Origin of the sequence: Chryseobacterium sp. T20, assembly GCF_047345655.1 — a bacterium.
Taxonomy (GTDB): Bacteria; Bacteroidota; Bacteroidia; order Flavobacteriales; family Weeksellaceae; genus Chryseobacterium.
The window spans coordinates 1-57671 of record NZ_JBLFDU010000016.1 but is presented as its reverse complement, the minus strand read 5'-3'; the positions used below and the strand labels follow the sequence as shown (position 1 = coordinate 57671).

The following is a 57671-nucleotide window of genomic DNA, read 5'->3' as shown; positions in this document are numbered from 1 at the left end:
TTTAGAAAAGGAAAACTTAGGCTTAAAGGCAGTTAGGTTAGATACAGATGGTTTAGTTGTTTATGAAGTAAATGTAAAAGAGGATCCGGATAAAATTCCGTTAGGTGTAGTTGCAAACGATTTATCTTTTTTTGTTGATAATAAACCGACAGGTTTTTTTGACAGAAAAAATAGTCATAAAATTCCAGAGATTTTCCCATCTTTTGTTTTAGCTTTAAATGACCGTTGGAATGATTTCAGTATAGTTTCAGAATACGCTTTGTTTTTTTACCAAGATATTCAAGACTGCACTTTAATTGGTAAATTAAAAATCATTCATTTTGAAGATATTAAAACTCAAAATGTAATACCTACTACCTTTAAACAGCTTGATAATAATTTTTGCTCATTAGGGCAAGAATACAAATTTTATGAAAATATAAAAGAACTTTTTGGCGGAACATTTAAAAATATCCTATGGGCACTTCAAGACACCGCATTCTTTCCATCAATTCAAGAAAATTTTGAAAGAAATAGTAATTTTAAAGAATCATTAATTAGAGATGACAATGCTGAACGTTTAATGCGTGAAGTTAAGTATAAAATCTACGGCTTAACTTCAAGCAAACTTTATAGTTTCAAGTATAAATTCCAACCAAAATTTGCTGAAAATGAATTAGAAGTTGACTTTGATTTTGATACAGGTAGCAAAATTCCAAATAGAATTTATACTATAATTGGTAAGAACGGAACTGGGAAAACTCAGTTAGTAACAAGTTTACCAATAGACATATCAAAAAAAAACGATTCTAATTTCACTCCCAAAACACCTTTGTTTAGTAAAGTAATTGCCGTTTCATATAGCTCGTTTGATAGATTTGAAATACCCCAAAAAACAGCTGAATTTAATTATGTCTACTGCGGCTTAAAAGATGAAAATGGTAGACGTTTGGAGGAAGATAAATTAATTTTAAGGTTTCAGAATTCATACGAAAAAATAAGTAAACAAAAACGAACACAAAGATTCGCAGATACATTGCAAGAATTTATTAACAAAGAATTAATTAATGAATTTCTTCCTTTTAATATTGAAAGCAATTCGTATGAAATTAACTATGTTAAGTTTATGAATATTATAAAGATTTTAAGCTCTGGTCAAAGTGTTTTAATATTTATTATAACTGAAATAATTGCTAATATCAGATACGATTCTTTACTAATTTATGACGAACCTGAAACGCATTTACACCCAAATGCAATTTCATCATTAACAAACACAATATGTGAATTAAGTAGAATTTTCCAATCCTACTGTATAATCGCAACGCATTCACCAATAATTGTTCAAGAAATCTTGTCGAAAAACGTATATGTAATTGAACGGGAAGGCAATTACGCTACTATTAGAAAGCCTAGTAGAGAAACGTTCGGTGAAAACTTATCTACAATTATAGAAGAGATCTTTGGTAATAGAGAAATTCCAAAACAATTTAAAATCATCTTATCAGATTTAATAAAACAAGGAATGTCTTATGAAGATATAATTAAAGAGATAGAATCTGATAATGTTCCTGTTAGCCTTAATACACGTTTATTTCTAAAAAGTATTATTGATGAAAAATCTTAAACCTTATAAAGAATGTTCAAGTGTTTTTTTAGATGATGTTTTAAAAGCAAAAAATATTTCTAAAAAAGATCCGGAATATAAAAAAAGAGTAGAAATCTTAAAACCATCTGTTAAAAAAGAATATTTAACTTTTGAAACAGAACATACCGCAAATAATCTTGCTTCACTTACCACTGCCGGTTATGTAGGTCAAGATAAAATTGATTTATTAAAATTATATAAATATGATAATTCAGTAATACAAAAATTAAACGAAGAAGTAACAACTCTTGAAGGCAATAGATTAATTAATACTTGCCAAAATTGTACTATAAATGAAATAAATTCTTTGGATCATATTGTACCAAAAGATGAGTTTCCAGAATTCGCTGTAAATCCAAGAAATTTATTTCCTTCATGCTCTAAATGTAATGGACATAAAAGTTATGTTTGGAGAGAAAATAAAAGGTCAGTATTCCTGAATCTTTATTTAGACAATCTACCTGAGGAACAGTATTTATTCTGTAGTCCAAAATTTGATGCAGATAAAATAACTTTAAGATTTACAGTAGAAAATAGATTTGGTATTGAACAAAATCTTTTCGGCCTAATTGAAAATCATTATAAAAGACTACATCTACCAAAAAGATTTAGAAAAAATAGCCACGATACAATTTATGAACTCAGTAAAGAAATTAATAAATATAAAGATAAAATTAGCAAAGATGAGTTAATAAAAACTATAAAGGAAGATATAGTTGAAGAGAAAAAATATTATGGTTTCAATTATTGGAAAGCCATTATAAAAGAAACGCTTATAGATGATAAGACCTACTTAACTTTAATGTTTAATTAACGAACTAAAACCATTTTTCGCCCTATAAATAAAATTGAGGTGTACACACGAAATATATAAATTTACACATTTGCAATCGATAGCTTCTAAGTATTTAATTTACAACACTTAAAATATACAAAAGCGTACAAATAATTATTTTATTTTACCTATAAAATGGATAAACTCTCTTATAAATCGATGTTTGCCAAGACGAAATTCGTGTAAAAATGTAGAAAAAAAGATCTTGCAACTTCTTAATCCTGTACCACTTTTGTACACCTTGTTCTACACAAACCTCATTAATAAAGACTTTCTCAGATTCCGCATCGGGAAATAACCCCATCAAATACATAATTACAACTACAATAATATACAATTTTACGCTCTCCGAAGTCTACTGACTTTGCTTAGCGGAACAAATATTTCATAATTTTAACCCATTTATTCTAAAGGAGAATCAAATAAAAGATTTTTCATAACGCCAATTGTAAGCATCACTAAAAAGAAGAGTAAAAAATAGGTGAAGAAATTGACAAATCGCTTTCTATTATCATGATTTTCCAGTGTATTGGTATTATAACTATTTACAAAACTTCTTAGTCCTAAAGTAAAAACAACAATAATTGATGTAAATGAGATATAAAGGATAATAGATTGCTTTAGTTCAAAAAAGAATAGGATTACTAAAATATCTATTAATGCGATGATCCAACTTAATTTGAATATTTTAAAAGATGATATATTCTTTTCCAACATTAAAAATATTGAATTTGAAAATATAATGATAAGAAGTATTATTTGTAAAATTGTATTCATAAGATTAAGTAATTCAAAAATTAATATAAGAATGGATTTGGGAAAGCGAGCTTTATATTCGTAACCAGCCCCAGCCCATCTGCTACCTTTCCTAAAACATCCGATCTTCAAAATCAGGAGACGTTACATAGCAGACTTCAAAAATAGCGAAAAAGGGTAATTTCCTTATAATGGTCTACACGGTAACTTTATCAAAAAATAAGTACCATGGACACAATTATTAAAAAACTATCAATTTTAAGTGTACTGATTTCACTGATGAGTTTCTGTTCCTTCCTGTTGGCGCAGGTTTATCCAATCGGACAGATGTTTTTGACTACTTATCGTCAGTCTTTTACGATGTATAATACAGGAGTGATTGTTCAGGATGGGAATCCGGGAAATGCCGGCCAGGCCGTATATGATCAAACTGGAATTAATTATTTACTCTTGCCCTCTGCCATTCCTTACCAAAAGGCTTTTTTCCTGGATTTTAATAAAAATATTATAGAGTTGGATTACAGATATGGATACCGCGTCGTGGGTTATTCCAATATTCCTGTTCCTCCTCCACCGATTATGTATCTGCCAAAGCCTATCTATGATAATCAAATAGGGATTGAAACAGCTGACGGAATGAGACCATTACCTACCCAGATTATTGATGAACAAAACCCTTTTGGAGATGTCATGATGACAAGCGAGCAAAAAGCAGTAGACTGTTACAAGAATTCTTTGAATTTTGATGGATCATTAAATCAGATGAAATTCGGGGACTGTATGGTAACGAATATGGCTGGTCAGAAAGAGCTTGAAATTTATAAATGTGCCAAAAACTCAGCAACCATGGAGGAACAGAGTCTTTGTATGCTCAGTATTTTAGGGGGTTCAAAAGAAAAGCAAATTACCCAGGATATGTTGAAATGCTATAAAGAATATGGCGGCAATTATGAAATGTACCCCCTTTGTTTCGCTGATAAAGTAAACGATCCTGAACTCAAGCAATTAGTTTCCTGCTTTAAAGATCAGGCTAACAGTGGTGAAATATCTTTTATGGGAACTGCCGTGTGTTATGGAGCGAGTAAACTTAATCTGAATACGGAAGCCCAGATAGCCGTTGAGTGTGCGGTAAGTACCGGAGGACAGCCGTATGCATTTGCAGGATGTGCAGGAGGCCAACTCACCTACCGAGAATTAAATAAATGTTTAACAAACGGTGTTGGTGGTGACAACGGATGCTTCGGAAAGAATAATACCATTGTTAAAGGGTTAAATCAGATTGGAGACGCTTTAAAAGGTCAGTTTGGGCCTAATAACGATATTGTCAAAACATGGAATACTACAGTTCATGATTTACAATATGGCCCCGGGAAAAATCATGAAGCGGTGAAAGTGGTCAGAAACATAAGCAACGAACTGGGGAAAGCAGGAACTAATGTAGCCAAAGAAATAAAAAAAGTAGTTCCAAAAATAAAAATCAAATGGTAAAAGAGAAGTTCCGGAATACGATGATGGATAAAAATAAAACAAGTCAACTTCAGAAGCTGACTTGTTTTTGAAACCAACAAACTCAAATAAAAAAACCTTGTTACACTTCTAAGGTTTTAAACACTATGATTGGGGTGGAGCTACAATCTCATCACCAATTTCATGAAGTACTTTTTGTACAAGCTGAAAATCATGCTCGCCAGAAGGTTCTGTTTCTCCCTCCATAACTTCAAGCCCAACGGATCTGATGAGCGTTGCAAAGCCACTGGGAGAAGCTACAGCCAGAGCCTTCAATTCTTTATCTCCGGAATTATTAAAAATTGAATGAGGAGTATTTCGGGGAATAAAGCAGTGTTCTCCCGCTTTCAGAAGGGTTTCGCTTTCATCGGTAAGAACCATTGCCTCGCCTTCAACAACATAAAAGGTCTCCGAATATTTTGTGTGAACGTGAAAAGGTAAGCGTGAACCTACAGGAAGGATTCCTTCTACAAGATCGAAACGGCCTTCTGTATCTTCAGCACCTTGTAATACGCTTAATTTAGAGCCAAATACCCAAAATTGTTTTTTCATATTATAAAAATTTTATTGACAAAAGTATAGGACAATTGAGCTACCTCTGATTACCTGTTATCAATTAACACTCAATAATTTAGCGTGTTATATCCAAATAAAATGCAATAGCCTTAGCCTATCTCAGCATTTGTCTTTATATTAAAATTGAAGTACTTATTTATACGATTAAGAAATTAAAAAACCTCCAGAACATTCTTCCCTTTTGAATGTCCCTCCATCTGGTATTTGAGGATTTCTGCGGCATCAGCCAATGGCAAAACCTTATCAACAAATACTTTAAGTTTGTTTTTTTCTATCAGCTCTTTCACCTGATTGAGCTGAGCGGTATTAGGCTGGTATAAAAAATTGAATGCCTTAATCTCATATTGTTGTGCCAACTCTTGTGAAGCAGCCTCTGTTATGGACAAATACCGTCCTCCTTTTTTAAGATGCGGAATCAGAAGCGCTGAAGTTTCCATACTGTCAAATATGGCGTCATAATCATTGGATAATTCTGCATATCCCTTATGATAGTCGATTACTTCATCAGCCCCAAGTTCGTGTAAGAATGAAAAGTTTTTCTCTGAACCTATTGCCACTACATGGGCTCCCCGAAGTTTAGCTAATTGTGTAGCAAACACACCTACTCCTCCAGCTGCGGCTTGAATAAGAATTTTCTGACCAGGCTGCAGTTCCAGTATTTCAAAAAGTCCCTGCCATGCCGTTAAACCAGCTAAGGGAACGGATGCTGCTTCTATGAAAGTAAGATTTTCAGGTTTATGGCTGATGAAATTTTCATCTATGACTCCATATTCGGCAAAGGCTCCCTGATTAACCAATTCAAAAGCACCAAACACTTCATCTCCTGTTTTTGAAACCCTTTACTTCCTCACCTACTTTCTCTATTATACCACAGATATCACTTCCCATAATATAAGGGGTCTTCATTTGAAGGAAATCAAATAAATTATATTCCGGTGCCTTCCAGTCGATGGGATTTACCCCAATGGCTTTTATCTTTACCAATACCTGATTGGGTTTTATTTCAGGAATACTGACTTCTTCCAATTGCAGCTCTTTCCAATTGGAATTTTCTTTTACAACGATTGCTTTCATTTTTCATTTTTTTAAAAAGCACAGCTATGCCGTCTTTGCACAGCTATACTTATTACTCATTACTTATCGCTCATTACTTATTATTTCCCGTGTGCATTATCTGATACAGTTTTCCATTCTGACCAACTTTTCAGACGCTCTTCATAGATACCTTTTACTGCCGGATAGGCAATTTTTCCCAATAACAATCTTAAAGGCGGATTGGAAGTGTCAATCAGTTTTAAAATAGCTTCAGTGGTTGCATTAGGTTCTCCAAATGAATCCGGTGTAGCAGATTCAAAAAACTCTTTTTTAAGCGGAGCATATACTTCCATGGGTTCGGTATGATAGGACGAAGCTCCTGACCAGTCTGTGGAAAAGCCGTTGGGTTCAATTAATGAAACATGAATTCCAAACTCTTTTACTTCTGTGGCCAATGTTTCAGATAATCCTTCCACCGCAAATTTAGAAGCGGTGTATAATCCCAGTACAGGAATCGTTATCAGTCCAAGAAAACTGGAAACCTGTATAATATGCCCACTTCTCTGGTTTCTCATAATCGGTAAGACAGCCTGCGTCATCCACAGCAATCCAAAAAAGTTGGTTTCAAACTGATCTTTTGCTTCCTTTTCAGTCGTTTCTTCGATGGTTCCGAACAGTCCATATCCTGCATTATTAATGAGAATATCAATTTTTCCAAAATGTTCCTGAACCTGTTGAACTGCGGCAAAGCAATCTTCTCTTTTGTTCACATCCAATTCAATCGGTAAAACGGAATTACCGTATTTTTCCACCAAATCTTCTATACTTTCGAGATTACGTGCAGTGGCTGCCACTTTATCTCCTCTTTGTAATAAGGCTTCAGCCCAGATTTTTCCAAAACCTCTTGAAGCTCCTGTAATTAAAACTATTTTACTCATCTTGATTTTTGTTATTTATTGTTGATAATATTTTCTTGTAATAAGGGCTGCCGGTAATCCTACCAGAACCATATGCCATGCGATACTTGTCAGCGCCAGACTTAAAATGAAAGGAGAAGGCGCTATATGGGTATTGGGGATGATCAGTAAATTCATTACCAACCAAAACACCAAACCATATAATAAGCCGGATAATACAGGTGATTTACTCAAAAACCTGATTTTTGGGTAGGCATAGAAATATACCACTGCGATGATCAGTGAGGTAACAAGGTGTATGATGATTCCCGTCACTATTTTACGACTGCTTCCGTCAAATGCTTCCTGCCCATATAATGAACTGGCAATGAATTGAAAAAGCTGAACAAAGCTCATCTTGAACCAAATATAAAATACTGCAGTGGCCGCTATTGTATCTAAAAGAGCCACGACTAGAGTCGAAAGTAAGATGGTCTGAAAAGATGATGTTCCCGTATGATCTGTCTGATTTGTCATAATTTTTCTATTGTTAAATTGAATTGTAAATATTTTTGACTTATTTATTTTTTTGAATCTTCAACGGATTTTACAAATGCCACGATGGTGGAAATTTTGCCATTATGAAACAGAAATATATCTTCTCCCACGAAAGTATCTCCTAATTTCCATACAGCTTTAGCAGCATTATTAAGAACGATAATATCTTCTGTTATCATAAATTTTTTCCCGGGCAGCTTTTGATGAATCTCATCAATTGTCTTATCAAATTCAGGAATTCCGAATTTTTCAAAATGGGTATCAATAATATGAAAGTCGGGTGAGTAGGTTTTCTCCATGAGAGCAATCCGGTCTTTCGAACCAGGGGAATTGATGATGTCAAAATGATTTTTAATGAGTGTTGTTATCTCTGTTTTCGTCTCCATTTTTTCAATTTTGTTTTGTGCATAAGAAGTAATAGAGAATCCTACTGAACAGGTGATCATGAGCAGAAGAATGCATTTACTTTTTATGTCTTTTATTATTTCTAAGAATTTCATTGTATTTAAATGTTCTATTATTTAGCATTATTTCCAAAATATGACCTATCGGTCATATTATAGATAAAAAAAATATTTCCTTTTTTCCGTTAATGTTTTATAGGGTTAAAATTATAGTTAATTTCCATTGCCAGTTTAGCGCGCGTTCAGTATTTTGTAACAAAGAAAACCATAATTACTGGCAATTTTGTGTAATTCCAGGATAACTCAACTTAATTTTATCAGCTTACTTCCCGTGGAATTATATTTAGGACAGCTCATTGAGTACTGAGCCCATATCTTGTATCATTGCTCTTTTACTGCTTCATATTCAGGTCAGTTTTTTAATTTACAAATAGTTCTGTTTTCACATTTATAATGTATTGAAAATAAATGACGGGACAAATATATGACCTATCGGTCATATTTAAAAATATTTAATATTAATTATTGTACATATTTGATTTTCTCTGCCGACATGTATACCTTTTCCTCATTACCTTTCTATGTTGGTCCAGTCACAGAGATTGTATCCCCTACTTTATAAAGTTGATATGGCTCTCCGTTTTTCTGAAGATCCATTACACTGACAGTTACAATATACTCTTTTCCTGCAGTATCAATAATGGTAGCGGTATAGCCATCTTTCCCATTTTCAATTTTGGTAATCTTACCGCTTACAGATACTGGTTTTACCATGCTGACATCAGTATTTTTATCTATTGGATTTGATACACATCCAATCATAATAAAAGATTGAACGGCTAAACAGATGATGAATGTTTTTTTCATTGTATTCTAGTTAAGTTGTTTTTATAATAGTTTTTAAGGTATTTAAGAGTAAAAACAGATGCACTTGTGCAAGTGCATCTGTACCATATTCCTTACTGCGACTATTTCTTCAGCATTTGAAAATTATATTTTATAGGATTGAATGGATTGACAGCTGTTCCTTCAACGGTTATTTTACTCGCAAGCAGTTCAAAATTCATATTCTGCGTATTCTGTTTGGTAAACAACCCTTTTTTAGAGGCGGTAAATGTGATAACAACTTTCTTGCTTACCCCGTCAATAGGAACCTGAACAGTTAATTCTTTAGGAAGAAGATTAAGTTCTATTTCCTTTTTATACTGGTATAAAACCGCTGTATAATCCAGGTCATATTTTATTTTTCCGATGGCTGTTAAGGCCTGATTGGCTTTCACGGGATCGGAAATTACAGAGTACACAATCTCTTTCATCGGAAATTCTGAATAGGAAATCAGGTTTTTCTTGGCTGAAAAGGTGACCGCAGTTTCTCCATTCACCGTTCCCTGGGATACGCTTGCTTTTCCGGTGTATTCACCGTTAAGATCATCAAAACTGATGGTTATGGGATCAGGCTTTGGAGCATCATCATCATTACTGCAACTTGCCAGAGCAAAAGGAATAGCCAGTAAGATCACAAGCATGGATATCAACTTTACATGATTGATTTTTTTCATTTTGATTTTGAATTAATTATTTTGATTAAAAAAATATTTTACTGAGTACTCATGTATATAAATACAGAATTTCCATATCCTTGCTTGGGATTAAAAAAAACAAATTCAATCAATTGATTTACTGCCTGTTATTTTTAACACCTGTTTCTATTTATTTCTATTCTTAAAATAAATGTCTCAAAATTGAGACATTTGTCGTAAATTTGAGCCAATTAAAAATAATGAATACCCAACAAAAAATTATAGATAAAGCTATAGCGGTCTTCAATGAGAATTTTTCAGCAACATTTGAAGAGATTGCCGTACACTGTAACCTTAACCGCAGAACATTGCACCGGTATTTTAAAAACCGCAACGAATTACTGGAAGCCTGCAATCAAAATATGATGCATGCCTGGGAAGAAGCTGCCATTAAAGCCTGTAATAGTTCCTCTGATCCTTTGGTACAGCTTGAAAATTTATTATATGCGGGAATTGACAGCGGAACAAAGTATGCTTTTTTAATAAAGCTCAACGAAATTGAACCTACCTACAAAACTGAAACCAGTAAGGAATATTTAAAAGCAAGAACCGATGTATTTGATGCCCTGCAAAAACTGCAGAAAGAACAGTTAATAGATAGCCAGTTGCCACTACCCTGGATAAAAATTCTTTTCACCAATAGTATCACAGCAACCATCACAGCATACAGATCCGGAGATATTGCGCCTAATGAAATAAAGAAACTGGCCTGGAAATCATTCAGCAGAAGCATTGGCCTACAATTAAATAAACAACAATGACACATTCTTTTTTAATGATAGGCCAGTCTAATATGGCCGGGCGTGGCTACGCTAAAGAAGTCCCTCCTATTTTTGATGAACATATTAAAATGCAGAGAAACGGATTATGGCAGATCATGTCTGAACCGATTAATTATGACCGTCCCAGTTCAGGGGTAAGTCTTGCTTCATCATTTGCAGCAGCATGGAGACTGGATAACGAACAGGATGAAATCGGGCTGATTCCATGTGCAGACGGAGGAACCAGCCTTGATGACTGGGCGGTAGGCGGTGCACTCTTTGAAAATGCAGTATCACAAGCCAGACTTGCCCAGCGGACGAGTGAAATTAAAGGAATTTTATGGCATCAGGGAGAAAGTGACTGTTCTCCTGAAAAGGCAGAAAAATACCAAGAAAAGTTCTCTGAAATTATTAATGCTTTACGTCAGAAACTCAATATTCATGAAGTTCCTCTCATCATTGGAGGTTTGGGAGATTTTTTACCCAAAGGAATATTGGGTCAGTATTTTACCCATTATTCCCTCGTCAATCGTGAACTGGAACATTTTGCCCAATCTCATGAAAACTGTTATTTTGTTACGGCAAAAGATCTTGATTCCAATCCTGATGGTATCCATTTCAATGCTCATTCACAAAGAGTACTGGGAATCAGATATTATCAGGCTTATCGTGATCTTAAGGATATTTTCAACCCTATCGCTGATGAAGAAAATACATTGAATACAATCTATAACCGTCCTTATGCCAGGAGAGAAAAAATTAAACTGCTGGAATACGAGTTTGCGATCGGGAATATTGAAAGTAAAGATTATTTAAACAAACTAACTGCATTAAGTCAAGAGTAAAATAATGCTTCAAATTGATTTTTATCCAAAAAAATCATCAGCAAATTAAGAGTAAACGAAATTCCCCGTCATTTTCCACAGGCGCTCTGTGAACACAAGGTAAAGCTTCCTGATCAGGATGATCTACTGCAATGCGCCAAAGGTGGCCAACTCCTAAATTAACAGGTTCTGCATTGGGCTTAGGCTGATAATGGAGATCAAAGAAATACTCTTTCAGGAAGTCTTCAAATTCGTCTTCAGTACCGTCATGCAATTTTTTAAGCTGTTCACGGATTTCAGGAATTAAAATTTTCTGTTCCACCTGATCATTGGCTATGATATCACTTGCCGTCCCGTGATAAGTGCAAAGAAAAGTGTCTGTCCCGACTGGTGAACGGTCGACATGATAAGAGTATACGTCTGTTGAAATAAAACTGAGCTCCTCATCGCGTTCATAACATTTAAGCAAATTAAGAACCGGAGATGCTCCGAAATCTGTTAATACTTGCAGGTCATTTAAAATAATTTCTCTCGCAATACTTCCCTCTTCTGACAATTCCAATGCTAAAAGATCTTCGCCGGAAACTTCTGTAATATCATCTTTCAACTGAAGCTTTGTCACGATTTCATTAAAATCACCCATCAGATTTCTATACCAGCAAATGGCATTCATTGCTCCTTGAAAACGGGTATTCACAAGTTCAGAAAAAGAAGAAACCACACCAACTTGATCATGGTCAGAAAACATATTGCTCATATTTTGGAATCAACAGTTTTGCTGCTTAATTCTGTGCAAAAATACGGAATAGGTTATTCAATTGCATCAGAAGACAACGATAAAAAAACAGCGCCCTCTTTTGGAGAACACTGTTTTATATATAAGGTTATTAATTTTCAGTTTTGTTTTTTTTACTTCTTCAATATCTTTTCTGTTACTGTTGAAGATTTTGTTTTAAGTTTAATGTAATATACTCCTGTCTGAAGCGAAGATAATACGATCTGTTCTTGTGTCATATTCAAATTTCCCTGCTTGACCAGTTGCCCTGTTGCTCCAAAAATTTCATAAGAAACCAAAGGCTCTTTACTTTTGATCGTTAATACATCCTGAACCGGATTAGGGTATAACTGTATTCCTGCCTGAGCAGCCGTTTCTTCTACTGACATCTGACTGCACGCTGATTTAGCAAATTTTGTAAAAAAAGATTGAGATTTTCCTCCCGCTACATTGACGGCCATTGTATTGACGTTATCATTGGCATCCGTAAATAGCTGATCATGAAAAAAACCTCCCACTACATAGTTGCCATCGTTATCTGCAGCAACCGCCGTAAATTCATCTATAACATAATAATTACTGCGAATCTCTCCTGTTCCCAAGACCTCTCCGGTATCTTTGTTAAGTCTCACCAATAAAGGATCTGATCGATCTCCATCAGGACGTACCATTGCATAACTTCCCCAGACATCAGACCAGCTACCTTTGGCAAAGGCTATTTCGTTTCCATTAATCGCAATGGCTCCTTTGGTAAAGCGATAGCCAAACTGAAGACCGGACATTGCTTCCGGAGTTCTTGCCCATTGTACTGTACCTGAAGCATTCATCTTCATAACAAACGGAACGGCTTCCACATAATTTCTCAGAGGAAAAGTATAAGTTCCGAAAGTTGCGGGCACTGTTATTCCGTTAAAATAACGTCCAGAAATATAAATATCAGAAGTTACGGGATCTTTTACAATCGCATGAATTTCATCATCAGTACTTGTCGTACCATTATTAAGTTCTTTTCTCCATACCTCAGCTCCGGTAGTACCATCAAAAGCAAATACATAAGCTGCTTTCGTAAAGGGAACATTATTATAGGAAAGATCAACCAGATTACTGAATCCCGGATCCATCCTTTTACCAGCAATATAATAACGATTCAAACTTTCATCGTATACTACATTCACTTTTCCTTCTCTTCCTACAATATTTATTGCATCTCCTGTAATAGGAAGTAACAAAGGAGTCGCTGGTGTCATATTACCATTATCATAATTAAACTTGACCGCATAATACTGATAGGTTGACGTAAAGGTTGAAGGCACCGTAATTAATCCGTTTAAATGAGTTCCTGCCCTGAATCCCATTACAGCATGAATGTTTTTGGAAGAATCCATATACATCATCTGAACATCGCACATGCGGGAGAAATAATTAACATCTCCCTGTAAAGATTTGCTCCATGCCAGTGTACCGTCTGAAGTATTATATTTTAACAGAAAAGCCGCTTTATGGGCTGGTTCTATTGTTTGATCATAATAAGTATACAGCGGTTGTGTATGAGTATCATCAAAGTGCATAGGAACAGCATTAGGATCTCCTACATATGAATTGTTATAAAGGGTCGCCAACACGTATAATCCTCCGTTATTATCTACTTTAATATGCCATGCATTTTCTCCATCTCCTGAACCACCTATTGGCCTGGACCATCTTATATTTCCTGCACAATCGGCAGAGAACAGAAAAAGATCACTCAGACCGTAATTGGTTACAGAAGCTCCATTCAGGTTTTGATCCTGTTCACGCATCGTGGCAAGATAATAGGTATTATTGTTATTATCCACTACAATATCCCTTATGGATTCATCAAATACATAATGAAACCCCGGATCCGCTGAACCTGTTAATCCTCCTGCCTGTTTTCCCCATTGCCATTGGTAGGCCTGACTAAAAGATAATCCTGGTACTATCAGAAGTAATCCCCAAAGTTTGTTTTTTAATTGTATCATAAAAATTCATTTAATTATCACATCCTATAAAAAAACAGTGCTCTCCGAAGAGAACACTGCTTTATAAGCTACTAATTTTTAATTAGTTTTCCTTGTAATGAGGTGTCTCCCGTTTGTACGATAACAATATAAACACCCTGCAGCCAGCTGGTAACATCCACGTCTACCTCTCCGGAAGCCGTTTTCAGTTCCTTACGGAATTTGATATTGCCCATGGCATCAAAAACCGTAACCTGTTTTGCCAGTAATTTTTCATTGCCCGTATTATACGAGATTTTCACTTTTTCCTTAGCAGGATTTGGTGTCATTTTCAGAGAAGAAACTGAAGTTGCCGTCACACTTCTTCCTGCATTTTTCATACCCATCCAGTTAGGATCTACCGCTTTGGTAGTAAACTTACATGTTTCATTAGAGAATAAAATCTCATCCGTACCTTGGAAGCCTGAGTTTGGATAGAATGCCAATGGATTAGCGTTCATATCATACACTCCGCCTGCCGGAATCGTAATAATAGATGGAAGATAAATTCCAAATCCATTAAGACTTGAAACGGTAAGACTTATTGGCTGGCTTCCGCCATTGTAGATAACACCATACACTTTATAGTGATCTCCAACCCATTTCATGTCTTTGATACTTGCTTCAAGCTTACATTCTGTTTCGAATCCACATTCTTTACCTGGATAGTAATTCATGGTTCCGGAAGTAAACTGACATCCCAGATGATCGATTTGCAACTGATAGGTTCCTGCAACATTGATGTACAGCGGATAGATATAATTATTGTTTCCGCTCTGGATGCTGTTTCCGAACAACAGCCAATCATGATGATCGAAGACTCCTTTTGGTCCTAAAACATAATTCTTTCTAAGACATTCATCATAGCATCCTGTTGGGAATACCCACATCAGGCTTTCAAGGCTTAATGGAACCTGTGTATTACCTACAACTTTACATCCACTTGGTGCCGTGTAAATAACCTGATAAGCACCACCTTCGTTCACTGTAATAGACTGGCCTGTCATTCCGTTGCTCCAGTTATAAACTCCTGCAGACGGTCCTGATGCTGTTAACATCACCTGATAAGGCTGGCAGTTTACCATATTATAAGTTACTGAAATCGGTGCCGGCGGACTATTTACAGTAACAGTAAAGCTTTTGCTGCTTGTACATCCTGAAGTACCCGGAGTTCTTACTTCCAGCGTATAGACATACGTACCTGCAGATAATGGTCCTGTACTTATAGCAATAGGATAAGGAGCAGAAGCCCATGGTACAATCACAGAATTTCCTTTTTTCCATTGATATTCCAATGTGTTATCTGTTACAATACCTGTAAGTACCGTGGAAGATCCTTCGCAGATATTCGCTGTTCCTGATATGTTAACATATGGAGGATTTTTAAGCGTTACCGGTATTGCTTTAGTACTCATAATACTTGTTGTACATCCATCTGATGATACCAGCACTGGCCAGTAGTTACCAGATTGCGTAGGTGTGAATACCGGAGAGTTTGGTGCTCCTGAAACAGGTTGAGAACCATTCATCCAGATATACTGGCTAGGAGATCCAAGCGTACTGGTAAATACGATATTTGGAGCACTTCCCATACAAGCTACCAGTGAAGGAGGTGCTATAGTACCATCCAGAGTAGCCTCTTTCACATTAACACCAATTACAGCAGAAGTATATTCACATCCCATAGGAGTTTTAATTTTCAACTGAATGGTTTTTGTTCCTGCTGTATTATACGTTATTGTAGCATCTGGTCCTGTCGTAACGTAAGAGGTACCATCAAAGATCCAGGTATAAGTATTTCCTGCCACATAGTTTATAGGACTAAACGTAATAGGCGAACGTGCACATAGCCATGCAGGAACCAAGAAAGAGGTATCAGGGATCGGAGCTAATGTAATAGTCTGCGTAGTGGTACATATTGGCTTCCCTGGTGCAGATACCGTCATTGTGAAAGTATAAGTACCCGGCGCAAGATTATATGTAGCCGACTGCCCTGTTTGGGTAGGCTGTCCCGGTGAAGTGAATGTGTAGGTAATAGATGCCGGATTGATTTCAAATATCGTAGAGGTATTGAAAAGTGTTACGCTGTAACCGTTTCCACTACACACTGTACTGATATTGAATTTAGGCTCATAATTCTTTCTCACTTCTACTCCTTTGCTGTACCAGCATGAACCGTATCTCAGACGTACAAAAACAAGATGTGCTCCTGCAAGATTAGTCTGATATACCGGTGAAGCAGTTCCCTGGCCGGAAACCAAAGTAAGCATAGGATCTGACAACCATTGGATTTCGTCCGGAGTTCCATTGTATGTTAAACCAGAAACTGTAATATTGTTACAAGCAGACCATGCCGGAACGAAGTTAATCTGAGGATTTGCTGTACAACTTCCACTGCTCGGGCAAGACTGAGTTACATTAATATTCTGTGAAGAAACCACACAACCGTTAATATCTACAGCCTGTACTCTATACGTTCCAAAAGCACCTGCTCCTGAGATGGTATATGAGTTGGTAGTGGCACCTGGTATAATACCATTATCTTTATACCACTGCCAGGAGATGATATTGGTAAGTCCTGTAGAGCTGTTAGCCGTAATAGTATACGGTGTCATTGTGGTAGGATCACAAACTGCAATATTATATACCGGAGAAACAGTAATAATGGTTTCAGGATATACAATAAAGTTAGCACTTGCAGTAGGTTTATAGTTACACCCGTTAGTACCTGCATAATTTACAGTAACTGTATGGGAAACATTGTTTCCTGAATTATTCTGGATATATCCGTTATTCGGAAAGCTGTAAATTCCAGACGGATTAAAGGCTGTCGTATACGTTCCTCCAGCAAAAGTGAATGTAACACTTGTGGCTGAAGTAATAGTCCCCTGATTTACTGTAAAAGTAAGATTGGATCCTAAACAAATTCCACCAACATTGGTAAAGCTTACTACCGGAAGCGTTATTAAAGATACCGGCATAGTGATAATTTGAGTCACTCCACATTTTACTACTTTCAGAATAAGATTGGTAGTATTTGTTGAAGAAATCTCGTTGAAGTTTACCGTAATATTAGCTGTACCTTGTCCTCCCACTACACTTCCGAAGTTGGAACTGGCAAATGACCATTCCATAAAATCCGGAACAATACCGTTCAGGTTTGCACTGAAAGTTTGAGTGCTACTCGGACAGAAAGGTCCTGAGTTTGGATTAATAACAATCGTGCTAAGGTCTATTTTAGTTACGTTAAACGTTTTCGGAGCTGAAAGACATGCTGCACTGCTGATCGATTTGTTCTGCGCAGATACTGTATAAGATGTAGCACCGGCATTAAATATCACTGTAACAGATTGTCCTGCATTACTTCCCTGAATAGTTCCGTTGGTAACACTCCAAACCGGTACCATTCCAGGATCCACTGAACTGATGGTATACACATAAGGTTTTCCAGGGCATACTTTTGTTTCTCCGGAAATGGTTCCGTTAGGTGCCTGTGGAATTGGTAATACCTTAATAATTCTTCCATTGCTTTCACAACCTCCACCTTGCTTGGTAGCCGTCACCGTATATGTTCCTGCGGTTGCAAAGGTATAGGTAAATATTCCCGTCATTGGCAGCGAAGTATAGGTAGATGCTCCGGTTGTTACTTTCCAGATCACCGGTACATTAGGAGAAGCCGTAAATCCCTGGCTTGTTCCGGCGCAGATTTCATCCACACCTCCACTTACCAATACAGGAGCCTCTACTACGATATCTATAGAAGCCTGTCCTTCACATGTCAGTAAAGTATTGAAATAATTAGCCGTAAGGTGATAAGTTCCTGGCTGATTTGCGGAGAAAACAATTTCGTTTCTCTGTTGAGTATTCGTCAGCAGACCTCCCGCAGGACCTGAAACATTCCAGTTAACTTTGGTTGTTGGCCACTGAGGAATTGAATAGGTATACTGTCTGCCAGTACATATCACTTCCTGTCCTTTAATTTTTGCATTTTTTAAAACAACAGGAATTTTAATTGTCGTCCACTCAGGACATGCACATTCTGACATGTACATTACATATCCAAAGCCGTCAGACGGATCTACCTGATCCCAGACAACTTCAATTTCGTTACCGTTAATGTTGACAATTGATCCTCCGATAACTTTCCATTGTCCTTTGTTACATCCATCCTGTACATTGTATTTTTCAGTACTGCCTTCACATACTACGGAAGCACAGTTGATCTGTACAGGATCAGCTTTTAATACCTTGATCTGTTTTTTAATTCTATCCTGGCAGCCGCACTTGTTGGTTACCGTCAGACTGATCGTATAATTTCCTGGATTAGCATACAAATGAGACGGCTCAAAGGCGGTAGAAGTTGTACCATCGCCAAATTCCCAGAAGTAGTTAATGATATCCGATCCACCGTTCTGTTCAGAAAGATTATCAAAATAGATCGTCGTATTTCTACATACAGTATCAGCCAGGTTTAACATTTCGAATTTAGCAATCGGTCTGTTAATCTTTTCAATACAAATGGTCTGGGTTTCCACAGTTCCGTCATTGTAGGTGATAACCGCCTGTAAAGATCCGTTCCCCGCTGCTCCCCAGCTTACATTCGCTATGGTATTCGCAGGTCCTGAAATGGCTGCAGTACCTCCTGAAACCGTCCATTGGACATTGGAAACATTCGGTCCCTGAATCTCATATTTTACAGTTGATTTCTCACATACCCGGAGACATTGGGATGAATTGATGTAGGAATAAGCGATTCCGTTGTCAGGGATCTGACCTTCTTTTTCGCCACGGAATTCCTGGCATCCGACCTGAGCGGTCCATGTAATTCGAGCTTGAGCTTGTAGTACCCAGGGTACCAGAAGCCAACATAGCAGGAGCCATCTGAAGATGTGCTGCCTACCAAAATAGGTGTTGTTTTTCATAGTTATTAAAAAAGTGTTATTAATTTTTTGTCAAATTAATAAAAATAATAATACAAAAATCATTTAATCGTGAAAAAATAACATTATTTCACAGTTGAATTTCAACAATATAGATAAATTCATACTTATATGTTATTTCACCAACTTATTAGTTATATAAAAAAAATCATCATTTTTTGTATTTCTGGGTCACCAAGCCATTTTTAATCAAATAAAATCCTAAATTTTCAATCAATAAATCCCGAAATCAATAGACAAAATTCAATTTAATTTATTTTTTACTAAATAATATCAATTTATATTAAAATTAATCACATTCAAAACAGATAAAATAACAAGCTTTTTACCCATTTCTTAATTCTTAAAAAACCTATACGTATTTCGACAACTCCATCTTCATCTACAAGCTTTTCCTATCCACACCTATGTCAATATCTTTAAGGATAACCATTAGAATTGCCGACAAGATTAAAATAATTTATCTTTGTTTTTCAAGGCTTATCATAAACATTATATTCAACAACTCTTATATGAGAAACAAAAACTTTTTATTTTCCGCCAAAGGAATCTGTACCGCAGCTTTTCTTTCCTTAAACACAATCGTTTATGCACAGAAGGCAGCAGATATCTCAACCCTTTCAGAAAAAACATTAAATACCATTCTGGAAAAAAACAGAGCTTATTATACTCAGGGAAAAGTAGCAGATTACATTCCTGAACTAGGTAAAATGGACGCTAAAGCAATTGCCTTTTCAGTGGTTGATAAAAATGGAAAAGTATTCAATACCGGTGATGTAAGTAAGAAATTTACCATGCAAAGCATTTCCAAAATCATATCCTTAATGGTAGCTGTAAATGAAAAAGGAGAAACTCATATTTTTGATAAAATGGGATACTTTGGATCAGACAAGCCTTTCAACCACTTTTCAAATCTTGAAACCACAGGAAAGCCACTTAATCCAATGATGAATGCCGGAGCAATCCTTACTACTTCACTGATCTCAGGAGACGGGAAAAAACCATTCCTTAAAATCCTGGATATGGTAAGGTATATTACCAAAAACTCATCCATAGATTACAACAAATCGGTTTACGAATCGGAAAAATCAACAGGACACCGTAACCGTGGAATGTTTTACATCATGAAAAACAGCGGACTGATTTCAGGAAATGAAGACCAGCTGGACAACTATTTCAAACAATGCTCTATTGAACTTACTGCTGAAGATCTCGCAAAAATAGGATACTTTTTTGCCAACCAGTGCGTAAGATTTGACGGAGATGCCACTTATAAAAACGCAGATATGGCAAAATTAGTAGAATCGCAGATGCTGACTGCCGGAATGTATGAATTCAGTGGGGAATATTCCAGAACTGTTGGTTTGCCAAGTAAATCCGGTGTCGGAGGAGGAATTACAGTAAGTGTTCCGGGAAAAATAGGAATCGGGGTATTCAGTCCCGCTTTAGATCAACACGGAAATTCTCTTGCCGGATATCATATGATTTTAGATCTGGCGAAGCAGTACGGATTAAGTATATTTTAATTTTTTCACCATCTCTGTTAATGCGCAGACCATTCATTTACTATACAATTCAATGAAATAAATTCCACTAAATGATCCGGCACAGCATTAAAATGACCTATTAGTCAAAAAAACATCAATAATCTACACCTATAAAAACAGTAAGTATATCAGATACTTACTGTTTTTTTATGAATTTCGGAAAGATATTTAAATTATTCTTAAAAATACCTATCTGTTTATTTATCAAAAAGATAGAAAAAATTCACAAATAATTCAAATTAAATCACAATATATTGATTAATTTTATTTAAATTCGCTTTGCCATTTTATCAGATTGATAAAGGTAATTCTAACATTTCAGAACCTTATTCATTGTATATTATCTTTTTGTAATATACCTAAAAACAAATCTCTTGTTTTTGAAATATTTTATTTTTTATTCCTATATTTGCTTAACATTTTTTTAACTATAACTATTTATAGTTAAAATTTATAAGATTGTACCGGCCATGTTTCTAAGAATAAGGAAACAATAAATATACTTTAATAGCATTTGAACAATTGATATTTTCATATTAAAAAATCATTATCAAATAGCATTTATAATTGAAGATATATTATAGTTTTATTATTTTTATTTCCTCATAACAGCAAATTGTTATTTATACGAATAACATTAGTGTTTTGCTATGAGATATCATTAACTATTTCTATACCGTAAATGCTATGAAAAACTTGACCAAAATCAGGCTGATGTCCTTTGAAAAGCCGGATATAATTACTACAACCCAAAATCTATCCGCAAATGATAGATTATTAAATAATTATCACAAAACAATACATATTGTTAACGATTTAACAAAAACAATTTTTACTATATCGTAGCAAAAAGTAATGGTCTTATCGAAAGACCTTGCATTCTGTTATGAAACTCTTGCTATCATTCAATAATTCAATTAACACGCCATGAAAAAATTAACCATTATTGGACTGACGCCTTTTGAAAAGCCGGACGTTAACCTTATATCCCGATTGCACCAGGCGGGTGCATTCCCCGTACTAAGTTTAGGAAATGAGCTAACGAAAGCCCAGGAAGCGTTACATCAACTTGACGAGATAGACGTACCATCGTATGGTATTTATTTTTCTAACGACAATTTCACCACTCTGCAGATTCCGGAAAAAGTAAGATTTGCGATCCTTCCGTTCGGAATGTCTAAACCATTCAATATACCTGCTATTTATCAGGTAACCAGTCTGGAAGAGGCCAGACAGGCTGAAGAATCAGGAGCACAGGGAATCATTATCAAAGGAAATGAAGCCGGTGGATTAGTAGGCTATGAATCCACGTTTGTATTATTCCAGCGTGTGATCAAAGAAATCCAGAGCATTCCGGTGTGGGTACAGGGAGGAATTGGTCTCCATACCGCCGCAGCAGCAAAAGCTTTGGGAGCAACAGGAATTGTTCTGGACAGCCAGCTTGCTCTGTTCCCGGAAAGTTCGGTTCCTCAGGATCTGAAAGAAGTATGCTCAAAACTGAATGGTACAGAAACTAAGGTGATCGCTAACCATCGTGTATTGGTAAGACCTAACTCACCAGTTTTACCTGAAAATGCAACCGCTGAAAACCTGAAACAATACTTTACAGGTTTCGACCTTAGCACATGCTATATCCCTATGGGACAAGATATTTCATTAGCCACGGATCTGTATGAAGATTTCAAAACACTGAAAAAACTTGTTTTCGGTTTCAAAGAAGCTATGTATGGACATCTGAAACAAGCCAAAGCACTTAAAGTAATTGATAAAAACAATGCTTTAGCCAAGGAATTGGGATTACAATACCCTATCGCCCAAGGTCCAATGACCCGTGTAAGTGATGTACCTTCCTTTGCCAACGCAGTAGCAGATGCAGGAGCATTACCTTTTGTCGCCCTATCTTTATTGAAAGGAGAATCTGCAAAATCGTTGGTAATGGATACCAAAAAACTGGCTGGTGAAAAAACATGGGGAGTTGGAATTTTAGGATTTGCTCCACAGGAATTAAGAGATGAACAGACATCATATATATTAGAAGCTAAGCCTCCTGTAGTTTTGATAGCCGGAGGAAGACCTGCACAGGCTAAAGTATTTGAAAAAGCAGGAATTAAATCATTTTTACACGTTCCTTCCCCTGCCCTTCTGGATATTTTCCTGAAAGAAGGAGCTAAAAACTTCATTTTTGAAGGACGTGAATGCGGAGGCCACGTAGGCCCTCTTTCAAGTACAGTTCTTTGGGAAAAACAAATTGAACGTATTTTAAAAGAAGATCATCCTGAAAACATCAGTGTCTTTTTTGCAGGAGGAATTCATAATGCATTTTCAACCGCATTTGTATCTATCATGGCTGCGCCATTGGCTGCAAGAGGAGTAAAAATTGGAGTATTGATGGGTACAGCGTATCTGTATACCAACGAAGCAGTAGAAACCGGAGCTATTCAGGAGGAATTCCAGTCTCAGGCAATGCAGGCGAAGGATACCGTTTTACTGGAAACAGCTCCCGGACATGAAACCCGTTGTTTAAATACAGCTTTTGCCCACCATTTCAATACAGAAAAAGCAAAACTTTTGGCTGCCGGAATGGATAAAAAACAGGTATGGGAACAACTTGAAAAATTAAATGTAGGCCGTTTACGTATTGCGGCTAAAGGGATAGAACGTCAGGGTGATAAATTGGTCAATATTCCTAAAGATGACCAACTGGACTTAGGAATGTACATGATCGGACAGGTTGCCACGATGCATAACCGCGTGATCTCATTGGCTGCCCTTCATCAGAGTGTGGTAGATAATTACGAACACATTCAGGAAGCAGCATTGCCGGAAGAACCGGTTTCAGTAGAAAAACCGCTGGACATCGCCATCGTAGGAATGGAATGTATTTTCCCTGGTGCTAAAAATCTTGATGAATACTGGAGAAATATCATTTTAGGAAAAGACAGTGTTACCGAAGTACCGGATGAAAGATGGAATAAAGACCTTTATTACAAACCGGATTCCAACGAATCGGATGTATCTCATTCCAAATGGGGAGGATTTATTCCTAAAATCGATTTCGATCCATTGGCATTTGGTATTCCGCCACAATCCCTTGCCGCTATTGAACCTACACAGCTGCTAACCTTATTGGTTGCTAAGCGTGCGATGGAAGATGCTGGATATGGTGAAAAACACATCAACAGAGATAACATTTCTGTCATTATAGGTGCTGAAGGAGGTAATGACCTTGCCAACAGCTATAGTTTCAGAGGATATTATAAGCAGGTTTTCGGAGAACTTCATGAAGAAGTAAAAGAAGCCTTCCCACATACTACAGAAGATTCTTTCCCAGGTATTCTGGCGAATGTAATCGCAGGTAGGATTACGAACAGACTAGACCTTGGTGGAAGAAACTTTACGGTAGATGCAGCATGCGCTTCTTCTTTGGCAGCCATTGATCTGGCATGTCAGGAACTTGTCTTAGGAAAATCTGATATGGTCCTTGCAGGAGGAGCAGATTTACACAATGGAATCAATGATTATCTGATGTTCTCCAGCACGCATGCGCTATCCAGAAAAGGAAGATGTGCTACATTCGATGATGATGCAGACGGTATTGCTCTTGGAGAAGGTATTGCGATCCTTGTTTTAAAAAGATACGAAGATGCTGTACGCGATGGTGACCGTATTTATTCAGTAATCAAAGGAGTTGGAGGATCCAGTGACGGTAAAGCGTTAGGATTGACTGCTCCTAGAAAAATAGGCCAGGTAAGAGCTTTAGAGCGTGCTTATTCCCAAGCTGGGATAAGTCCTGCTTCAGTAGGTCTTGTAGAAGCTCATGGTACAGGAACGGTAGTAGGTGACAAAACTGAATTAAGTGCACTGACTAATTTATTCAGCCGTTCAGGTGCTTTACCTGGGCAGACACATTTAGGTTCTGTGAAAACACAGATCGGGCATACCAAGTGTGCAGCAGGATTGGCAGGATTAATCAAAGCATCCCTGGCTGTATATCATGGAGTAAAACCACCTACCCTTCACCTTCAGCAGCCTAATGCGTACTATAATGCAGAAACCAGTCCATTTGCATTCCATGCAGAAAGTGGATTGTGGGGTGAGAAGAACCGTTATGCAGGAATCAGTGCTTTCGGATTTGGAGGAACCAATTTCCATACGGTAATTGCCAACCATCCTAAACAGGATAATTCAATCGCCATGCAGTCGTGGCCTTCAGAATTGTTTGTGTTCCGCGGAGACACCTACGAAGAAGCCAAAGGAGAATCAAGCAAGGTTAAAGCGTTATTAGAAATTAATGATGGGATTCCATTAAAAGATATTGCTTACAGTTTAAGCATCAGCTCAGAAAAGCCAATTCAGTTCAGCATTGTAGCAGACACCGCTGAAGACCTGATGATGAAGCTTGAGCTAGTACTGCTAGGGATTGAGACAAAAGATACTTTCACCGTTAATAAAAAAGAAGGTAAAGTAGCTTTCACATTCCCTGGACAGGGCAGCCAGAGAATCAATATGGCTCGTGACTTATTTGTTGTTTTCCCGGCTATGCGTAAGATTATTGATGAGTATCCTGAACTTGAAAAAGTAGTTTTCCCATCTAAAACGTTTACTGAAGCTGATTTAAAGCAACAGAAAGAAACCATTAAAGATACCCGTTTAGCGCAACCGCTTTTAGGAATTGTAGACCTTGCGTTGGCTAAGTTTTTAGAATCATTGGGAATTATTCCTGATATGCTTGCAGGTCACAGCTATGGTGAAATTCCGGCTTTATGCTTTGCGGGAGTATTTGGTGAAGATAAACTGGTTGACTTAAGTGTTCAGAGAGCACAGTCTATTTTAAATTCAGTAGAAGGCGGAGATCCGGGTTCCATGTTGGCAGCAAGTGCTACTGCAGAACGTTTACAACCAATTATCGCAAAAGTTGAAGGATGTTATCCTGTAAACTTCAACGCTCCTACGCAATGTGTGATCGCTGGAAGTACAGAAGCTATTAATAAATTACTGGAGGTTCTTAAACAGGAAGGTATTTCTGCTAAAAAGCTGGAGGTTGCATGTGCTTTCCACAGCCCGTTATTAGCAAAATCCAAAGGTTTATATGCTGAAGTCTTAAAAGACGTTCCTTTCCAGGAAATGCAGATCCCTGTGTGGTCTAATACTACGGCAGAAGTATATCCGGCGAATCCTTCAGAAATAAAAGAAAGACTTACCGATCACCTGGTACAGCCTGTAAAATTTGTAGAACAGCTTCAGGCAATGTATAACGATGGAGCAAGAATCTTCATCGAAGTAGGACCAGGAAAAGTACTTACCGGATTGACCAAGTCTTGTCTGGAAAAAGACCAGCTGACCTTATATGTTGAAGACAACAGCCGTAATAAATTCAGTCACTTGCTTTGCATGCTGGCACAATATTTAGGAACAGGCAGAAGCTTTAACATTGATAAACTTTTTGACGGCAGAAGCGTTACGATTATTGATCTTAACCAACCTGAGCTTTACAAGAAAAGCCCTGCTATCTGGCGTGTTAACGGGCAAACTGCCCACCCAACTACCGGTAATCTGCCATCTAATGGTGCTTTACCACTTATAAACCCAATTCCCATGAACAACTTTACGAATAACCCACAGGCACCCGCAACGGAAGCTCAGTCTACTGCTGAACGCATGTTGCAGGAATATTTGAACAGCATGAAATTAATGATACAGGCACAGCGTGATGTGATGCTTTCCTTTATGGGACAGAATCCTCAGGCATTCCCTGCTCCTGTATACAACTCACCTGCACCCGCTGCCGCCCACCAACCTATATCTACCATTCCGGTTCAGCCTGTTCAGCAGGAAAGACCTGTAGCTGTAGCCGCTGTAAAACAAGCTCCTTCAAGAGATATCAGGTCTTTATTACTACAGGTGGTAAGTGACAAAACCGGATATCCTCAGGAAATGTTGGGTATGGAAATGGATCTTGAAGCGGATTTAAGTATCGACTCTATCAAAAGAGTTGAGATCATCGGAACACTTCGCAACGAATTGGGAACTCTGGGTAACGGAAACACCAGTGAAGATACCGTTATGGAACAGCTTGCCGGAATAAAAACTCTAAGCGGACTGGTTTCATGGCTTACTGAATTTTCTGGAGCTGAATCGACTGCTGCTCCTGCAAAAAACGGATCAGCAACTGAACCTACAGTTTCAAAATCACAAGCTCAGCCGACATTCTCTCTTGAAGATCTTCAAAATGCGATTCTGAATATTGTAAGCGAAAAAACAGGATATCCGAAAGAAATGTTGGGTCTTGACCTTGATCTGGAAGCAGATTTAAGCATAGATTCTATCAAACGTATGGAAATCATCGGTGATCTTAAAACTAAGATCGGATTTGGACAAAACCTTGAACAAGCTGATGATGTGATGGAAAAACTGGCTGCTATTAAAACCCTTCGCGGTCTGGCAAGCTGGATCAGTGAAATGAATGGTGAAACCAACGAAGCAGCTCAGGAAGTGAAAGTAGAAAATACAGTAGAGCCAACTCAAAATGTATTGTCACGTCTTCGTTTTGACATCACTCCTACCGATGCTTCTTTAGTACAAAATACAGAAATATTACAGGGAAAACGTTTTGCCATTACACAAGATGACAGCAAGCAAACCTCAGCCATCAAAGAAGCGTTAGAAAAACACGGAGCTATCGTAGAGTTAATAGATACTGAAAAAGATCTTTCCCATATTGACGGATTAATTATGTTAGATCTATTCTCCGCTACTGATAAACCAAGCATTATCGATCACGTAGATCTGATCAAGAAACTGGATTTTGATAAAGCAAAATGGGTATATCTTATTTCTGATATTCCTGCACATCTTCAGGAAATTACAGATGCAAGCATATTACGTCATCATCAGGGATATCCTGGACTTTTCAAAAGTTTAGCAAGAGAATTTGATAATACAACTTGTAGATTAATCAGCCTGAGTACCCCTCAGGAAGTAGATCAGATTGCTGAAATTACTTTAAAAGAAATTCTTACCAACGATAAACCTGCTGAGGTGATTTATAAAAATGATCAGAGACACCAGGTAGACATCATTCCTTCTCCATTATCAACAAGCTTGAATGAAGCTCATATCCAGTTAGATCAAAAATCTGTGGTATTGGTATTGGGAGGCGCACAGGGAATCACTGCCGAGTTGGTAAAACACATGTCTCAGGCTTATCCTTGTACTTATATTCTGGTAGGAAGATCTGCTGACCCAAGAAATGAACTTTCTGCTAAAGACTTTGAAGGTATGAAAACCAAAGAAGAAATCAGAGCTTTCCTGATCAAGTCTGGTCAGTTCACTTCTCCTTCAGAAATAGAAAAAGAAACGACTAAGATTTTCAAAAATAATCAGATCCTGCGCACAATTCGTGACATGGAAAATCTTGGAAATACCATTATTTATCAATCACTGGATCTTTGTGATGAAGAAGGTTTAAGTAATCTGATCAGCAGTATTTATGAGAAATACAACCGTCTGGATGGAGTCATTCATGGAGCAGGCCTTTTAGAAGATAAATTATTCAAACAAAAAACGACAAGCTCTTTCGGACGTGTATTTGATACCAAAGTAAAACCACTTCGTGTATTGGCAGAACAGCTTCGTTCAGACTGTCACTTTGTAGTATTATTCTCAAGTATTGCTTCCGTATATGGTAACAAAGGGCAAACAGATTATGCTGCGGCCAACAGTGTACTGGATGATTACGCGAATGCTTTAAACAAAAGATTAAAAGGAAAAGTAATCTCTATCAACTGGGGACCATGGAAAGGTGCCGGAATGGTTTCTTCCACTCTTGAATCAGAATACGAACGCAGAGGTATTTCCATGATTCCATTGGATGAAGGAAAAGAAATCTTCCTTAACGAGATTAAATACGGAACAGAAAGCCAGGTGCTGATCATGTCAGGAAATAATTGGTAAACACTGCATAAACAAAGTATGAAAAAAACAGATGTTGCTGTAATTGGTCTATCCTGTGTCTTTCCCGGGGCACAGGATGCCAACACTTTTTGGCAGAATATTGTCAATAAAGTCGATTCTACCGAGCTCGCTCCAGCGGATCGGATAGATCCGGTTCATTTCAGTGATACCACAAGTCCCGTTGACCGTTTTTACTGTCAGCGTGGAGGATTCATCCCTGACTATACTTTCGATCCTACCGCATTTGGTATCCTGCCATTAGCCGTTGAAGGAACGGAACCTGACCATTTGCTGACCCTTGATCTGGTACAGAAAGCACTGGAAGATGCAGGCGTATTTCAAAAGAATATTTCCCTTGAAAAAACGGGAATTATCATCGGTAAAGGAAACTACACAGGTCCGGGCGCTACCCGAGCTATCGAAATTGTAAGAACCGGAGAACAGATTTCTTCCTTATTACAGGAATTGCTGCCTCAGGTTTCTTCTGCAGATATTGAAAAAGTAAAACATGCTTTCCAACAGCGTAAAGGCCGTTTTGCAGCAGATACTGCCATGGGATTAATTCCCAATCTTGTTGCCTCTCTTGTAGCCAACCGCTTCAATTTAGGAGGCGCTGCCTTCACTGTAGATGCCGCCTGCGCTTCTGCTTTGATTGCTGTAGATCATGCCGTACAGGAACTTCAGAGAGGTCGTTCCGATATCATGATCGCAGGAGGGGTACACACAGGACAAAATGCTGCTTTCTGGAGTATTTTTGCCCAGCTGGGAGCTATGTCCCGCCAACAGCAGATCAAGCCGTTCAGTATGGATGCAGACGGTCTTTTGATTGGTGAAGGTTGTGGTTTCGTAGTCTTAAAAAGACTGGAAGATGCAGTTCGTGATCAGGATAAAATCTATGCCGTAATCAAAGGTGTAGGCGTAAGCAGCGATGGTACCGGAACCAGCGTGATGAGCCCTTCTGTAAAAGGTCAGTTAAAGGCTTTAGAACAGGCGTGGATCAATGCTGATTTAGATAAAAATAAAGTGGGATATCTTGAGGCTCATGGCACAGGAACACCCCTTGGAGATAAAACAGAGCTTCAGACCTTAGCTCAGTTCTTCGGAAAAGAAGAAGCAGCTCCGGCTGCGGGTATCGGATCTGTAAAGTCCAATATTGGGCATGCCATGCCAGCTGCTGGAATTGCAGGATTAATTAAAACTTGTCTTGCCTTACATCACGATACTTTGCCACCAACTTTATATTGCGAAAATCCGACTTCGGAGATGAAGAATACAAGGTTTGAGCCTGTACAGGAAGCCAAAAACTGGTCAAAAACAGGACTACCAAAAGTAGCCGCAGTGAATGCTTTCGGATTCGGAGGAATCAATGCCCACGTTGTTTTGGAAGGCTATGATATGCCGAAAAAAGATCAGGTATTAATCCTGGCCAGACCAACCCATGAAGAACTGCTTTCCGCATTACAAAATAATGAAACAACCATTGGTGAAGGAGATTTTAGGGTTGCTATATTCGATCCAACGCCTGCAAGACTGGAAAAAGCTATTAAAATTGTTTCCAAAAATATCACCTGGAAAAACAAGCAGGACATCTGGTACACTTCTACTCCATTACTAAAAGATGGCGGTAAAGTAGCCTTTGTATTCCCTGGCTTAGATGGACTGGCAAAAGGTGAGGTAGAGACTGTGAGCCGTTATTTTGATCTCACAGCCCCTATCGAAACAGAAGGTGAAGGTCTTTTAACCGATGCCTTAAACATCTTCAACAACTGCAGTATTCTTGATAATTCACTGAAAAAACTGGGAATTATTCCGGATATGAACGCAGGACACAGTTTAGGAGAATGGCTGGCAGGTTACTCTTCGGAATTAGCGGAAGCCAACTCTGTAAAGGCTTTAATTGATGTGCTGAATCCTGAAACTTTTGAATTAAAAGATTCCAAGTTCATTGCCATAGGAGCCGGAATTGAGGTGATAAAACCTTTTATTGCAGAAATTTCAAACCTTTATGTTTCCAATGACAACTGCCCTAATCAGGTGATTCTTTGTGGAAGCAATGCCGCTCTGGATGAATTGGTTCCTTTATTAAAAGTAAAACAGATCTTCCATCAGGTATTACCGTTCCAGTCAGGATTCCACTCTCCTTTTATCGCTGATAAACTGGATGTAATCCTTGCGGGAATGGAAAAAGCACAGTTCCAGCAGACGAAAATCCCATTATGGTCTGCTACCACATTAGAACCTTATCCTGCAGATCAGGCAGCGATCAGAAAACTGAGTGCCGAGCATTTGGTAGAACCTGTTCGTTTCCGTGAACTGACCGACAAATTATACGAAGAAGGCGCAAGAGTCTTCATTCAAGTAGGAACTGGCGGTCTGATTGGATTTATTGATGATACTTTAAAAGGAAAAGCTTTCAGTACGATTGCATCCAGCGTTCCAACCCGTTCTGCATTGGCTCAGTTGCAGCGTGTAGTCGCTTCTTTGTTTGTGGAAGGGAAAACAATTGCCCTTGACTTTTTAGAGATTCAGAATCATCCGAAAAGATCATCAGGAAAAGGCATTAAGCTGGAATTAGGATCTCCTATCATCCGCAATTTTAAAGAAGTAAAAGCTTTGGCTCAGTCATTGGATACGCCAAAACAATATACAGCAACAGCTTCAGCTATTGCTACAAAAAGCGGTCATCCACTGGTACAGGCATTCCAGGATAACGTTGCCGATATGATCCGTATGCAGGAAGAAGTATTGACCTTATTCCAAAACCGCCCGGAAATCACCATCCAAAGACCTGCACCTATAGCTCCAGCAGCCCCACAACCAGTGAGAAGTACAAACTTTACAAAAGATCTGTATGTAACACTGGAAAGTCATCCTTACCTGATCGATCACAGTTTATTGAGGCAGCCAAAAGGATGGGCTCATGTCGCAGATATGGAACCGGTTATTCCGATGACGATGATTTTTGAGCAATTAGCAGAAATCGCAGAAACCGAAATCCCGGGAACATTGGTTCATAAAATCATGAACGTAAGTGTATTCCAATGGATGAATGTGGCTAAACCTTTCGAAAAAACCGTAAAAGGAGAATGGCGTTCAACTAATCACGCTTATCTCGATATTGAAAACTTTGCCAACGCAGAAGTGGTTTTAAAATCTGCTCCTGTTCCGACACCTGATTTCAATCTTTCCATCGGTAATCTTTTACCTATCGAAAGAACCCCTGAAGAAATCTACGACATGCACATGTTCCACGGAGATAAATATCAGGGAATTACTGAAGTTTCAGCCGTTGGAGACAAAGGAATCATCGGAAAAATAAAAGGAAACGGTGGTAAAGGTTCTTTGCTTGATAATGCAGGACAGCTATTCGGGCTTTGGCTTCAGCTTACGTTGGTGAAAGACCGTATTGCATTCCCTGTAAAAATCAGAGATATAGAATTCTTCGGAGATATGCATGATCAGGAAGGCATTTTTGAATGTACCTGTATGCTGACCGAACTTAATGATGAATTTGCCATCGCAGATATCATCCTGAAAAGAGAAGGAAAAGTATGGTGTGCCATTACAGGATGGCAGAACAGAAGACTGGAAATTGATGCCGCTTTATGGAATGTTTCCATGTCACCGCTGCACAACCGCCTTTCGGAAGAGATTGCTCCTGAAGTTTTCTTCTTCCACCAAGCCTATACAAGAGTAGCATCATGGGATTTTATCCTGAAAAGATATTTCAACCAAACGGAAAAGCAACATCACCAGCAATTGTTACCTAACAAAAAGAAAAACTGGATGGTAAGCCGTGTGGCGGTGAAAGATGCCGTAAGAAACCTTCTTCGTCAGGAAAAAAATCATGCCTGTTTCCCAATCACGTTTGAAATCCGTTCCGATGAAGTGGGGAAACCTTACCTCATCAGTGATTTCACAGAAGACATCCATATTTCCTTAGCTCATAAAGGAAAAGAAGCTGTAGGAATCGCGAGATATGGAAAATCTGTAGGAATTGATATGGAGCTGATGGAAGAACGCAGTTCAGGATTCTACGACATGGTATTTACCGACAAAGAGTTAACCTTATTAAAAGACAGAGATCAGGCAGAATGGACCACTCGTTTCTGGGTAGCCAAGGAAGCTTATGGAAAGTTCCTTGGAACAGGACTCAAAGGAAATCCTAAAGCCTTCGAAGTCGAAATGATAAAAGACGATCACTTGTGGATCAACAACATTGAAATCAAAACTATTAAACATAAAAATTATATTATCGGATGGACACTGTAAACGCAACATTAAAAATGAACCACGAAGAACTTTTTACTTTATTAAAAGGTTTTATTACTGAAGTGATAGGTGCTGAATTTGTAGAAGAGATGGATATTACTCCTGAAAGTTCATTCACCAAAGATCTTGAAATGGACAGTATTGAAATTGTCTCTTTCTCTGAAAAGATCAAGGCGCATTTTGGCGATCAGATCGACTTTACAGGTTGGTTATCTTCTATGGATCTTGACCAGCTGATTAATCTTGACCTTAGTATGATCATCAATTATATCTACGAATGCCAATAATCACAGTCAATAACAGACAAGTTCATATACAGGAACTCAACAAAGGAGCCGAACAAACCGTGGTACTCATCCACGGTATGTTCAGTAACCTGTCCATTTATTATTTTAATATTGCCCCGGTGCTGGCAAAGCATTTCCATGTGGTGATGTACGATCTGAAAAGCCACGGTATGAGTGAACGCTTTTTGGATGGGTACGATCTTGACAACATGTCATCCGATTTAATAGGTTTAATAGATCACCTTCAACTGGAAAATGTACACCTTGTCGGCTATAGCTTCGGAGGTCTTATTGCGCTGAAAACAGCTTTGGAATACCCAGATCGCGTGAATCAGCTTGTAGTGACGGAAGCTCCGGATCCTCAGGACGAAAAAGCCCGTAACATCATTGATGAATACAGCAAAGAATTTCTTGAGCATTATGTCGCCAATTTTACAGACACCACCAAAGTGCAGATGGGCAAAAGACAAATGGAAAAGAACCACCGTATGTATGAATTTCTGTTTAACCAGACCAGCATTAAAGCAGATATGATTAAGGAAAAACATTTCCTGGGTGAAACCGATTTCAGCAAACTGACGGCTTCCACTCTATTGCTTTATGGCGCTGATTCCAATTGCAGACCTACCGGTGAGTGGCTGCAATCTCAAATCAGCCAGTCTGAACTCGAATTAATTCCGGGTGATCATAATATTCCTATCCAGGAACCTCAGCTCATTGCTGAAACGATTGCTCAATTTTTATCTAAAATTTTAACACAAAACCATGGCTAAATTTGCATTTATAGTTCCACCATTGACAGGTCATGTCAACCCTACCCTAAGCATCGGTGCTACCTTGCTGGAGAGAGGACATGAAGTAGCCTGGATCAGCCTTGACCCGACTTTAGAGGCTAAACTTCCCGAGGGAGGAAAATTATTACTGATCCAATACGATCAGACCGACGAAGAAAAGAAAGAAAGTGAACAATATCTCGATATTATCTCCAAAAAAGTAGTGTATGGTATAGACAGTGTTAAGTTCCTGTACGAAGAGGTTCTTATCCCGCTGAACAGACATTGCTATAACGGAATTGTTTCTTTATTAAAAATAGAGCAGCCCGATTTGGTTATCGGGGACCATCAGTTATTTGCAGCCCCGGTTGCAGCCAAAACTCTTGGTATTCCTTATGCCACTTCTGTTACCGCTCCGGCAGCCATCAAAATTATGAATGAGCTTCCAAAAGTACACGAATGGGAAGTGAATCAAATCATCGATTTGCAGAAAGAATTGGGCTTCCAGGAAGAACGTTCTCTGGCAACTTCAGATCTGTTGACACTTGTTCTGACTTCCAGTTATTTCTTTGGTGAAATGGAAGATCTGCCGTCTCAATATCAATTCACAGGTCCGGTTCTTACAGAAAGACGTGTTTCATGTGAATTCGACTGGGAAAAATTAAAAAGCAAAGACAATAAAAAGATCTTAGTAAGTATCGGAACTACCTTCGATCACGATCATAAAAAAGCATTCTTCCAAAAGGTGATTGATGCTTTTAAAGATGAAGATTTAACCGTTGTAGTCGTTTCTGATCCACAGCTTTTCGAGCAATGGCCGGATAACTTTATGGTGTATCAACAAGTTCCGCAACTGGATCTGCTGCCTCATCTTGACGGCGTAGTGTGCCATGGCGGTCATAATACCGTTTCTGAAACATTATCCAACGGTATTCCTTTGGTTGTGATTCCGATTGCCTATGACCAATCGCATGTTGCAGGACGTGTGGTGCGTACCGAAGCAGGTGAACGTCTTAATTTTAACCGATTTAAAGCCAATCACCTGAGAGAAGCAGTACAGCAGATTTTAAATACTCCAAGCTACCGTGAAGCAGCCCAGAAAGTAGGTCAGTCTTTTGTGGAAGCAGGAGGCTCAGCTACAGCAGCTACCTTATTGGAGCAGGCTCTATCAAAGGCTTCAAAACCTGAAAAACCATCTAAATTTTTATTCGTAGTTCCACCGTTTTTTGGACATGTGAGCCCTACGCTAAGTGTGGGAGCAAGTCTGATTGCCCGCGGACATGAAGTAAAATGGTTCGGGATTACCCCTTTAGACAGTAAACATATTCCTGAAGGAGGTTCTTATTTCTATCCTGAAGAAGATCTTATTCCGTATCAGGAAGAAATCGCCCGTATTTTAAAAAGACAGGATGACGGACCCGCATGTTCCGGACCTGAAGTGATGAAACTGGCACTGGAAGAAACCTATGTTCCTTTCGCTAAAATGATGATGCCGGGATTAACCAGGCTGACAGAAAGCTGGATGCCGGATGTGATTGTGAACGACTGTATCACTTTCGGAGGGGCTCTTTTCGCTCATAAGCATAATATTCCTTGTGTAACGACAACACCTGTGCCACCGGATGTGATGGGCGATACGGAAAAAAGTGCTCCAAAAATCTGGGAATGGCAACAAAACCTCATCAAAGATCTTCAGAAAGAAGTAGGCATTCATGAGGAAGGTATTTACATCCATTCTCACAAACTGAATATGGTGTTTACATCTCAGGCCTTCGCTGGTTTTGAAACTGTTCCTTCTCATATGAAATTCGTAGGTCCTGTAAAAGGCCGTCCTAACGATGCTCCGTTTGACTGGGATAAATTAAACGCTTCTACCACTCCAAAGATCTTTGTATCATTGGGAACTTTATTGGTAGACATCAGAAAGGCCTTCTTTGAAAAAATCATCGCTGCATTTAAAGACCAACCCGTAACAGTGATTGCCGCTACTCCACCGGAAATCTTTGAAGAATGGCCGGACAACTTTATTGTGAACAGCTTTGTTCCTCAGTCGGCAGTGATGCAGCAAATGGATATGGTAATTTGTCACGGTGGCTTCAATACGGTTAATGATACTTTCCGTAACGGTTTACCGATGTTAATCACTCCTATCGCTTATGACCACTTCCATATTGCAAAACTGATTGAGCAGGCAGGCTGTGGAATCAGTATCCGATATAAAAGGCTGCGTGTGGATGCTCTTCGTGAAACCGTTTTTGAATTGTTGGAAAATCCAAAATACAGAACCGCTGCTCAGGAAGTCCGCAATACATTCACCCTTGCCGGAGGAAACGACAAAGCCGTAGAACTATTAGAAAATTTTGTACACGAACATTCAATATTAGCTTCAGTGTAGCCTATGAATCAACCTATTAAAAGAAGATTGCTATTTGGAGAACGTATGTTATTGGGAGACGGCTCAGAACCCTTTAACGCAGTCATTCCGTTCAGACTGAGAGGTACCTTTACTTTAAAAGATATCCAGCAGGCTCTGGCCCGGATCCAAAATAAACACCCATGGCTGAGAGCATTCATCAGCCATGATGAAAAAAATATTCCATGGTTTAATGTTCCTGAAAAACCTGTTTCTATTCCTGTCAGAATCGTCACCAGACAAAGTGAAGATCAATGGCAGGAAGAATCCAGAAAAGAATGGAACACCACCTTTAATTACGAAAAATTACCCCTGATCCGTTTTATCTGGATCAAGGGGGAAAACGTTTCTGACATGCTATTTGCGTTCCACCATTGTCTTTGCGATGGTGGTTCTGCAATGGCCTTTTTAAAAGAATTTCTCATTGTTCTGGACAATCCGGCTGCCGATATCGGAGTAGAAAACCCGATCATGGGAATCCAGGATGTGGTTCCTTCACATATTCTGAACAGCAGAAGACAAAAACTGAAAGCCAGATTTATAGGAAGATTGGCTGCTACAGCGATCAAATGGCTTCCGGTAAACAAAAAACCTGTTGAAAGACAGAATGACTATCTGATCCATGGAAAACTGGATGAAGAAACAAGTCAGCAAGTTATCGCTTATTGCAAATCTCAGGAAGTTACTGTCAATACATTTTTGAGTGTCGCATTATTACATTCATTTAAAAAAGTAAGAGGCAACAAATCCTTCAACAAGGTTTCCTGCCCGGTAGACATCAGACGTTTTGCTAAGCAGATTAAAGCAGATCATATCTTCGCTTTCGGGTTGATGATTGTGATTTCTTTGGATGAAAAACTAAGCTTTACAGAGAATCTGCGTGCGATGCAGAAGTACGTGGAACAAAAAGCCTCCAAGCTGGATCCATACACTACGATGATGGTTATGGAGTCCGGACATGATGCGCTGAAAAGCTTCACAAGGCTGTTAAAGAACGGAAAATCTTCCAACGACTGTATGTTTTCTAATCTGGGACCTCTTCAGATTCCTCATGAATATAAAGAGTTTACAGTAGACACTATCTTCAGTCCATCAGTCATTGGTCCGCTGGGAAATACCACTACCCTGGTGGTTTCTACTTACCGTGGAAGAATGGATTTTTCAATCATAGGAAGCGAAGGTTATTTACCGCATGAAGAAGTAACAGCCATCCGTGATGAGGTTCTGCGTACAATTTATTCACAAATTAAACAGACAGCAGTATCATGATCAAAAGACCTTTAATGATGGTGGAAAGGATCATGTATGTAGATCCGGAAACACCTTTAAATTGTATTTATACTGCAAGAATCAAGGGAGAAATTCCTGAAGAAAATTTTAAAACGGCTTTAATAAGAATTCAGCAGAAGCATCCTATTCTGAGAACCAATATTGATCATAACAAAGGGCGCTATCCTTTTTTTATGGGACAAAGAGATATTGAACCCATTCCCCTTCGTATTGTAGAGCGTAAAACGGACGAAGATTGGTTTAAAGAATCTGAAAAAGGATGGTTTAAACTTTTTGAAACTCCCAAAAAACCACTGGCCGAAGTAGTATGGGTAAAAGGACAGGGCACTTCCGAAATTCTTTGGATTATGCCTCACTGCATTTCCGACGGGACCACCGGAGTCACTTTAATGCGGGAACTTCTAAGCTTACTGGACAACCCTTATGGTCCATTAATTCCTTATGTTGCTTTTGAATCTGTGGACGATTTCCTGCCTTCGGATTTTAACACAGGAATAAAAAAATATAAGGCCAGTCTTTATCTGCTGTTCGCTAAAATATTCTTTTCCATACAGAAGAAAAGCAAAAAGAGAAATCAGGGAAAAAACTACGCTATTCACTGGAAAATGACCCCAGAGGACAGCAAACTGATCACTGAAAAATGTAAAGCCAACGGAATTTCTGTGCACGCTTTACTGTGTTCTTCGGTAATGCAGGCCTTCCGTGATGTTCAGGGAGACCGAGCTAAAGGTAAGGTGATCAGCCCTGTAGATGTGCGCCATTTTATTCCGGAAATTAAAGATGATCATTTGTTTGCTTTTGCCCCAACAGTAGAACTTTCCTTAAAAAAAAGCAGCCAAGATGTTCTGAGTAACGCCAAAGAGATCAAAAAGGATCTTATTGAGAAAATCAACAAGCTGGAAGCCCGTGAACTTCTGTGGATGGGTGAACATATGCATCCTGTTGTGGAGCGTATGATCAACATGCTGAAATCCAGCGAAGGCGGACATGATGTAACCCTCTCCAATATGGGAAAGGTCAATATCCCGAATGATTATAAAAATTTCAATCTGGAAACAGTTTTTAGTCCTACCGTGGCTTTCCCATGGCTGAACTCAAATACGTTAGTCACCAGTACATACAACCAACAGATGGATTTCACTTTCATGTCCAATGAAAATTTCCTTCCCAAAGAGGAAGCTCATCTGATAAAAGATAAAGCCATTGAGCTTTTGACCACCTCTCTATGAAATTTAAAATAAAGCCTCCGAAGCCCAAACCTATAAAGAAAACCACCCTCAAACGCTTTCTCATTAAGCGTATGATTTATTATGTCCTTCCGAATGTATTTTTTAATTTCATCATCGCCTATGCCAGTTTCAAAGAATTAGGCTACACGCATTTTTTCTCAGGAACTCAAAACCTGGCCCGTCTTACCCTGCCTATGGCCATTTTCCTTCCGGTGGTTCTCACCATTGATATCATCAAAAGAGTAACGGATGCCGCCAGCCAGGAAGCTATAGAGTTTACGGTAGATGAACAGTTGAATATTAAAAAACTTATGACCAGGCTCAGCATTTTACATGGTTTGATTACCGGTTTATTGGTATTATCTCTGCTTTTTATAGGACAATATAATTTCTCAAAAGATTATAAACTGGATGCTACGGCAATGGCTGTAGTAGTAGGTACATTGGCGGGGATACTGTCTGTTATTTTTGTGTATTTACCAGTATGGAGACTGAGAAGATGGATGTACAAAGTGACATCAGTACCTGCAGAGGCAAACCCATGATTTTTAGACAAAAGCAGCTATAATACTGTATATCATTTAATTAAAATCAAAAAAAAGATAACGATACCCGGATGATCATGAAATCACCGGGTATTTTTACGCAAAGACCGACTTAATTTTTTTCTTTAAAACTCAATATTTGGTAAATTTTTTATATTTATATGAAAAATTTGCAAGAATTTTTCTTGGACAGAATGACTAACAATGTATGTACAAAATAACGGATCAGTTAAAGAATATAGGATTCAGTATCAATCGTTTAGATTACCTTATCAATAGAAATAAAAACAAAAGAGAATTCAATACCCTGGAATATTTTTGTATCTATATCATTCTGGAAGATATCCAGTTAACGATAGATAATGTTCCCTACCCACTAAAAGGGGGAAATATTGCCTTTGTTGGACCACAAAAGAAAATCGTTTTTGGAGAAACCAAAAGATCGGATGTGTATTCCATTGCTTTTTCATCCAGTTTTTATGAAAGATCAACCAAAGACAGCCTTTTTATCAATTCGCAGCTTTTTTATAATTATAATTCTGAAATATTTATCGCTCCTTTCTTCAATGCAGAACAGATGAGAGTGATATTTCTGGAACGCATGGAAAGTTTCAGGAAAAAGGACGAAAGCCTGTATATATCTGCTGCCCATAATGCCATAGAAAGACTGATGCTGGATGCCCTTTTACATATTCCCACCGAAGAAATCAAAAAGGATATCAAATTTGACTATATGTACTATGTCAACCGGTTCAAAATTCTACTGCAAAGAGATTACAAAAAAGCAAAGAAAGTGGCTTACTATGCGGAAGAACTTAATATCTCTTCAAGGAAACTTACCGAGATGACAGAGTATGTACTGGGCAAAACAGCCAAGCATATCATCATTGAAAAACTCATTATTGAATGCAAAAAAGCGCTGAATTTTTCAAATTCCACTATCTCTGAAATATCTTATGACCTGGGTTTCAGCAATGAAGGAAATTTCACCAATTTTATTAAAAAACATACCGGAAAAAATCCCTCAGAAATGAAATAATTTGTATATTTACATAAGTAACCTTTTGGGGAAAAATACAGGTTATATGCTTGCAAAGTACATTATATTCATTTTGTTCTATTTTGCTATTACAAAATCATTTGCCCAGGCAGCAGACGGTTTAAGGCTTAACGTAAGGCTTTATCCGGTACAGATGCTTGCTATAGGCTCAGGATTTTCGGACGATGGAAACGAGTCTTCCTTCCGGGAGGTTCAGTCTGTAACCATCTCAAGTCCGACAGGGTTTCAGCTGAATGCAAAATATAATGAATATCGCAGTACAATCGGTAATTCCGAAAGCAACAGAGAAAAGTTTGAAGAATATCCTCTTATCAACCATTCTAAAGGAGTGGTTCAGGAGCAATATCCTATCCAACATGAGAATGAAAATGCTATGGAAAATTTAAGCGTTAACAGAAGTGACGATGAAAATTTTTTAATATTAACTCTAATTTCTCAGTAAAAAATTAAGCAAGGCCTAAAAAAATAATTCTGCATTAAATAAAAATCTTGCAATTTATTCATTCCCTATATATTAAGTAAAATTAATGTTTAAGATTAATAAAGCATTCTTTTTACTTTATGGTGATTTTATCAACATTTAAATGATACTTTTTATGTAATTATTCATAAAAAGTATTACTTGGTGCGCGCCTATTTCTCCGTAAAAATTCACAAATAATAAGTATCTTTTCACAAAGGTCCTGAAGTTCTTTGTATTTACCTTTGCATCCGCAATTTTAAAAATAATTAATACAAAAAAACGTCTTTAACCTTATGAAAAATTTTATCTTAGCATCTTTTGCTATCCTTGGATTCTCAACATTACAGGCACAAAGTGTAACGCTAAATGTCAGACTTAAGCCTATCCAGACTCTTGTTGTTAACAACGCTCAAAAAGTCGTTAATTTAGACTACATCACTAAAGATGACTATGCCGATGGTGTATCTTCTGTAAACGCAGATCACTTAAGTATTTACAGCACAGGAGGATTCCAGGTAAAAGTAAGAGGTGGTAACGATGTATTAGAGTATGGAGGTAAAAACATCCAGGCTAACACCATCCAGATTAAAGCAAGCGCAGGTTCTGACGCTGTAAACGGTGCTCAATATGCTCAGAATGTACAATTATCAACTAACGAAGCTACTTTGGTAACTTCTTCTACCGGAGGAGTAGACAAAAAAATTAACATTGAATATAAAGGAGCCGGAGATAATAAGTACCTGAACAATTATATTGCCGGACAAGATCCTACAGTATACACTACTGAACTTACGTATACCATTATTTCTCAATAATAGATATCATTCTGTAATGATAAAGTGTTGTACCTACCACAGCACTTTATCAACACTTAAAAACTAATCTCCGTCATGAGCAGACTTTCTCTTCTCCTTTTCAGTCTTCTTTTCCTATCATCTTTTCACGGATATGCACAAACAGGGGTTTCGGTTTCACCGCCAAGACTGTACTTTGAGTCAGGAAACGGAAACAGCAATACCCAGACAATAACGGTAACGAATGTAAGTGCCAAAAATTCTCTGGACCTCGCTGTAAGTTTAGGAGACTGGGAATATGACGGCAAAGGTGAGAATGTAACGTATCCCGCCAATACTCTTCCTACTTCATGCGCAAGTTGGGTTTCGGTCAAAAAAGAAGAGAATTACTTTACTTTGGCTCCGGGAGAAAAAAAAGATATTGAGGTCACCATTACGGTTCCCAATACGCTTTCCAATCAACTGCCAACCCATACGGCCGTTTTGTATGTCAGCCAAATGAATCCGGTAGATGATGTGGATCATAAAGGCGCCAACATCAAGGTAAGCATCCGTTCAGGAATCAAATTATTCCACAAGCTGCCTGCCGCCAAAACTAAAAAACTTGAAATCCAGAATCTGGTATACGGAAAAACAACCAATACAATCAACCTCTTTTTTGAAAATCAGGGTGATGTATGGGGTGACGGAAAAATATACACTGACTTTGTGAATACGCAAACCGGAAAAAAAGTGTCCCTGGATCCGGTTATCTTTTATTCCATGCCAGGAAACAAAAGAGAGATGAATATCCCTCTTCCGGCAAGCCTTGAAAAAGGAAAGTATACCGCTTCTGTAATGATTGATTATGGAGACAACAACAATCTGGAATTAGGAGAATTAAGTTTCAGCTATGAATAGTAAAAAATTCTTCTATTTCTTTCTGTTGGTTTCCCTGAACTGCTTCTCACAGGTCAATTACAACTCATGGGTGAACAGTTATCTGCAGATTAATTCCTACAGCGGAAATACCAATCCCGATGCTTATACCTTTACGCTGGCTGGTAACGACGCGTTTAATATTCCTTACTGGAAAATATCCATGAAGCTTAAACAGCCTATCACTTCTACTGACGGAAATTATACGATGCCTGCCAACAAAATATCATTTCAGCCCGTTTCCACTTCAGGACAGGCTTATCCGGGACCTGTACCCACGATTCCTCAGATCGGAATGCCATTGAATACTTTTCTTCAGGCCAACCAGGAAGTCTTTTTAATTCCACAGTCCAATGCAGCCTTGTACAATCAGCCACCACAGCCCAACGGCTATTATAACCTGCAGGTAAAATACAGCCTGACCGTTATGGGAGGGTCTTATCTGGGAAGCTACCCTTCCTGGACCAGATTTAACGCTCCGGTACAGTTTACAGCGTATGATCAGTACAACAATATTATTGGCAGAGGAGATCACATTTTTCAGTTCCACATCGGGCCACTCAGCGGAAGCCCGACAGATGTCCCCGAAATGTCACTTCAATTTTCCGCAAAAGCGATCAACGGATCACTGGAATTCAAAAGTATGTCAGATTATGTCAACGGAGTAAGTGTCACCTATTCCAATGGACTGATCGTAAAAAGCAATACCAATTACCAGATCAAATTACGTTCTCTTCAGGGGCAGTTCAGCTCTCCAGCCGGAAACTACATTTCTTTAGGAACCGTAAAAATGAATCTCATCCCCGTTTCAGGAAACAATGGGAATGTATATCCTATCCTGCTGAGTGCTTCTCCCCAGCTTATTGCTACAGGAGGCTCAACAGGAAATTCAAGCCTATATTACGATATCCGATATTCCACCAAAGCCAATGATGAAAGACTGATTAATGCCAAATCGGAAGAATATTCCACCACCCTTCAATACGAGATTATCCCCCAATAACCATGCTTCAAGACCTGTTCAAAAAAATCTTTTTCATTTTTTTGATTTCGTTTCAGATATGGATTCCGGCACAAAGCAGTTCCGGGATAAGTCTTGATATCCGTAATGAATCCAGAACAGATAAAACAGGGATCCTGGATCTGATCATCGTCCTTGACAATCAAAGCACCAATGATTTCAAAGGAAAAGTAAATATTACTATTCCTCAAGGTTTCAGAAATATTTCAGGAAATAGTCTTCAGGTCGAAATGAAATCCGGGGAACATCTTTTCCTACCGGTAAAGATTGTGGTCAGCAATAATGCCGTTTCAGGAGAATCCCGTCTGGGTTTCCGTCTTTCGGACCAGCAGAATAAAACAATGGCGGAAAAAGAAATACCTTACACCGTCACTGAAAATAATGCCATGCGCATCACAGCAGAAAACCCACTGATCTATGTGAATAAGGCCATCGATTCAGTAGAAGTAAGGGCAAGAGTTTCCAATCTTGGGAACAGAAAGCAGAATGTAACCGTTGTATTTAAAATTCCGGAAGCCGAGCAGGGAAATGCTTTTATAGAGAAAACAGGAAGTATTGGTGTGCAGAAAGATTCAGTCTTTGTGTTCCGTTTTCTGCCTTCCAGAATCAGATCCCGCAGCACTCAGATTTCCGTCAATATTGCAGGTTTCAGAGAGCCGGACAGAGAAATATTTGGCAATACCAGTGTTTCCATCCAGAATGTTTCTTCAGTACAACGTTATGAGGATATGGAATCCACTGCATTTTCCAATTTTACCAAAAACACCATCACGGCAAGTTACAGACATGCCGGGGAAAACCTGGACATGTATCAATTGGTAGGTTCGGGAGGTTTCAACCTTCCTTCAGGATATATTTTCATCCGGGGGAATATCTATACCATGACGAATCAGAACGATCCTATTGTCAACAATACCTATCTGACCTATCACAGGGAAAACAGTGAATTCACCATCGGAAACATCAATAAACTACTGGAACTATCTATGTTCGGAAGAGGGCTGGAATATGCCTACACGTCTCCGGATAAGAACAAGAAAATTGAAGCAGGTTTTGTAGACCAGACCTACAGCCTGATCGAAAGAAATTCTTTTCTGAAATATGGTTATGGATTTTATACACGGGGAACCCTTGGGGCTCAAAACGCTTCCCGCAATATCTCCGGAACGTATATTTTCAGGGATGATCCTTACGAAAAAGCCAGGCATCATGTAGCCGGAACAGATCTTCAGTATGCTTTCGGCAAAGACTGGAGAACCAACACCAAGGTGTATGGCGGACTAAGTTTCTACGAAAACAACCAGCCCTCCAAGCCTTCTTTAGCTTTGGAATCCCAATATTCCGGAATGATCAAAAAGGTGAATCTGAACGGAAATTATTTCTACAGCACAGATTATTATCCCGGAAACAGAAGAGGAATTTTACAGATTCAGCAGAATTTCTCTACCATGATTTTCAAAGACCATTATGTGTATGCCAACATTGTGGCTTCTCATTTTTCGCCTAAGTTCTACTTTTACGACAACACCCTGAATTCGAGCAATCTAAGACTGGATACAGGAATCAACTTCCCTAAAAAAGGGAATTTCGGGATGGGACTTGGCTATCAGTACCAGGAAGAAAACTCCAATTCTTATAATAATTTTTTCAATGCCCAGCCTTATGAGAACACGAAACAGCTGAGAGCACAGCGTTTTACGGAATACCTTACCTGGCTGAGTCCTGATAAGCAACACTCCTCCATCCTGAGCATGGAAACAGGATTGGCACAATATCCGGACAACGACAAACAGCAGTTTCAGATGAAAGTAAGCGGAACTTACAGCTACAAATGGCTTACCGTGAACGGGATCTATCAGCATGGAAGCTATTTCCTTTCCGAATATGCTTTTTCAAAAATGATGAACCAGAGCACTCCCTACGAAAAGCTTTCCCTTTCTGCTTTTGTGAATAAAAACTTCTTCAACCGTCAGCTGAATGTTACCTCAGGGGTGTCTTATACGGATGATGTTCTGTACGGAAAATCGCCTTCCGGCTTTATGAACCTGAAGTATTCAAGGGAAAAGTACGCTTTATATCTGAACTCATCCTACTTCAGTTATACTGCCGGAAGCTTCACCAATAATCTATTGACCATCGAAGCAGGTGTTACCGTCAACCTTAGAAACAGCACTCTTGATCCTGGTAAAAAAGGTGATATCAAAGCATTTGTCTATTATGATCTGAACGAAAATAGTATCTATGATGAAGGCGACAAAGAAGCGGCAGGCTATCTCATTATGCTCAACAATATTTCATTTAAAACCGACCCGTCAGGTTCTATCAGCTACCGCTCTATCCCTTACGGAAAGTATGCCCTGAAACAGGTGATCCAGCAAGGCTGGTATTACGATGAAACCGAATTTACCGTAGACAAGCACCACTACTCTTTTGAGATCCCTCTTCATCAAAACGGAACGACCCAGGGAAAAATAACCTATGATTTTGACACCAAAACAGCAGTAGATTTCACGCCCAAAGTCGGAGGTATTCTTTTCAATATTTACCGCAACGAACAGTTAGTACATCATATCATCACCGATGACAACGGTGAATTTGCCTCTTTCCTACCCTCCGGAAATTACAGGATTGAACTGAATAAAAACTCATTGCCTTCCAACACCTATTGCGAACGCTCTACTGATACTTTCAAAGTGGAGGCCGGGAAAATAGTACAACTTGAGCCTTTTGTGATTAAGGTAAGGGAGAAGGTGATTAGGGTGAAGAAGTTTGGGGGTTAAAAAATAATATTTGAAGATTAGCCATTCAATCCTCTATTTCTATCTATAAACACAGTAACTTATGGTTTACCGTAATTTTTTTTCTCTTGTTTTATTTTTCTTTGCATTTTAATATCATTATTTTTACGCGAGGGGTACAGTTGGAGCAATTGGATTATTATCGTGTAATATAGCTATGAATCAAAGTTTTTATGCTATTAAGGATAAATTTCCTTTTTTTACTCATCAATTAGTACTAAAACATAATTGACAAGTTAAAAGTGAAGCTGTTGGAGCTACTTTAGCGCTTTGGTTACTAGAGATTTTAAACAACGATTTGTAATAGATTTTCCAGAAACTATTAAATGTAATTTCAATAAAAATGTTTCTCGTCTATATGAGTTGTTATTAAATAAAATACAAGAAAACCAAAAGCTCACAAACTAAAAAGTTTGTTATTGCACAATTGTCGGTTGGGGAAAAAGTGAGTGCTTAAAATAAAAACTAATAACGATAGAAAACCAAATATGACTAAAATTTCACTTCCTGAATTACGATTATCTTACTTCAATAAAGTAGGTGTAAAAAATACTGTTGAGCAAATCATCTTAGAGAAAGCTTATGTAGATTATTTCTTTCAAAATAGCTACAGAGGCTATGTTGTTGTTTTAGTTGATGGAGCTCCAATTTGCATTACATCTAATAAAGATTTTGAATCGCCTAATTTTGAATTGATAATTCTTTCAAATAAAAAACCTACAGAGCAAACTTTAGAGGTTGAAGGAGAAATTGTTTTGAAGAGATGGTTAAAGCATCCTATGAAAAGAGAATACTCTAATACAGAAATTTTAAACTCATGGACAAGGAATTTTAATTTTTTAGAGGAAGATTTAGATGCTAGTATAAATGGTTTACGAGAACCTCAAATAGCAGCATTGTATTCGATTTTAAGTCATTTAAAAGTGTCTGATGAAATTGGGACTATTGTAATGCCAACTGGTACAGGAAAAACTGAAACAATGTTGTCTACTTTAATAGCGGGTAAGTTAAATAAAATAATTATAACTGTTCCCTCAGATGCATTAAGAACTCAGATATCAAATAAGTTCTTAAAATTAGGTTTATTAAAACAATTTGGAATTATTAATCCCAGTGTTATTAACCCTAAGGTTGGGATTATATATCAAAGTTTCCAAAAAAACGAAGATTTACTTGAATTTATCGAAAAGTCAAATGTTATTGTAACAACAATGAATATTTTGTCAAATTTTCATCCCAGCATATTAGCTATTCTAAATACTAATGTCTCAAACGTCTTAATTGATGAAGCACATCATGTTGAGGCAAATTCATGGAAGCGTGTTAGAAAAGCTTTTGATAATAAGAAAATTTTACAGTTTACCGCAACCCCTTTCCGTAATGACCAAAAACGGATAGAAGGAAAAGTAATTTTTAATTTTAGCTTGAAAAAAGCTCAGGAACAAGGTTATTTCAAGCCAATCAATTTTTTACCAATAAGAGAATATGATGTAAATAAAGGTCACAAATTAATTGCACAAAAAGCGGTTGAAAAACTTAGAGAAGATCTAGCTAATGGATTTAATCATATTTTAATGGCTAGATGTGTAAATACAGTAAAAGCTGAGGAAGTTTTTAAGTATTACGAAGAATATGAAGATTTAAAACCTGTATTGATCCATTCATCAGTATCAGGTAAAAAAGAAATTTTACAAAATATAATAAAGGGTAATCATAGGATTATAGTTGCTGTAAATATGTTAGGAGAAGGCTTTGATTTACCACAACTAAAAATTGCAGCGTTTCATGATATTAGAAAAAGTTTACCAATTACTTTACAATTTGCTGGAAGATTTACAAGGACTTCAATTGATAATGAATTAGGCAATGCAACTTTCATCGCAAATTTGGCAGATTCTGAAACAGAAAGCGAATTGAGTGATCTATACGCTCAAGATTCGGATTGGAATACTTTATTATCAAGACTAAGTTCTGATCAGATTGATGAACAAATAAATTTTGATGAATTTATAAACGGTTTTCAACATTTGGATAATTCTAAAATTCCTTTTCAAAATATTAAGTTTGCTCTAAGTACTGTTGTTTACAAAAATTTAAATCCAGATAGTTCTTTTGATTTATTAAATTTTAAAAAAGGGGTTAATGGCTATGATGAATTGGAATATAAATTTGATGATTATAACCCAACTGAAAAGACGGTAGTGATTATTACTGCCTCAAAATCTGAAGTTGAGTGGGTAAATTATAAAGAAGTTTTTGGTTTAGATTGGAGACTTACAATATTATACTACAATGAAGAAAACAGTCTTCTTTTCATTCATAGTTCCGACAAATCTAGTTTATATCCTGAACTTGCAAAAGCTGTTTTAGGCGATAGGTCTGAATTAATTCATAAATTATTGGTTTACCGAAGCTTCTATGATGTAAATCGTGTATCACTACAAAATGTAGGATTGAAAGAGTTTTTAAATAGGAAAATAAGGTTTACAATGCGTGTAGGAACAGATATTCAAGATGCTCTTTCTTTAGCCGAACAGCAAAGGGGTGAGAAAGCATTTGTATTTGGTTCAGGCTTTGAAGATGGTAACAAGATTACTCTTGGTTGTTCATACAAAGGGAGAATTTGGAGCTATATGAAAGGAGACCTTAAAGCTTTTATTAACTGGTGTAATAATTTAGGAAAAAAACTAATTGATGAAAGCATTAATCCAAATCAAGTTTTACGTGAAACTTTAATTCCTGAGGTTATTACTGAAATTCCTCATTTATATTCCACTTATATTGATTGGGATGATAATTTTTATAATTTTCCTGAATCAAAAATAGAAATAACTATTAATGGTATTTTTAATTCTGCGTATTGTACCATTGAGATAATTAATCAAAACGATCAAGGAATTATTGATTTTCAAGTTGTTTCACCCAATGGTTCTGCAAAATTTAGAAAAGAATTATTTATAGATACTAATAATGATGGTAGCAATTATCCAAACTTTAGAATTATTAAGTTAGATACTGCTCAAAGCGAAGTAAAAATTGCGTCAAAAACTTTTACACTTCTTGAATACTTCAATCTATTTCCGCCAATTATATGGTTCGCAGATGGATCAGCGCTTCAAGGAAATGAATATATTCAATTAAAACAACTTATTCAACCATATCCAACAGAAAGGTTAATTGATTGGAATTGGGATGGTGTAGATTTAGGCAAAGAGGCGCAGGGGATTCATCCATTAAAAACAGACTCGATTCAATATAAAGTTATACAAGATCTTATAGCTGGAGATTTTGATATTGTTTATGACGATGACTACTCGGGTGAAATTGCAGATATCATTACTATAAAAGAATATGAAAATGAAATTAACGTACAGTTTTACCATTTGAAATTTGCAAAAGATGGTTTAGTTAATACTAGAGTAGATAATTTTTACGAAGTATGTGGTCAGGCTCAAAAATCAATTCATTGGAAACATAAGAGTGGTTTTGAATTTTTTCAACATTTATTAAGAAGGGAAGCTAAAGTTAGAAATGGACATGAACGAAGTCGAATTGAAAAAGGAACTAAAGCTGATTTAGAAAGATTTCTAGCTATTGCAAAAAATAAAAAGCCAATGAACTTTGAGATATTTATTGTTCAGCCAAGTTTGTCAAAACAAAATACTTCAGAATCAATAATGACTTTGCTCGGTGTAACCGCAAATTATTTAAAAGAAGTAGCAGATATTGATTTGAAAATAATTGTAAATGAATAAAATTACTCAACTTCAATTGTTGCTTCGGTTGGCTGTTGTAGAGAGAGTGAGTTTAAATATGAAAAACTAAAACTATGAGTAATTTAGAAAACTTTAATGAATTTAAATTATTAGCTATTCGTCCCTTGAAAGGCACTTCACCAGAATTATTAAAGAGTCTGCAAGAAAATTGTATTTATTCTTTTTATAGTGAATATAAATATATAAATAAGGAGGGAAAAGAAATATTAGATTCCAAAGAATACCATGAAATAGAGACTATAGAGCATACACCCATAGTACCAACGTACTTATATGGTAAAAACATAAATATTTCTGCAATTGTTGGTCAAAATGGAAGTGGAAAAAGCACCTTGATGGAGTTATTTTACTACGCTATTCTTCTATATAACAAAAAACACATAGAAAATGAAAAATTATTAGAAAATGATTTTAATGCAGAAATGATACTTCTTAAAAAGGACGCAATTCAAGTATTAACAATTAGTACAAAATCAACAAAATCAAAAATATATAGAAAAAAAAATGAAATAGTTTATACGGAAGATAATTCTATTTTTACAAAAGCTTTAAACAAACGTATAGACTTTAAATTTTATTCAAATGTTCTAAACTATTCAATATATGGTTTAAATTCCAACTTTATTCCATGGATTGATTTAATCTTCTACAAAAATGATGCTTATCAATTACCTGTTGTAATCAATCCCTTTAAAGAATATGGAAATTATGATATCAATAAGGAATATTTACTAATGCAATCCAGAGCCGTTTTTTATACTTATGTATTGGGTTTCAAAGAAATTATTGAAGATATATATATTCATAATATTCATTTTGAAATTAATGTCAATAAAATTCTACAAATTGAAAACAATATGTCAACCTATATAATGTTGCTGCAATTTTTGGAATCAAATATTAGTAAAGTAGATTATGATATTTTATTGTTTAAAAATCTTTCTGCCAATCATTTGATAACTCTAGACTCAATGCGCGAGTTTTTACAAGATGATTCTTATGAAAAGAAAGGAAAGTGTTGCAGAGTATTTTATAATAAAGATTTAGTAAACTATGATATTTACAAAACATTTACCTATTTGTATATTTTTAAAAAGTTATATAAAATATCCAAAACCTACAAAAAATACAGAAAATATCACTTTTTATTTTTAAATACATTACCATTTAATTTTCATTTTCATGATTCAAGTTTAGTTATACAGGATAATGTTAGCAGTTCCATTTCTGATATTAATAATAAAGAAATTGTGTATGAAATATTAATGTTGAATTTAGATCTAATTGCTGAGGAAAATAGTGAATTAACTGAAGATGATTTATTTTTTATTAAAGAATTGTTTATGAGTTATTACAGAGTAATTCATTCTGAACCCAATAATATTGATAAGCATTTATTAAAACTTAAATACGATAATAATATTCTAAATAATATTGAGCCTACTAAAAAAATAATTCAAGAATTATTTAACGGAAAAGAATTTAGACAATATCTCTGTCAAGGTTATATTAAAGAATTAGACCTTGATACAAGTCACATAACTTTTAAATTAAAACAAGCTATAAATTATTTTAATTTAGATATTTTCAAAAGTTTAGATATCGAAAATAGTTCTATTGTTAATAATGATGGGAATGATTGTAACATCAATGTCAATATAGAAAGAGAGTATTTTAAAGATCGTAAAAAGATTGAGGATATTCCATTGGCAGTATTTAATCATTTTATAGAGGTGGTTAAGACCAAAGAGAAAGATGAAGATAAAAGAGGTAAATTAATAGCTGATGAAGAACTTAAGCCTTATCCATATAACTCATTAAGTTCTGGTGAACAACATTTGATAAATTCTATTCTAACAATAGTATATCATAATTACAATCTACTTTCTGTAAAAAATGGTTCTGATTTGATAAAGTATAAAAATATCAATTTAGTTTTTGATGAATTAGAGTTGTACTTGCATCCTGAATACCAAAGAGTTTATATTAATAACCTTATAAATGTTTTAAACAAGATTCAAGCTATAACGAATCAAAATAATATTTATTACAATATATTGATGGTAACCCATTCCCCTTTTATTCTATCAGATATTCCATCTCAAAACATTTTAAAAATGAAAGATGGTAAGCCTGAACCTAATGATGGTATCAATTCTTTTGCGGCTAATATCTATGATTTATTAAAAGATGAATTTTTTTTAGAAAATGGAGCAATAGGTGCATATGTATCTAGTAAAATAACAAATATTTTAAATAAAGATAATATTGAACAACAAGACTTGGATGTCGTAAATTTAATTGGTGATCCATTTCTAAAAAGTGTGATTAAAAAGAAAATTGAACATAAAGTTTCTAATGATTCATTAAATAAAGAAATTACGAGATTACAAGAAATTTTAAATAAACGGAAAGATGCTACAAATCAAAGAATATAGTTTAGGGACTTTAGATGTAGAGCTAAATAATGAAATCCAAGATATAGACAATCAGATAAAATCTGACTTACAAAAAATTTCAAAAATAAAATATATTTCATCTTTTTTCAATGAGTTGGAACAGGTAATTGATCTTAAAAGTGATTTTTCTTTTATAAAATCATCCAGAAAACAGGTCGAACAACTTAAACAAATAGATACAGCTATCAGTATCACTAACTTAAAGCCGTTTAATAATAATTTCAAACAATTAGCTACATATTTGAAGACAAGGAGAAAGTATAAAAAATGTACTCTTAATGATATATTAGAGTTTATCTTTGGCTATCATTTAGAGAATAGAACTCAAATATTAAAAAGAGTTTTACATAAAATAGATCTTCAAAATTGTGTCTATTGCCTAGCTCAGTATACTACCTCTTATGGCATTGACCAGCAAAAAATTTATGTTAAAGGGAACCTAGATCATATTTATCCTAAAAGTTTAAATGCTTTAGTTAGTTTGAGTATTAATAATTTAGTGCCTGTCTGTGGACATTGTAATCAAAGAAAATTAAATGCTGATCTTTCAAAATTTAATTTTAATCCATTTGATTCCAATATAATTCCAATTTTTAAATTTGAAGATGTTTTAGAAATCAATAAAGGACAAGTTAATTTTAAAAATTTGACTGATTTGAAAATTGAAAAGATTAATTCTACATTAGAAAAAAGATTAGAGTTGACATCGTTATATAAAGAATACAAATCACCAATTGAAAATCTGTTAGAAAGATATAAAAAATTCAATTCTTCCTCTTACAAAGCGCATATTCAAAAATTATTAGAAAAAGGAATATCAGCTGATTTAGAATATTTTATTTCCGAAACACCCTTTACAGAAGAAAATTTACAGAATATGCCTTTACACAAATTTAAGAGTGACTTTTATAAAGAGTTAGAAGGTTATAAAAAAAGTGACAAAATAAAATTTTCCTGACATGAAATACACTGAATTCCAATTATAAAAATCATTCATTGACCTTTTGGTTATGAGTAGGTGAATGGTAAAAATGTAGTTCTGGCATCGTATCAAGAGGTTTTGATTTGGGAAGATATGAGTGATTTTCTGCTGTCACATTATCTTGGTCTAGAAGCAATAGAGCTAGAAACGCTAATCAATGAATTGGCCTACCACTCTGTATGACAGCAATAAATACATAGAAAAACTCTTGACAGATGGTCTGATTTTTAACAGAAACAATCCTAATAAAAATGTTAGAACTAGCCCAGGAAATAAAGAAGATCGTAGATAACACAATAGAATATCCTGATTGGAACGATAGAGAAGACATCAAAGCAAAACTAAAAATGGATATTATTGTGAAACTTCATGAATATGGGTATCCACCGATTACACAAGATGATGTTTACAAAAATGTACTGGAACAGGCAGAAAATTTTAAAAAAAATAGGTAAGAAAATATTTAAGAATAAAAACTAATACCAAAAATGACTTTTCTAGAATTAGCAGAATTAGTAATAAAGGAAGAAAATAAACCTTTAACATCAAATGAAATTTGGAATATAGCAATAAAAAAAGGATATGATAAACAGCTTAATTCTCAGGGAAAAACTCCTTGGGCTACTTTAGGAGCATTAATTTATGTGAATGTAAAAGACAATCCGAAGTCAATATTTTTGAAAACAGATTCAAGGCCCAAAAGGTTTTATCTTAAAAACATGGCAGGTAAAGTTGACCTTTATGAAAATACGATTCCAGATGAGCCAATAGTAAAAAAGAAGAAATTTGATTTTTTGGAAAAAGATCTTCATAAGCACCTGACATTCCATGCATATTATTATATGCAATGTTATACTAAAACGATAAATCATAATATTTCCAGTAAAAAAGAGTTTGGTGAATGGGTGCATCCCGATATGGTAGGGTGCTATTACAAAACTCAGGACTGGAAAAAGGAAGTTGGTAATTTTAGCAATGCAATAGGGATAAGATCAATTGTTTTATATTCTTTTGAAATCAAAAGAGAATTGAGTTTTGCAAACTTACGAGAAAGTTTTTTTCAATGTGTATCTAATTCTTCTTGGGCAAACGAATCATATCTTGTTGCTGCAAGAATATCTGAAGACGAGGATTTTATGAATGAACTTGAACGACTCTCGCTATCATTTGGAATAGGTGTTATAGAATTGGATATTGAAGATCCTCATTCTTCTGAATTGGTAATTCCCGCAAAGCATAAAAAGGATTTAGATTTTGAGACGATAAATAAATTAGCAATGAATAGTGATTTCAGGGAATTTCTTGAAACTGTACAGATTGATTATACCAGCAGAAAAATTCACAATAAAGAATATGATAAAGTATGCGAACTTGAAGAATTGATAAATAATAAAACACATTAATGATATGAAAAAAATGTTCACATTGCGTGGTGTTTCGAATACAGGTAAAACAACAAAAGTTAAACAAATTGCTCAATGGGTAATTGATAATTATCCCATAACAAATCCACATAATGTAGATATTACTAAAGACGAAATCCTAGGGACTCTTCAAATTAATAAACTTCGTATTGGATTTCTAAGTGCTGGTGACGATTTAGCTCAAGTTAAAAAAATTGAGAAATTATTAGAGGAAAATGATGATGATATTGATATTGTTATCAATGCTTGCAGAACTCGTGGTGCAGGCAGAAAATATTTGGAACAGAATTTTAATCGTAAAACTGGATGGCTGACAACAAATATATATGTGGAGAAACTTAATTCTTTATTAATTAATCAGATACCTGCTAGAGATGCACAGATTATAGATGAACTAAAAACTTGGCTAACAGGTTTGGAAAAGCATTAAGAGAAAAATCCTGAGAGTGATCTCAGGATTTACTATTTATCTTGTATTAACTTCTCCAACTTATTAATCATTTCCTCTTGCTGTTTAAGCATTCTTTCGTATAATTCAACCATTTTATCTAACGGATTGAAAGAACAGTTAAAATTAACTTGAGATTCATCTTTAAATGTATTGGCAACAGCACTGTCATGAAAAGTATTAGCAATAATATTTACCGCCTGCTCCTCATCAAAATTCTGAAACGCTTCCACCGGAATTTTCAATACTTCAGAAATTCTTTTCAGTAAAGGATCTTCAATAATTTCTTTCTGTTCCAGCAGAGAAACTTTCTTCTGGTTCCAGTCGTCCCCAAGGTCAAGAGCCAATGCCTCCTGCTTGATGCCCAGCATTTCTCTGAATCGTTTTACATTGCGCCCCTGATGTATTTTATGTTCCATGATAATTCAACATTTATGAGTTTTAAATATAGAAAAATATTTATAAAAACGTTCCTTAAAAAACAGATTAATTACAATCTGTGTTCTTCCTACTGATACTGTGAAACGGGCCTCCTCTCCTATTTCACCATTTCCGTTTTTATGCCCTCTTTTTTTCATCAAAAAGTCAGAAAAAACAAACGCTGTTATCTGGTTTTCATTTTCTGATGAACATGCGCTGAAAATCTTACAATCCCCTGTTTTTCTATACCTGACACTTGCTATATTTGATCGTACAAACCAAAAAACACAATATTATGGCACTAGACAATTTAATCAGTGTAAGCTTTTCAAAAAGTGATTTAGAAACTATTGATAAAGCAATTCAGGACATCCAGTCTGTACTGTTGGGAAAAACCATCAACCTTACTCCGGATCAGCGACAGCAATACGGAAGAATTGCCGAACAGAACAAACTCTTCGTGAATAAAGCCAAAATCTATATGGAACAATATGCCCAGTACGTTCCTAATTTTCTGGATAAAGCAGAATTCGATAAAGATTATATTGCAAGAGAGCAGATCGAACAAAGACTGCAACAACTGGATTCTTTAACTGAACAACTTTCAGACACCAAAGTATTACTGGATCACGATAATTATCATAACGCCATCAGTTTCTATCGAAGCATCAGATACCTTTCAGAAGAGAATGTACCAGGTACCAATGTTATTTATGATGATATGAAGCAGTTTTTTGTGACAGGACAGGCTTCAGTACCCACTCAAACACCTCCTCCATCCAGTTCAAACAACAATCAGTAAGAATAAATACTTTTTTGAGGGCACGTGAAAAACGTGCTTTTTTTGTGGTTATCTATTTACCATATTTTGGTTGGGAATCGCAAAGACTCAAGCTCTTATTATAGGGACGCTGTTTAAGGCGCAAAGATTTTATCTCCGATAAAATTTCTGATGACTTACTTTAATTTCCTTGCTGAAAATCTTTGATTTTCTTGCGCCTTACAAAACATATCAATATTGAAAACTTTGCGTCTTTGCGTTTAAAACAAAATAATAAGCCATTGTATTAATCAGTAAGAATAAATACTTTTTCTGGAGCACGTGAGAAACGTGCTTTTTTTGTGGCTATCTGTTTACCATATTTTGATTGGGAATCGCAAAGACGCAAGCTCTTATCATAAGGACGCTTTTTAAGACGCAAGGATTTTATCTCCGATAAAATTGCTATAACTCAGTATTTCACCTGCTGAAAATCTTTGATTTTCTTGCGCCTTACAAAACATATCAATATTGAAAACTTTGCGACCCTGCGTTTAAAACAAAATAATAAGCCATTGTATTAATCAGTAAGAATAAATACTTTTTCTGGAGCACGTGAGAAACGTGCTTTTTGTGTGCATCCATTTGCTGATTTTTGGTTGGAAATCGCAAAGACGCAAGATTTTATCATAGGGATGCTGTTTAAGGCACAAGGATTTTATCTCTGATAAAATTGATATGACCCAATATACTTACCTGCTGAAAATCTTTGATTTTCTTGCGCCTTACAAAACATATCAATATTGAAAACTTTGCGTCTTTGCGTTTAAAACAAAATAATAAGCAACCGTATCTGAAGAAATAGGATATTTTTAAACGTTCTATGTTAACTTGCAAATAAATATGCTAAAAAATTAAGTGCCTACTTGTAAATAGTTTTTCTGATAA

At 36.5% G+C, this 57671-nt stretch carries 39 protein-coding genes (1 of these 39 running past the window's edge); 27 read left to right on the top strand and 12 right to left on the bottom strand.

Annotated features, from left to right (window positions below):
* The 3 genes from ACMA47_RS23375 to ACMA47_RS23365 all read left to right on the top strand — a co-directional run.
* Positions 1–1606, top strand: partial view of an AAA family ATPase gene (locus ACMA47_RS23375; protein ID WP_413931716.1) — the 3' portion only. It extends 350 nt beyond the left edge of the window; the window shows 1606 of its 1956 coding nt (coding positions 351–1956); its start codon lies off the left edge, out of view; its stop codon occupies positions 1604–1606.
* Positions 1593–2441 (top strand): HNH endonuclease, encoded by an 849-nt coding sequence (locus ACMA47_RS23370; RefSeq protein WP_413931715.1) that lies wholly within the window; start codon positions 1593–1595, stop codon positions 2439–2441. The genes ACMA47_RS23375 and ACMA47_RS23370 overlap by 14 nt, the downstream gene beginning before the upstream one ends.
* Before the next feature lie 1005 nt (positions 2442–3446).
* Complete coding sequence (locus tag ACMA47_RS23365) at positions 3447–4706, top strand: hypothetical protein (RefSeq protein WP_413931714.1); 1260 nt, start codon at positions 3447–3449, stop codon at positions 4704–4706.
* A 123-nt stretch (positions 4707–4829) separates the two neighbouring features.
* On the opposite strand, the gene ACMA47_RS23360 is transcribed toward ACMA47_RS23365, so the two are convergent.
* The 8 genes from ACMA47_RS23360 to ACMA47_RS23325 form a co-directional block, all read right to left on the bottom strand.
* Positions 4830–5276, bottom strand: coding sequence for a cupin domain-containing protein (locus ACMA47_RS23360; protein ID WP_413931713.1), 447 nt, complete (start codon positions 5274–5276; stop codon positions 4830–4832).
* Positions 5277–5452: 176 nt separating this feature from the next.
* Positions 5453–6115 carry an NADP-dependent oxidoreductase gene (locus tag ACMA47_RS23355; protein ID WP_413931712.1) on the bottom strand — a complete coding sequence of 221 codons (663 nt, stop codon included), beginning with the start codon at positions 6113–6115 and terminating at the stop codon, positions 5453–5455.
* 1 nt (position 6116) lies between these two features.
* Positions 6117–6374: an alcohol dehydrogenase catalytic domain-containing protein gene (locus tag ACMA47_RS23350; RefSeq protein ID WP_413931711.1), complete on the bottom strand. Its 258-nt coding sequence runs from the start codon at positions 6372–6374 to the stop codon at positions 6117–6119.
* Positions 6375–6454: 80 nt separating this feature from the next.
* Positions 6455–7273, bottom strand: a complete 819-nt coding sequence (locus ACMA47_RS23345; RefSeq protein WP_413931710.1) for an SDR family NAD(P)-dependent oxidoreductase — start codon at positions 7271–7273, stop codon at positions 6455–6457.
* Positions 7274–7288: 15 nt separating this feature from the next.
* Positions 7289–7768, bottom strand: a complete 480-nt coding sequence (locus ACMA47_RS23340) for a DUF1440 domain-containing protein (RefSeq protein ID WP_413931709.1) — start codon at positions 7766–7768, stop codon at positions 7289–7291.
* A gap of 44 nt (positions 7769–7812) precedes the next feature.
* Complete coding sequence (locus ACMA47_RS23335) at positions 7813–8235, bottom strand: hypothetical protein (RefSeq protein ID WP_413931708.1); 423 nt, start codon at positions 8233–8235, stop codon at positions 7813–7815.
* A 537-nt stretch (positions 8236–8772) separates the two neighbouring features.
* Entirely contained in the window at positions 8773–9060 is a 288-nt protein-coding gene (locus ACMA47_RS23330) for a hypothetical protein (protein ID WP_413931707.1), read from the bottom strand.
* Between the two features lie 101 nt (positions 9061–9161).
* Positions 9162–9752, bottom strand: coding sequence for a DUF4840 domain-containing protein (locus ACMA47_RS23325; protein ID WP_413931706.1), 591 nt, complete (start codon positions 9750–9752; stop codon positions 9162–9164).
* Positions 9753–9973: 221 nt separating this feature from the next.
* Here ACMA47_RS23325 and ACMA47_RS23320 point away from each other — a divergent pair, with 221 nt between their 5' ends.
* Both ACMA47_RS23320 and ACMA47_RS23315 read left to right on the top strand, forming a co-directional pair.
* Positions 9974–10534 (top strand): TetR/AcrR family transcriptional regulator, encoded by a 561-nt coding sequence (locus tag ACMA47_RS23320; RefSeq protein ID WP_413931705.1) that lies wholly within the window; start codon positions 9974–9976, stop codon positions 10532–10534.
* A complete protein-coding gene (locus ACMA47_RS23315; RefSeq protein WP_413931704.1) occupies positions 10531–11379 on the top strand; it encodes a sialate O-acetylesterase in 849 nt (282 codons plus the stop codon). Before ACMA47_RS23320 ends, ACMA47_RS23315 begins: the two co-directional genes overlap by 4 nt.
* A gap of 37 nt (positions 11380–11416) precedes the next feature.
* Here ACMA47_RS23315 and ACMA47_RS23310 read toward each other — a convergent pair whose 3' ends face one another.
* The 3 genes from ACMA47_RS23310 to ACMA47_RS23300 form a co-directional block, all read right to left on the bottom strand.
* Positions 11417–12115, bottom strand: a complete 699-nt coding sequence (locus ACMA47_RS23310; RefSeq protein ID WP_413931703.1) for a DUF1826 domain-containing protein — start codon at positions 12113–12115, stop codon at positions 11417–11419.
* 152 nt (positions 12116–12267) lie between these two features.
* Positions 12268–14133: a T9SS type A sorting domain-containing protein gene (locus ACMA47_RS23305; RefSeq protein WP_413931702.1), complete on the bottom strand. Its 1866-nt coding sequence runs from the start codon at positions 14131–14133 to the stop codon at positions 12268–12270.
* A gap of 71 nt (positions 14134–14204) precedes the next feature.
* A complete protein-coding gene (locus tag ACMA47_RS23300) occupies positions 14205–19073 on the bottom strand; it encodes a PKD domain-containing protein (protein WP_413931701.1) in 4869 nt (1622 codons plus the stop codon).
* A 530-nt stretch (positions 19074–19603) separates the two neighbouring features.
* Between ACMA47_RS23300 and glsA the strand changes: the two genes are divergently transcribed.
* The 21 genes from glsA (at position 19604) to ACMA47_RS23195 (ending at position 55525) form a co-directional block, all read left to right on the top strand.
* Positions 19604–20617 carry a glutaminase A gene (glsA, locus tag ACMA47_RS23295; RefSeq protein WP_413931700.1) on the top strand — a complete coding sequence of 338 codons (1014 nt, stop codon included), beginning with the start codon at positions 19604–19606 and terminating at the stop codon, positions 20615–20617.
* Positions 20618–21565: 948 nt separating this feature from the next.
* Positions 21566–28591 (top strand): SDR family NAD(P)-dependent oxidoreductase, encoded by a 7026-nt coding sequence (locus ACMA47_RS23290; RefSeq protein WP_413931699.1) that lies wholly within the window; start codon positions 21566–21568, stop codon positions 28589–28591.
* An 18-nt stretch (positions 28592–28609) separates the two neighbouring features.
* On the top strand, positions 28610–32863 hold the full coding sequence (locus ACMA47_RS23285; RefSeq protein WP_413931698.1) for a beta-ketoacyl synthase N-terminal-like domain-containing protein: 4254 nt from the start codon (positions 28610–28612) through the stop codon (positions 32861–32863).
* The gene (locus tag ACMA47_RS23280) at positions 32851–33150 is read left to right on the top strand and encodes an acyl carrier protein (protein WP_002977699.1); all 300 of its coding nucleotides are present in this window, start codon (positions 32851–32853) and stop codon (positions 33148–33150) included. Before ACMA47_RS23285 ends, ACMA47_RS23280 begins: the two co-directional genes overlap by 13 nt.
* The gene (locus ACMA47_RS23275; RefSeq protein ID WP_413931697.1) at positions 33141–33923 is read left to right on the top strand and encodes an alpha/beta fold hydrolase; all 783 of its coding nucleotides are present in this window, start codon (positions 33141–33143) and stop codon (positions 33921–33923) included. Before ACMA47_RS23280 ends, ACMA47_RS23275 begins: the two co-directional genes overlap by 10 nt.
* Positions 33916–36318 carry a glycosyltransferase gene (locus tag ACMA47_RS23270; RefSeq protein WP_413931696.1) on the top strand — a complete coding sequence of 801 codons (2403 nt, stop codon included), beginning with the start codon at positions 33916–33918 and terminating at the stop codon, positions 36316–36318. Before ACMA47_RS23275 ends, ACMA47_RS23270 begins: the two co-directional genes overlap by 8 nt.
* A gap of 3 nt (positions 36319–36321) precedes the next feature.
* Positions 36322–37605, top strand: a complete 1284-nt coding sequence (locus ACMA47_RS23265; RefSeq protein ID WP_413931695.1) for a condensation domain-containing protein — start codon at positions 36322–36324, stop codon at positions 37603–37605.
* Positions 37602–38855, top strand: coding sequence for a phthiocerol/phthiodiolone dimycocerosyl transferase family protein (locus tag ACMA47_RS23260; RefSeq protein ID WP_413931694.1), 1254 nt, complete (start codon positions 37602–37604; stop codon positions 38853–38855). Before ACMA47_RS23265 ends, ACMA47_RS23260 begins: the two co-directional genes overlap by 4 nt.
* A 71-nt stretch (positions 38856–38926) precedes the next feature.
* Positions 38927–39400: a hypothetical protein gene (locus ACMA47_RS23255; protein ID WP_413931693.1), complete on the top strand. Its 474-nt coding sequence runs from the start codon at positions 38927–38929 to the stop codon at positions 39398–39400.
* Positions 39401–39608: 208 nt separating this feature from the next.
* On the top strand, positions 39609–40439 hold the full coding sequence (locus ACMA47_RS23250; protein WP_413931692.1) for a helix-turn-helix domain-containing protein: 831 nt from the start codon (positions 39609–39611) through the stop codon (positions 40437–40439).
* A 46-nt stretch (positions 40440–40485) separates the two neighbouring features.
* Positions 40486–40902, top strand: a complete 417-nt coding sequence (locus ACMA47_RS23245; RefSeq protein WP_413931691.1) for a hypothetical protein — start codon at positions 40486–40488, stop codon at positions 40900–40902.
* Positions 40903–41216: 314 nt separating this feature from the next.
* Positions 41217–41738: a hypothetical protein gene (locus ACMA47_RS23240; protein ID WP_413931690.1), complete on the top strand. Its 522-nt coding sequence runs from the start codon at positions 41217–41219 to the stop codon at positions 41736–41738.
* A 75-nt stretch (positions 41739–41813) separates the two neighbouring features.
* On the top strand, positions 41814–42617 hold the full coding sequence (locus ACMA47_RS23235) for a molecular chaperone (protein WP_413931689.1): 804 nt from the start codon (positions 41814–41816) through the stop codon (positions 42615–42617).
* Positions 42610–43638: a hypothetical protein gene (locus tag ACMA47_RS23230; protein ID WP_413931688.1), complete on the top strand. Its 1029-nt coding sequence runs from the start codon at positions 42610–42612 to the stop codon at positions 43636–43638. Before ACMA47_RS23235 ends, ACMA47_RS23230 begins: the two co-directional genes overlap by 8 nt.
* Before the next feature lie 41 nt (positions 43639–43679).
* The gene (locus tag ACMA47_RS23225; protein WP_413931687.1) at positions 43680–46436 is read left to right on the top strand and encodes a hypothetical protein; all 2757 of its coding nucleotides are present in this window, start codon (positions 43680–43682) and stop codon (positions 46434–46436) included.
* Positions 46437–46942: 506 nt separating this feature from the next.
* Positions 46943–50209, top strand: a complete 3267-nt coding sequence (locus ACMA47_RS23220; protein WP_413931686.1) for a DEAD/DEAH box helicase — start codon at positions 46943–46945, stop codon at positions 50207–50209.
* Between the two features lie 74 nt (positions 50210–50283).
* A complete protein-coding gene (locus ACMA47_RS23215) occupies positions 50284–52668 on the top strand; it encodes a hypothetical protein (protein ID WP_413931685.1) in 2385 nt (794 codons plus the stop codon).
* Positions 52646–53647 (top strand): HNH endonuclease, encoded by a 1002-nt coding sequence (locus ACMA47_RS23210; protein WP_413931684.1) that lies wholly within the window; start codon positions 52646–52648, stop codon positions 53645–53647. The genes ACMA47_RS23215 and ACMA47_RS23210 overlap by 23 nt, the downstream gene beginning before the upstream one ends.
* A 275-nt stretch (positions 53648–53922) precedes the next feature.
* The gene (locus ACMA47_RS23205) at positions 53923–54126 is read left to right on the top strand and encodes a type I restriction enzyme endonuclease domain-containing protein (protein WP_413931683.1); all 204 of its coding nucleotides are present in this window, start codon (positions 53923–53925) and stop codon (positions 54124–54126) included.
* Between the two features lie 33 nt (positions 54127–54159).
* Positions 54160–55074, top strand: a complete 915-nt coding sequence (locus ACMA47_RS23200; protein ID WP_413931682.1) for a COG2958 family protein — start codon at positions 54160–54162, stop codon at positions 55072–55074.
* Positions 55075–55078: 4 nt separating this feature from the next.
* Complete coding sequence (locus ACMA47_RS23195) at positions 55079–55525, top strand: hypothetical protein (protein WP_413931681.1); 447 nt, start codon at positions 55079–55081, stop codon at positions 55523–55525.
* Between the two features lie 32 nt (positions 55526–55557).
* Here the strand turns inward: ACMA47_RS23195 and ACMA47_RS23190 are convergent, their stop codons facing one another.
* Complete coding sequence (locus tag ACMA47_RS23190; protein ID WP_413931680.1) at positions 55558–55962, bottom strand: helix-turn-helix domain-containing protein; 405 nt, start codon at positions 55960–55962, stop codon at positions 55558–55560.
* Positions 55963–56258: 296 nt separating this feature from the next.
* On the opposite strand from ACMA47_RS23190, the gene ACMA47_RS23185 reads away from it, so the two are divergent.
* A complete protein-coding gene (locus ACMA47_RS23185; protein ID WP_413931679.1) occupies positions 56259–56765 on the top strand; it encodes a hypothetical protein in 507 nt (168 codons plus the stop codon).
* Positions 56766–57671: the final 906 nt, after the last annotated feature.

What these genes read in the sequence shown, in the direction of transcription:
- ACMA47_RS23370 (WP_413931715.1), top strand. Translation starts at nt 1,593, where the DNA reads ATGAAAAATCTTAAACCTTATAAAGAATGTTCAAGTGTTTTTTTAGAT.
- ACMA47_RS23365 (WP_413931714.1), top strand. Translation starts at nt 3,447, where the DNA reads ATGGACACAATTATTAAAAAACTATCAATTTTAAGTGTACTGATTTCA.
- ACMA47_RS23360 (WP_413931713.1), bottom strand. Translation starts at nt 5,276, where the DNA reads ATGAAAAAACAATTTTGGGTATTTGGCTCTAAATTAAGCGTATTACAA.
- ACMA47_RS23350 (WP_413931711.1), bottom strand. Translation starts at nt 6,374, where the DNA reads ATGAAAGCAATCGTTGTAAAAGAAAATTCCAATTGGAAAGAGCTGCAA.
- ACMA47_RS23345 (WP_413931710.1), bottom strand. Translation starts at nt 7,273, where the DNA reads ATGAGTAAAATAGTTTTAATTACAGGAGCTTCAAGAGGTTTTGGAAAA.
- ACMA47_RS23340 (WP_413931709.1), bottom strand. Translation starts at nt 7,768, where the DNA reads ATGACAAATCAGACAGATCATACGGGAACATCATCTTTTCAGACCATC.
- ACMA47_RS23335 (WP_413931708.1), bottom strand. Translation starts at nt 8,235, where the DNA reads ATGATCACCTGTTCAGTAGGATTCTCTATTACTTCTTATGCACAAAAC.
- ACMA47_RS23330 (WP_413931707.1), bottom strand. Translation starts at nt 9,060, where the DNA reads ATGAAAAAAACATTCATCATCTGTTTAGCCGTTCAATCTTTTATTATG.
- ACMA47_RS23325 (WP_413931706.1), bottom strand. Translation starts at nt 9,752, where the DNA reads ATGAAAAAAATCAATCATGTAAAGTTGATATCCATGCTTGTGATCTTA.
- ACMA47_RS23320 (WP_413931705.1), top strand. Translation starts at nt 9,974, where the DNA reads ATGAATACCCAACAAAAAATTATAGATAAAGCTATAGCGGTCTTCAAT.
- ACMA47_RS23315 (WP_413931704.1), top strand. Translation starts at nt 10,531, where the DNA reads ATGACACATTCTTTTTTAATGATAGGCCAGTCTAATATGGCCGGGCGT.
- ACMA47_RS23310 (WP_413931703.1), bottom strand. Translation starts at nt 12,115, where the DNA reads ATGAGCAATATGTTTTCTGACCATGATCAAGTTGGTGTGGTTTCTTCT.
- ACMA47_RS23305 (WP_413931702.1), bottom strand. Translation starts at nt 14,133, where the DNA reads ATGATACAATTAAAAAACAAACTTTGGGGATTACTTCTGATAGTACCA.
- ACMA47_RS23300 (WP_413931701.1), bottom strand. Translation starts at nt 19,073, where the DNA reads ATGAAAAACAACACCTATTTTGGTAGGCAGCACATCTTCAGATGGCTC.
- glsA (WP_413931700.1), top strand. Translation starts at nt 19,604, where the DNA reads ATGAGAAACAAAAACTTTTTATTTTCCGCCAAAGGAATCTGTACCGCA.
- ACMA47_RS23290 (WP_413931699.1), top strand. Translation starts at nt 21,566, where the DNA reads ATGAAAAAATTAACCATTATTGGACTGACGCCTTTTGAAAAGCCGGAC.
- ACMA47_RS23285 (WP_413931698.1), top strand. Translation starts at nt 28,610, where the DNA reads ATGAAAAAAACAGATGTTGCTGTAATTGGTCTATCCTGTGTCTTTCCC.
- ACMA47_RS23280 (WP_002977699.1), top strand. Translation starts at nt 32,851, where the DNA reads ATGGACACTGTAAACGCAACATTAAAAATGAACCACGAAGAACTTTTT.
- ACMA47_RS23275 (WP_413931697.1), top strand. Translation starts at nt 33,141, where the DNA reads ATGCCAATAATCACAGTCAATAACAGACAAGTTCATATACAGGAACTC.
- ACMA47_RS23270 (WP_413931696.1), top strand. Translation starts at nt 33,916, where the DNA reads ATGGCTAAATTTGCATTTATAGTTCCACCATTGACAGGTCATGTCAAC.
- ACMA47_RS23265 (WP_413931695.1), top strand. Translation starts at nt 36,322, where the DNA reads ATGAATCAACCTATTAAAAGAAGATTGCTATTTGGAGAACGTATGTTA.
- ACMA47_RS23260 (WP_413931694.1), top strand. Translation starts at nt 37,602, where the DNA reads ATGATCAAAAGACCTTTAATGATGGTGGAAAGGATCATGTATGTAGAT.
- ACMA47_RS23255 (WP_413931693.1), top strand. Translation starts at nt 38,927, where the DNA reads ATGATTTATTATGTCCTTCCGAATGTATTTTTTAATTTCATCATCGCC.
- ACMA47_RS23250 (WP_413931692.1), top strand. Translation starts at nt 39,609, where the DNA reads ATGTACAAAATAACGGATCAGTTAAAGAATATAGGATTCAGTATCAAT.
- ACMA47_RS23245 (WP_413931691.1), top strand. Translation starts at nt 40,486, where the DNA reads ATGCTTGCAAAGTACATTATATTCATTTTGTTCTATTTTGCTATTACA.
- ACMA47_RS23240 (WP_413931690.1), top strand. Translation starts at nt 41,217, where the DNA reads ATGAAAAATTTTATCTTAGCATCTTTTGCTATCCTTGGATTCTCAACA.
- ACMA47_RS23235 (WP_413931689.1), top strand. Translation starts at nt 41,814, where the DNA reads ATGAGCAGACTTTCTCTTCTCCTTTTCAGTCTTCTTTTCCTATCATCT.
- ACMA47_RS23230 (WP_413931688.1), top strand. Translation starts at nt 42,610, where the DNA reads ATGAATAGTAAAAAATTCTTCTATTTCTTTCTGTTGGTTTCCCTGAAC.
- ACMA47_RS23220 (WP_413931686.1), top strand. Translation starts at nt 46,943, where the DNA reads ATGACTAAAATTTCACTTCCTGAATTACGATTATCTTACTTCAATAAA.
- ACMA47_RS23215 (WP_413931685.1), top strand. Translation starts at nt 50,284, where the DNA reads ATGAGTAATTTAGAAAACTTTAATGAATTTAAATTATTAGCTATTCGT.
- ACMA47_RS23210 (WP_413931684.1), top strand. Translation starts at nt 52,646, where the DNA reads ATGCTACAAATCAAAGAATATAGTTTAGGGACTTTAGATGTAGAGCTA.
- ACMA47_RS23205 (WP_413931683.1), top strand. Translation starts at nt 53,923, where the DNA reads ATGTTAGAACTAGCCCAGGAAATAAAGAAGATCGTAGATAACACAATA.
- ACMA47_RS23200 (WP_413931682.1), top strand. Translation starts at nt 54,160, where the DNA reads ATGACTTTTCTAGAATTAGCAGAATTAGTAATAAAGGAAGAAAATAAA.
- ACMA47_RS23195 (WP_413931681.1), top strand. Translation starts at nt 55,079, where the DNA reads ATGAAAAAAATGTTCACATTGCGTGGTGTTTCGAATACAGGTAAAACA.
- ACMA47_RS23190 (WP_413931680.1), bottom strand. Translation starts at nt 55,962, where the DNA reads ATGGAACATAAAATACATCAGGGGCGCAATGTAAAACGATTCAGAGAA.
- ACMA47_RS23185 (WP_413931679.1), top strand. Translation starts at nt 56,259, where the DNA reads ATGGCACTAGACAATTTAATCAGTGTAAGCTTTTCAAAAAGTGATTTA.